This is a genomic window from Gammaproteobacteria bacterium (genome assembly GCA_030680605.1).
In the GTDB taxonomy this organism is placed as follows: Bacteria; Pseudomonadota; Gammaproteobacteria; order SURF-13; family SURF-13; genus JAQBXX01.
Window position 1 is genome coordinate 1 of sequence record JAUXUQ010000013.1, and the last position, 55923, is coordinate 55923.

The following is a 55923-nucleotide window of genomic DNA, read 5'->3' on the forward strand; positions in this document are numbered from 1 at the left end:
GTGTTCGTGCTCATGGGGGCAGCGACAGTGGCGGAGATTTGGCAATTTGGAATTTCAAATCCGCAAATCGCCGACACAGCCACTCACGGCTGCTTTTCCTGCTCACGAAACTGCGTGGGCGTGAGCTTGGTCATCTTCTTGAAGTCCTTGGAGAAGAAGAACTGGTCGTGATAGCCGACCTGACGGGCGATTTCTTTGACGGGATCATCGGATTCGATGAGGCGGCGCTTCGCCTGATTGATGCGCTCGCGGCGCAGCCAGTCGATGGGGCTGGTGCCGATGGCGGCCTTGAACTGGCGGCTGAAATGGCTCTCGCTCATGCCGCTGAGGTTGGCGAGCTCGGCCACACGCATGGGCAGATGGAAATACAGGCGCATGCGTTCGAGAGCCTTGGACACAGCGGTCGGCAGCTCGGGCTGAACCAGGCCCGGTTCCGACAGACGCACATGAAAGGCGAGGCCGATCAAGGCGGCGACGGATGCGCTGGCGAGCGCGGCATCGCTCGGACGTGTGCCGGTCATGTGCTGAAAGGCGTTTTCAAACTCCTGCATCACGGATTTTTCATTGATGCCCTCCAGCACCGGCTGCGAGCGCACCTGGAGCAGTTCGGCGATGCGATCGAGCGAACGACCCTCCACTCGCATCCAGTAAAGCTCCCAAGGATCACGGTTGTGCGCCCCGTAGAGGTGCGGGTGGTGGCAGTTCACCCACACCAGCGAGCCAGCACTGACTTCATGCCGCTTTCCACCGACTTGCACCCAGCCGCGCCCTCTGAGGCAGAAAATCAACTCGTGACCAGGATAGGTTTCCCGCTCAATGCGATGCTCAAAGCCCGCGCGCAGATGTCCGGCGCGCACCACGGAATAAAACAAGTCGCGCTGCCAGTCTGCCGGAGTGGCGTACAGATTGGTCAGAAAGACCGTTTCCTGGAACAGCGAAGACATGACCGAATAATACATTCCCGCCCCGCCACCTGTCGAGCCTGGATTTGTGACACTTGCTGCTCAATCTTGCGGATGCGCAGGAGCATCCGCCCTGGTTCACCGCCCTGTCAGTCCTGTTTGCCGCTTTTCTCATCAAGTTTTCCCTTGCCGAACCATGGCACCTGTGGAAATCTCCGCGCCCCTCGTCCCAGGCAGCGAGGAAACTTCTATCTTTTCAAGGCTATGGCATACGCAATCATCAAAACAGGCGGCAAACAGTACAAAGTGTCCGTGGGCGACAAGCTCGACGTGGAGAAACTCGAATCCGCCGAGGGCGAAACCGCCACCTTCGATCAGGTGCTCGCCGCCGGTGAAGGCAGCAGCATCCAGGTGGGCGCTCCCACCGTCGCTGGAGCCAGCGTTTCCGCCAAGGTGCTCAAGCAGCACAAGGCCGACAAGGTCACCACCTTCAAGTTCCGCAAGCGCAAGGGCTTCCACAAGACTCGCGGTCATCGCCAGCCGCTGACCCTCGTGCAGATCACCGCCATCAACGCATAATCGTCTTACCCCTCCCCTCTTATGGCCCATAAAAAAGGACAAGGTTCCGTCAAGAACGGTCGCGACAGCCAGAGCAAGCGTCTTGGCGTCAAAAAATTCGGCGGTGAATCCGTCGTCGCAGGCAACATCATCCTCCGTCAGCGTGGCACGAAGTGGATTCCCGGTCTCAACGTCGGCATCGGCAGAGACCACACCATCTTCGCCCTCGTGGACGGCAATGTCCGCTTCGACAAGGATGGTCGCCGCGTGAACATCCAGCCACCTGCCGCAGCGCTTCAGGCTTAACCCGAAGCAACAGCCAACTTTCGAAGGGCGCGGATCGTCTCCGCGCCCTTTTTCATGCCCTGATTTTCTATTTCCTACTTTACACATCGAGAATCGGGTGAATAAATCGCCCTCCCACCATGAATCCCGACCAAATCGCTGCCCTCAATGATGAAGCCCGTGGCAAATCGCCCCAGGAGATCATTCAGATCGCCCTCGCGCATGCCGACGGCCAGGCCGTCGTCACCACGAACTTCCGTCCGTATGAAGCGGTGATCCTGCATCTCGCCACGGAACAGGAGGCGGGCATTCCCATCCTCTGGGTCGATCACGGCACCAATCTCCCTGAAACCTACCGCTTCGCCGAAAAAAGCCACGCGCGTCTCAACCTCAACTTGAAGCCCTATCTGCCGCTCATGACCGCCGCGCACTGGCTGGCCCTGAATGGCGGCCAGGTGCCGATGCCAGATGAAGTCGAGCGCGTCGAATCCTTCAGCCGCATCATGAAGCTGGAGCCGTTCGAGCGCGGCATGCGTGAACTCGCCCCGAAAGTCTGGATCACCGCCCTGCGCAAAGAGCAGAACCCGCAACGTGCCGCCACGCTTCAGCCCTTCATGTGGGACGCCAAATTCAACTGCCTGAAGGTGAACCCCATCCTCGACTGGACCCCGGTCGAGATGGACGCCTACCTGCTCGAACACGACCTGCCGAACGAGCGCACCTACTACGATCCTGCCAAGGGCGATGAGAAACACGAATGCGGCCTGCACGCCAAGCTCGTCACCGACAAAGTGTAAGCGCCCATGGATCTGCCGCCCGACTTCCTGCTCTACATCGCCGCCGGCTTCGTCGCTCAATTGATCGACGGAGCGCTTGGCATGGCCTATGGCGTCAGCGCCTCGTCGCTGCTCATGGCCCTCGGTGTGCCGCCAGCGGCCACCAGTGCCACCGTGCATGCGGCAGAGTGCTTCACCACGGGCGCTTCCGCGATTTCACATCACGCGTTTGGGAATGTGGACCGCTTTCTGTTTCGCCGCCTGCTCGTTCCTGCGGTGATCGGTGCCATCATCGGCGCTTACCTGCTCTCCTCCATCGGCGATGTGCTCAAACCCTGGGTTTCCGGCTACCTCATCATCATGGGCGCCGTGATCATCGCCAAGGCCTTCGTCCGCGTGCCGCCGCGCAATGTGACCACCCATCTCGCACCCCTCGGCTTCTTCGGCGCGCTCGTCGATGCCATGGGCGGCGGCGGTTGGGGTCCGATTGTCGCCTCCAATCTCATCGTGCGCGGCAACAACGTCCGCATCACCGTCGGCAGCGTGAACGCCGTCGAGTTTTTCGTCACACTGGCCGCCAGCATCACCTTTTTCCTCACTATCGGCCTCACGCATTGGAGCATCATCCTCGGTCTTGCCATCGGCGGCATGATCGCCGCGCCGTTTGGGGCCTGGGCGGCCAAACACATCCCGCACAAGCCCTTCATGATTCTCGTCGGCGTCCTTGTCGTCGCCCTCAGCACGCGCAACCTTCTCAAATTCCTCGCCATCATCTGATTCATCATGTCAGCCATCACTCACCTCCAATTCCTCGAATCCGAGGCCATCTACATCCTGCGCGAAACCGCCGCGCAGTTTCAAAAGCCCGCGCTGCTCTTCTCCGGCGGCAAAGATTCCATCGTCATGGCCTGGCTCGCACGCAAAGCCTTCTATCCGTCGAAGCTCCCCTTCCCGCTGCTCCACGTCGATACCGGCCACAACTTCCCCGAGGCCATGGAGTACCGCGACTGGTTCGTGCAGGAGATCGGCGCCAACCTCACCGTCGGCCTTGTGCAGAAGTCCATCGACGACGGCCGCGTGCAAGAGGAAAAAGGCCACAACGCCAGTCGCAACAAGCTGCAGACCGTCACCCTGCTCGACACCATTGAGGAGCACCAATACGACGCCTGTCTCGGCGGTGGCCGACGCGATGAGGAAAAAGCCCGCGCCAAGGAACGCTTCTTCAGCCACCGCGATGAATTCGGCCAGTGGGACCCGAAGAACCAGCGCCCCGAACTTTGGAACATCTTCAATGGTCGCAAACACTTCGGTGAGCACTTCCGTGTCTTCCCGCTCAGCAACTGGACCGAGATGGACATCTGGCAATACATCGCGCGCGAGCAACTCGAAGTGCCCTGCATCTACTACGCCCACCGGCGTGACGTGGTGTGGCGCGGCGGCTGGCTGCCGGTATCACACCTGGTGCAACCCAAGGAAGGCGAGGAGATCAAAAATCTCATGGTGCGCTTCCGCACCGTCGGCGACATGAGCTGCACCTGCCCGGTCGAGTCGAACGCCACCACACCTGACGAGATCATTCTGGAAACCGCCGGCTCGCGTATCACCGAGCGCGGCGCCACCCGCATGGATGACAAGACCTCCGAGGCGTCTATGGAGCTGCGCAAGCGCGAGGGTTACTTCTGATGGATTTATTACGCTTCACTACCGCAGGCAGCGTCGACGATGGCAAGAGCACGCTCATCGGCCGCCTGCTCTACGATGCCAAGTCCATCTTTGAAGACCAGTTGCAGGCCATGGAGATCAGCACAGAGCGGCGCGGTGGCACCGGCGTTGACCTGTCGCTGCTCACCGACGGCCTGCAGGCGGAACGCGAGCAGGGCATTACCATCGATGTCGCTTACCGCTATTTCGCCACACCCAGGCGCAAATTCATTATTGCCGACACCCCCGGCCACGAGCAGTACACGCGCAATATGGTCACCGGCGCCTCGACCGCCAATCTGGCCATCGTGCTGATTGACGCGCGCAAGGGTGTTCTCACCCAGTCGCGCCGTCACGCCTACATCGCGCGCCTGCTCGGCATTCCGCACCTGATTGCCGCCGTCAACAAGATGGACCTGGTCGATTACTCGGAAGCAACGTACCAGGCCATCAAGACCGAGTTCAGCGCCTTCTGCGAGCAGCTGGGCGCCCGCGATGTGCACTTCATCCCGATCTCGGCGCTGCACGGTGACAACGTGGTGGAAAAAAGCACGCACATGCCGTGGTACGCCGGTGCGCCGCTGCTCGATGCGCTGGAATCCACCCCCATCCTGCATGACATCAACCAGCGCGACTTCCGCTTCCCGGTGCAACTGGTGTGCAGCCCGCAGATATCAGGCCTGCCGGACTTCCGCGGCTACATGGGGCGCATCGAATCCGGCCACATCCGTGTCGGCGACGAGATCGTGGTACTGCCTTCGGGGCACCGCTCGCGCATCCAGGACATCGTCACCTACAACGGCAGCCTCAACGAGGCCTGTGCGCCGCAATCCGTCACCCTCACGCTGCAAGACCATATCGATATCTCGCGCGGCGACATGCTGGTACGCCCCGAAAAACTCCCGCGCAGCACGCGCGAGCTGCATGCCACCCTGTGCTGGATGAGCGAACAGCCACTGCACCCCGGCGGCAAGTATCTCATCAAGCACACCACTCAGACGGCCAAGGCGCTGATAAAAACCATCGAACACAAAGTGGATATCAACACCCTGGCCACGGGCCCGGCGAGCGAATTGCAGATGAACGAGATTGGCCGCGTGCAGATCACGCTGCAACGCCCCGTGATCTGCGATGCTTACCGCGACAACCGCGCCAGCGGCGCCTTCATTGTCATCGACGAGCACAGCAACAACACCGTCGCGGCAGGCATGATCGATGCGGAGTGATACCAGCGTCACCTGAACATATCCAGTGCCGCGTTGTCAGGCCGCACCCTTTGCCTGTAGTATTGTTGAATTCCCTGCAAGCCGCCTGCGGATTGACCGAGTGCCTATACCCCGATCCTCTGTTGCCAGCATTGCATGGCCCGCGTTGCCCACGCCGGAGGCAGCGGCCATGCTTGCCATGCAATACCAGTTGGAACAGAGCCAGTGGTGGCCACCGGAAGTCCTGCTGGAGCAGCAATTGCGTCAGCTCTCGACGCTACTCGCGCACGCCTACGAAACCATCCCCTTCTATCGGGAGCGCCTCAGGTCGGTGGGCTTTGACCCAAAGAGCGGCCTCACCTGGGACATGTTCACAAGCCTTCCGCTGCTGCGGCGCTCCGAGGTGCAGTCGGCGGGCGAGGCCTTGCTCAGCCAGAAGCCACTTCGCGAGCATGGAAAAATCGCCGAAGGCAAAACCTCCGGCTCCACGGGGCGCCCAATCAAATTTTATGGCACCCAACTCGGCCGGACTTTCTGGCAGATACTCACACTGCGCGAACACCTGTGGCACCAGAGGGACTTTAGTGGCACCCTGGCCGCTATCCGTTCTCGCGCGCCCAGCCTGGATCGGCGCGGCTGGGGCCCTTCCACCGATGTTGCGTTCGATACCGGCCCGTGCGCATCCATCGACATCTGCACCGATGTTCAGCGCCAGCTGAAGTGGCTGCAGCAACAGAATCCGGATTACCTGTTGAGCTACCCGTCCAATGTGCGGGCCTTGGCCAGGGCCTGCCTTGAACAGGGCATAAAGCTGCCACGGTTGCGTGAGGTGCGCACCCTCAGTGAAACACTCAACCCGGATCTGCGCGCGCTCTGCCGCGAGGCATGGGATGTGCCGGTAGTGGACATGTATAGCGCGGCAGAGGTAGGCCACATCGCCCTGCAATGCCCGGAACATGAGCACTACCACATTCAGTCTGAAACCGTTCTGGTGGAGATCCTGAATGCGGAGGACAAACCGTGCCAGCCCGGTGAAATCGGCAGGGTAGTGCTGACTGCCCTGCATAACTCCGCCATGCCCCTCATCCGCTACGAGATCATGGATTATGCCGAAGCCGGCGCCCGCTGCCCTTGCGGGCGCGGCTTGCCGGTCATCACGCGCATACTGGGCCGGCAAAGAAACCTGATCACCCTCCCCGATGGCCGGCAACACTGTCCTGATACCGGATACAAGACCTGGTTCGGCCTTGCCCCCATACAGCAATTTCAGATCATCCAGCATTCCCTGCAACAGATCGAGGTCAAGCTCGTCATGCCGCGGCCCTTGACGCAGGACGAACAGGATAAAATGACGGCCATCCTGCACACATCCCTGGGCCACCCTTTTGATATCATGTTTTCCTATCACGATGATATCCCCCGCAGCACGGGAGGCAAGTTTGAGGAATTCATGTCAAAGGTCTCATTGCCGCATGGCGCTGCACACCCTCTATCCCAAGGCGACCAAACGTAGCGCTTCCGCCAAGCCAGGACATCACCCACAACGAGGTATCAGCCGTGAACAATAAAATTATTGCAGTGTCCTTCGACGCCATGTCTCCGGTACTGCTCGAAATGCAGATCAAGGCGGGCCATTTGCCCAATCTTGCGCGGCTGATGCGTGAGGGCGCCTATGGCCGTCTGCACAAGCCTGAGATACTGCCGCATGAAAACAGCTGGTCTGCCTTTCTCACCGGGACCACGCCCGAGCACACAGGCGAGTGGGGACACATGAGCTATGCCCCCGACAGCTACACCTTCCGGGAATTACCGGCCTACGACAATAAGCAGGCCCGGCCCTTTTACTGCCTGGACCCCAAGCCTCATGTGGCGATTTTCGATGTCCCCACCACCCGGGTAGAACCCTCGACCCACGGTATCCAGATTTTCGGCTGGAGCGTGGAGGCCAACCAGTTCCTGCGTCAGTCATCGCCGCCCGAGTTGTTGAGTGAGCTGACTGACCGCTACGGCACCCATCCAGCCTTCGCGACACTCGACACGCGGGCACTTAACGACCCGGAGGGTAACCCGGTTTCCTCGTTCAGAATGCCCAACCTGTATGATTTGCCCGCACTGCTGACGCTGAACACGGCGATGATCGACGCGATGGCCCAGCGCACCCATATCATCCGGGATCTGGCCGCGCGCGAAGATTGGGACCTACTGCTCAGCGCCTATGGCGAGATTCACACCGTGGGTCACATGCTCTGGCATCTGGGCATGCCCCACCCCTTGCATGACGCCTTCCAGGCGCAACTGGACGGCGCCCAGCCCCTGCAGGCCGCGCTTGACGCGCTGGACAGGGAGGCGGGGGAACTGGAGGCGTTGACGCCTGAGGACGGGTATTTGCTGATCTTTTCCGTGTCCGGGATGTCGCCGGTCAATTCGGACATGGTACAGATGCTGTTCCTGCCTGAATTCCTCTACCGCTGGCAAACCGGGCAAGCCGCCCTCGCCGCCGGTGACCCGGATCGCCCGGTGCCGCCGCCTGCTGTCCATTACCACCGGCACTGGAAGGACGAAATCTGGGCCCTGCGAACCCCGGCAGGCGAGCGGGATCTGATCTCCCCGGCTGAACTGGAACGCCAGAACGACCCCGTCGACTGGAATCCAACGCGCTGGTTTCAACCCCTATGGCCCCGCATGAAGGCCTTTGCCCTGCCCAACTACTATCACGGCATGGTACGCCTGAACGTCCGGGGACGGGATGGCCAAGGGATAGTGGCGCCGGACGATTATGGCCGGGAATGCCAGACACTGGCGGATGCCCTGCTCAAGCTTACCGATGCCCGCAGTGGCCGCCCCATAGTGAAGGAAGTCACGCTCACCCGTCGCCACGCCCTGGAAGACGCCCCGCTGGCCGGCCCTGCTGATCTCATCGTGCACTGGGAGGCAGGCCCCCCTGTGGATACGGTACAAAGCCCGGACATTGGCCGCATTGGCCCGGTGCCTTATTTCCGCTCCGGGGGTCACGCCCCCACCGGCCTCTGCCTCATCCGCGGCCCCGGCATTGAGCCCGGCAGTCGGTTGCCTGACGATGCGCAGGTCACCGACCTCACCGCCAGCCTGCTCAATCTCATGGGACGGACTGTTCCACCCCATATCGAAGGCCGATCCTGGTGGTAGTCCCCGGTACTGCTCGAAATGCAGATCAAGGCGGACCCTATGCCTAATCTTGCGCGGCTGATGCGCAAAGGCGACTATGGCCGTCTACACAAGCCTGATGTGCTACCGCATGATAACAGCTGGTCGACCTTTCTCACCGGCACCACGCCCTAACCTTCAATGATCGACAGCTATACGGACATTTTCAATCGCCGGGGCCGCGACTATCATCAGGCGATGACCCTCTTCCCTCACGCCAGGGTGGATGAGTTCACGCACCTGATCGATCTTGCCGGCATTCGCGCGGGGGACCGGATCTATGATATTCCGTCCGGCGGCGGCTATCTCAGAAACTTCATTCCCGGCGACACCCACCTGTGTGGAGTGGAAACATCGGCGGGGTTCTACGCCCTCAGCGAGGCGCAACCGCCCGATGAAAAGGTGTTGTGCGAGGACTTGGGCCATATTCCGCTGCCTTCCTCCAGCGCCCACAAGGTGCTGAGTCTGGCGGGATTGCACCATCTCGAGGACAAGACCCCGTTTTATCGTGAGGCCGCTCGCTTGCTGGCCGAGGGCGGAGCGTTGTGCGTGGCCGATGTGCTTGAGGGCTCCCCGCCCGCCAGATTCCTCAACGACTTCCTCGACAAGCACTCGTCCATGGGCCACCGGGGGCTATTTATTACGGAAGGGGAGATCAGGCAGGAGATCGAGTCCGCTGGTTTTGCCGTCGAATACATCAACCCGACCTCGTTTGTCTGGAAGTTTCCCTCCCTGGATGGCATGGTTTCGTTTATGCGTCTGCTACTCGGCATAGATAAAGCGGACGGAGCCACGATACTGAAAGCCATCGATGACATTCTGGGCTACGAGAAGGTTGGCGACAGCTACCACATGAGCTGGGGGCTTTTATATCTTCGAGCAGTAAGCGCGCAGCGAAGCCAGCCAGCCGTCCTGCAAAACGGGGCGGATCAATAAGCCTCGCCCCGTGCTACGGGCCCAATACTGCTTTAAGGAACCTCTGGACAAGCCACGCCGCCTGCCCGACGATGCGCAGGTCACCGACCTCACCGCCAGCCTGCTCAAGCTCATGGGACGGACTGTTCCACCCCATATCGAAGGCCGATCCTGGTGGTAGCCGCCGTTCAGCGGGCAAAGCGGTAGGCGCGGATTGTCTCCGGCTGGCCCGCATCCACGGTGGCGAGCGCCTGCCGCAGCCAGGGCGCGAGCCGGAAGTTGATCGCGACCTCAAAGTCACTGGCCACCGCCTGATAATAGTCCAGCGCCGCCACCAGGGTGGCGCGCGCCTCGGCGGCCCGTCCTTGCCGGGCCTGGATCTCAGCCAGCAGCAGGCGGCTGTTGAGTGACTCCACCGGGAAAAGGCCGCTATCGCCGGCCGCTGCCGCCAGATGCTTCGCCGCCTCGTCCCAGCGCCCGGCCTGGTAGTCCATGTAGCCGAGGAACCAGCGATAGCGCAGCCAGTCCGGCTCCAGCGCAATCGCGCGCTCCAGCCGCCGGCGGTACAGACGGGTCTTGTCCGGCGCTTTGGCGGGGTCGGGGAGGTGCGTCACCTCCAGCCCCTGCAGCCACAGCGCCCGCTGACCGCGTTCCCGAATGTCAATCTGGGCGTTGTCATGCACCAGGCCACGCTTGCGCAACCCCTTGCGAAACAGAAACAGCTTGTAGTCCTCGAACGGGGGGGCGCCGTCCAGATGATTGGTCCAGCGCCCGAAATAGCCTGCCACGTCCGGCGCGTGGCGCATGGCGCGGAAATGATGCAGCGCCTCCGGCGCAATACGCTCGTCGGCGTCGAGGCTGAGTATCCAGTCGGCCTCAGCCAACCCGATGGCCCGGTTACGTTGGTCGCACTTGCAGTAACAACGGGCCTCCTCCAGCACGCCGTCGAGCGGCTCGATACCATAGCGACGGCGGAGCAGATCGGGCGTGCCGTCGGATGAGCCGGTATCGATGACGACAATCTGATCGACGAGACCGTGAACCGGATCGAGACAATCGACGATGCGGTCGATCTCATCCTTGACGACCATGCACAGCGCGAGCTTCATCGGAGTCTCCGGCCAGCAAGTGGGTATAGTGCGAATTTCATGCATGACTCGGGCAGCAGGCCATCAGGGCTACAACTCGGAGCGAAAGTCCTCGAACTTTCCGCCGGCGCTGCGCGGGATGTCTTCGCAGTAGGTAAAGTTGATCGTGAACTCGAACCCGAGCTTGAACTGAAGGTGCGTCCGCAGGGCCTCCTCCTCCTGGCTGAGTGGCCAGGCGGTCACCAGCATGACCTCGATCGTGTCCAGGCTGCGCTGGATAAATTGATACTGTTTGACGCTCGTCGCCGCCGGGTGTGTGCGGTCAATGCCCATTAATGGCCAGCGTTTGGCTCCGGAAGGCAGTGTCAGCATGTTGCGCACCCGCCCCATGATCCGCTTCAGCACCGGCAAGCCGCGCCCGCACGGGCACGCCTCCCCCACTTCCGCGAAATCGCCGATTTCATAGCGTATCAACGGCATCGCCATGTTGTGCAGGGTGGTGATCACCACCCTGCCGACCTCGCCCGGCTTGCAGGGCTCGCCCTGCGCGTCGAGAATTTCCACCAGCACGCCTTCCGACTGGATGTGGTAATGCCCCGTCTCCGGGCACTGGAGGGCAATGTAGCCGACCTCCTGGGCGGAATAGACATCCACCAGCCGAACACCCCATGCTTCGCGGCACAGCCGGTGCAGCTCCGGTGTCACCACCTCGCCCACCGCACGGACTTCGCGCAGCTTTCCCGGACGTATACCTTGGGCCAGACAAAGCCGGGCCAGGGCCTCGATATTCGAGGGAAAGCTCAGCAGGTAATCCGGGTCCTGTTCCTGCAACCACGCCGCCTGCTGCCCGGTATCGGTTTCAATCTTGAGCGCAGCGCTCGGCCCGGTATCAAACACAACGTCGGTGGAGGGTCCCCAGCCCGACCGCGCACCGGCCTCCGGCACCTTGCGGATCGCCGCCAGTTTCCCCATGAAATCCCGCTGGTGCCACAAGTGCTCGCGCAGCGTGAATACGCGCCAGAAAAATTGCGTCATCGTGGTATTGAAAAAGCGGATCGGCCGGCCGGTGGAGCCGGAGGTCTGCCCCTCGCTCACGGCCCCGTGTTCCGGCGGCGGCCTGGTGCTCAGCAACGCCCCTGCGGCAGCCTGCACATCCGCGCGGCTCAAGAGCGGCAGTTTCGGGAAATCATCCGGCCAATGGGCAGACTGCGGGTCAAGGCCGCAGGCCAGAAACCGCTCCCGATAAAAGGGGATGGTTTCGCAGGCGTGCTCCAGCGTTTTGGCGAGCTGGCGCAATTGCTGCTCGCGCAGCATTTCCGGCGGCCACCACTGGCTCTGCTCCAGCTGGTATTGCAGTGCGAGCATGGCCGCGGCCTGCGGCGCGGGCAACGCGGGCCAGGTAATACCGGCCACAGACGAGCGGGGTATCAGCACGCGGTCAATCAGGTGAACCGGCAACGGCCACGACAATAGTGGCGCTTCCGCACGTGAGTGCATGCTGCACTCGCAGCACGCTCATGCTTCAGTGGCGGCGCTGCGCTTACATGTGTGGGTAGCAAGTACATAATTTGAAAGGCAGACCGGATCGACCAACCTGCGCGAGCATCTCCCTGTAACAACCACCGATCCCGGTAGTATCGTGCGTTAGCCGGAAACAGTCTCAAGCCTTATGCGCCCCCCCGGCACAGCAGTCACCCGTTCGCATAAAAAAAACGTGACACCGAAGCACTCAGTTTAAACAACTGTTGTTATTATTAGAAGCTCAACTTCAAACCCGTTATCAAGCCCAGCAACCATTCGGCGCATGGCAGCATACTCATCGCAGGTGCCCAAACCTGCTAATCAATATCCGTTCGCAGGGCTGAGCCGTCATTTCCCGTCCATGCATATATCGCGTGTTATCGACGATGAGTACATCATTGGCCATCCAACGATGATGATAACTCACCCTGTCGTGCGCATCGATGAGCGCATTGACCACCTCGTCGGCCAGTAACTCGCCATCACCAAAATACACACGATTTGTCGGTTTCACATAAACCGGCAAACCTTTATAACGGGGATGTGCAATCTGCGGTAAATGGGCCAGAACGCCGTTGATGAAAGCCGCGCTCCCGCTGCGGGTGCAGGTAATCGCCGGGGCTGAGTAATACAGGTGCAACATCCCGTCCGCCAGGCTGAAGCGAACATTTTTGAATCTGCCCAGCAGCGCCCGCAACTCTTTTTCCGTATGGACGCCGAATTCGTTTTTCCAGCGCTCGGCCTCCCACCGGGATTCATAGGTAACACCCGTATCTTCCAACCGGAATCGCAGATCATCAGGCATTACTTCCAGCATTTCCACGCCATCGACCAATGTGGTTTCGCCGCCAGCCTCAACTGGCGGTGTCACGCACATGAAAAAGCACACCTCTGGCGGCGGCGGATACGGGCGATAGGCCCCCTCAGAATGTCCAAGCAAAATGAAATTGTTGCGAAATACTTCGGTGGTAAAACCATCCCCGGCCGTTTGGCGCAGCACCTGACGGGTGCCCACCCCGTGAAAATCCTTGCAGAATTGCCGGGTCATCGACTCGAAACCGTCGAGGTGAAATTCAAATCCCCGCAAGAGCACGACCCCATATTGTTCAAAAGCAGACCGGATGGCTGCTGTTTGCGTGCCATCCGAGGCGTAGCGCATCTCGAAAACTGTCATGGCGTTGGCCTAACCCAGGGTGGCGGGCAAGGCCTCCAACCCGCGAAAGAAGGAATTTCTACGCCATTGAGGGCGCTCATTCAGGAGATGCAGGGCTGGACATAGCGCCAGCATTCTGTCCAACGCAATCCGGGCCTCAAGCCGCGCCAATGTCTTGCCCAGGCAATTATGCAGCCCCACCCCAAAAGCCAGATGGCGGTTGGGGGTGCGCCGGATATCGAAGCGATCGGGGTCCGGAAACTCGGTTTCATCGCGGTTCGCGGCACCGATAATGATGCCCAATTGTTGACCGGGTTCCAGGCGCATTCCGGCCAGCTCCATCGGTTCGACCGCGATACGGAATGTGGTTCTTTGCTCCGGGCTTTCAAAGCGCAGAATTTCTTCTACCGCACCCGGCATGAGTTCCGGCTGCTCCCGCAACAGCGCCCATTGCTCCGGGTGACTCAAAAGCAACCAAAGCCCGTTGCCAATCAGGTTGATAATAGTCTCATGCCCGGCGAACACCAGAAAACTCACCATGCCGATCAACTCATCGCGCTGGATTTTTCCCTCTGCCTCCGCGTTGACCAGAAAGCCGAGAAGGTCGTCAGCCGGTGCACGGTGCTTTACCGCGATCAGTTGCTCGACATAAGACAGAAAAGCAAGTAATGCGCTATGCTGCTTTAGCAGAATCTCGTCCGATGCCAGCACAGAATCAAAACCATCCGCCAGCACCAATGACCACGCGCGAATCTGGGGCAGGTCGCTCACGGGTACGCCCACCAAATGGGCAATGACCCGCAGGGGGAGTTGCCCGGCAAAGTCCGCGATCAGGTCAATCCTGGTTCTTCCCTGCAACTCCAGAATCAGCGCATCCGCGACCAAGGCAATATGCGGCTCCAACTGGTCGAGGTACTGCGCCGACAAATAGTCCGCGACGAGCCGGCGCAAACGCAGGTGATCCGGGGCATCCCTTATTAACATTATCAGGTCAAATGGCGTTGATGTACCCGGTGTCCGCACGCTGCGGATGTTCTTGGAGACCGCCGTGACCTCCCTGAAAATCGTCAGCGCATCCGCATAACGGCTGAACAGCCACAGACCGTTGCTGGTTGTGTTTTGGGTATGAGGTAGCCAGAAGGGCTTGCCGGCAGCACGGATGCGTGCGTAGTACGGATAGGGATTCTGAAAAAAATCAGGTTGATTCAGGTTCAATTCCATCAACTTCTCCAGCCTGCATCGTCGAGACATTGAACCGTGACGCAAATCAATCCTTTTATCACGACAGGAATCCCTTGAGCTTGATCTCGAACAAACCACCCTGATCATCCGTCACCCGGTTGGCGGCCACGCCATACCAGTTTTCACCACGCTTTCGCATCGAAACCACTTCCATCTCAACCTTGATATTTGAGGGGTCACGGATGGCGCGGACGCAACGTGTCGAGCTCTCCAGCATCCAGACCTCGCGTGTCTTTTTGGAGAGCCCGGCCCTGACGTGCATATAGATGACCATCAACTGCGACACAAACTCCACTGCGGTAAAAATCGCCAGGTGGAATCCCTTCGCATCGGTATCAGATACATAGGTCGTGCGCATGGAAACCTTGGCGGTGAGGCCCTTGTCATTTATTTCAACCGCTTCGATCTGCCAGGATTCCTGCTTGCGTCCCTCATTCAGGTAATGGGAAGACAGGTTCTGGATGTCCGCTGCAGACAAGCGGACAGGTACGGGTGCATTCATGGTTCGATCTCCGACAATTTTTGGAGCACTATACCGGCCAATGCGTCGGCCGGATAGGTTTTGATCTCGTGGCCCGACAGGCGACACGAAGCAGCGACCCAATCGGCGCAATCCTGATTGATGATGATGGGCCCAGAGCACATTTCTTGCAGGATTTGGGCAAACCCCTGCCAACGCTCCCAGACTTCGGGCCCGTTGCCCATGTCCGGCGGCCCTGCCAGCACGAGCACATCGAAGCGATCCACCGGCAACCCCGTTATCAGCATATGGTCGTCCACAACGCTGATAATGGCCACCTCTACCTGGGGATCGCTGATGAGCACCATGCCACCCCGGAGATTACCGCAAGGTTCCTGGATCACTGTCTGCCGGCCAATGTTTACCCCAGCCTGCGTAGCCACCCCTACACACCGGTCGGCTGATAAAGCTGTCACCAGCTGTTCGAGCCAGGCCTCACCCGCCACATCACCCAGCACCATCACGACAGGAATCCGCCCCTGACCTTTGACCAATCGCTGCAACAGATAGGCCGGCAGGTGCGGCGCAAGCTGCGGCTGGGCATTCACCTCGCAGATGACCGCGCCCGTTTCCAGCCAGGAACGCCGGATATCCGGTATCAGCAGATCGACACCGGCCAGATCCAGGCGCAGCACCCGCACGGCACGTACGGCCAGGGCAAGGTTGTCGGGATGGGCCCCTTCCTGTGCCGGCACGGGTATGCCGCCGGAGGCCGCGTTGGCTGCGCCGCGCAGACGAACGAACCGCCCCTGGGCTGGCACTGCATCCGGAGTCAGTCCTTGCTCCAGCAGCAATTCCACAGCCTCTTCGTCCAAGGCGATACGCTTGAGGAGGGAATTGCTATCCGGGTCGCCCCGCCGGGGGTCGGCATTCGTTGCGGCCAGCAGATCAATGACCGTGCTGCTGCCATCGCCCGTGACGCCACCCGGCACGCGGTGGCTTACCCAAAATACCTCGCCCTGAAGCACCTGCAGGCGGTAGTCGTTGCCTTCAAAGTGTTTCTCCACCAGCACTGCACGCGACAACGCGCCGGCTTTGACAAAGGCCTTGCGCACCGCCTCGGCGGATTTCAGGCCGACGGATACACCGCGGCCACCATCCTTATCGGCAGGCTTGACTACAACGGGGTAGCCTAGCTGCTCCGCCAGCTTCACGGCTTCCTCAGCGTCAGCTGCACGAGCATGGGCCGGCACCGGGATTCCCGCCATTCTCAGTATGTGAGCCGCAGCCTGTTTATTACGCACAAGTCTTGCGGAAATGCACGGCGTCACATCCGTGAACGAGCTATCCAGCCAACGGGCGCGCGCTCCCCAGCCGAACTGGACCATGTTATTTTCCACGCATGACCAGGGGATGCCAGCATCCCGCGCTGCTTGCAGGAAGACTGGCGAATTCATCCCCTGGAGCGCCCTCCTCCTGATAGTCCTTGTCACTTCGGCCAATTCCGCCAACAATGCCGTAACGGAATAACCTTCAACGACTTGGTTCATCACACGAACTACCCAGTCCAGGGCCAACCCTGTAGCGGAGTGTCCCTGCCCGATGGCAGGCAAGGCCACCCGTATGGCGCCTTCGGCAGCGCCAGGCCCGACAATGAGCCCCTCGCTGAAAACCGGGATACCTCCACTGCGCAACACCGCGACGGTTCCACACATGACGGGAACCAGCGGATGCGCATCAACCTGACCTGGGGGCTGGGGCGATTCATATTCCGTGAGCGCTTCCCTGAATATCCTGTCCAGTACCATCAGCGCCTCGCGCCTCACTCTGAACTGAAGGATAACCAGCTCCACCAAAAGAAATGGCTGGCTCATACCGGGCAAATATCCAGTACCTGCCCGAGTCTTCAGCACCCCTATCGCCGGCTGCGTCATGCCTTGTGGCTCACCGTTCTCCATCCAAACCTCTCATCGACGTGGGCCACCAAGATCAAGCCCCTGTGCATGGGTTCCAAAGCACATCACCACCCTGTTCTGTCTCCGATTCTCCGCCGCCCGCCATGGCTCTGCATGACCCAAAGCCCCCAAGGCGCTCGAAGGCCGGTTTGCATTACCAGGCGAAGATGCAATGTCAGATCAAGCGGGGATAGTTGATGGGGGGGTGATATCAGCACGTGGGTCATGGTGCGTGCAGCGCTTCGTGGCACAGAGACTGTCATGCAGCCCCGCAGCCTGACCTGCATCCGGGCTCATCAACCCACAGTTGCAATAAATCCAATGCTGCTGCTTTAGCGCCATCAATGCCCTTGCCGTGCGTTGTCAAATCAAGCACAGGTATATGGGCGCAGCAATATCCTTCCGGCAGCGAAGGGTCGTTAACCCTCTCGTATAAAATGGAGTAGAGCATCACCATCTCTGCCATTAGCAATGGGCATAGTGTACATCATACAAAATTGCAGGCGCGCATAAAAAACGGGCGCCCGAAACGAGGCAGGCCGGATCAAGCGTAGCGGAGCCGACGCCTGGTTTGTCGGTTCCGCCTTCGGCTTGAACCGACCTGCAACCACGCCTCAGCTCGAGCACGATCACCCGGTGAACAATCCGCAGTGATGTGCAATAATGCGGCTGACCACACACAACCATGACCCAGTTCCTCAGCCATCTCCCGCACATCCTCTGGCCGGCCGCGCCCAGTCCGGCGGGGGCGCAATTGCTGGCGCTGCTGTTTCAACTGCAGGACAGCCAATGGTGGCCGGCAAACAAACTGGAAGCCGGGCAGTTCCGGCAATTGCACGGGCTGCTGGCCCATGCCTGGGAAACCATCCCCTTCTATAGAGACCGGCTAACGGCGGCCGGCTTTCATCCTGATCACCCCTTGAAGCGCAAGCAGTGGCAACGCCTTCCCATCCTCACCCGGAGCGAGGTTCAGGCCGCCGGGGAGGCGCTGTTCTGCCCCCGACCCCCCGACACCCACCTGCCCCTGCACCGCATCAGCACCTCCGGCTCCACGGGCAAGCCCATTACCGTACAAGGCACGGCGGTCACCCAGCAATTCCGTTCCGCCTTCGGCCTGCGTGACCATCTCTGGCAGCAGCGCGATTTCGGGGCCAAGCTCGCCGCCATCCGCGGCATCCACGACCCGGCCAAGCAGGGCGGCCACCAGCGGCACCCATCCTGGGCCCTGCCCGTCGCCTTTGTCTTCGCCTCCGGCCCCGCCAGCCTGCTCGAGATTACCGCTCCCATCGCCACCCAGGCCGACTGGCTGCTGCGCGAGGCGCCCGCCTATTTATTAACCTACCCCACCAACGCCCTGGCCCTGGCCGAACACTTTCTCGGCCACGGTTTGTCCCTGCCCTCATTGCGCCAGGTTCAAACCATTGGCGAAAGCCTCCCTGACAATCTGCGCTAGGCCTGCCGCGCGGCCTGGGGAGTGGATGTGGTGGACGTCTACAGCACCCAGGAGACGGGTATGCTGGCGCTACAGTGTCCGGAACACCCGCATTACCACGTGCAATCGGAGGGGATGCTGCTGGAAGTGCTGACCGATGACGGGCACCCCTGCCAGCCCGGCGAGGTTGGCCGGGTGGTGGTCACCCCGCTGCACAATTTCGCCACACCCCTCATCCGTTACGAGCTGGGGGACTACGCCGAGGTCGGCGCGCCGTGCGCCTGCGGCCGCGGCCTGCCGGTGCTCACGCGCATTCTGGGGCGCAGCCGCAACATGGTGCGGCTGCCCGATGGCAGCCGGCACTGGCCGAAGACCGGTTACGGAGCCTGGATGGGCATTGCCCCCATCAAGCAGTTTCAGTTGGTGCAGAAAACGCTGCATCACGTCGAGGCCAGACTGGTGATGCCGCGCCGCTTGCTGCCGGACGAAGAGGGCAAACTGACCACCATCCTCCAGCAAACGCTCGGCTACCCCTTCTCCATTACCTATTCCTACCCGGCGGAGATAGCAAGGAGCGCCGGCGGAAAGTTCGAGGACTTCATCTCCGAAGTGGCTGCGGGCGCGGCCACGCCCTGACCTTCAATGATCGACAGCTATCGTATTATGAGGCGGGGGCTTTTGTGCCTTCGGGCGGCATGCGTGCAGCCGGCGTAGCGTGCCCTGACTTAATCAGAGGTTCCTGAATCCCATGCGAGCCCCCGGCCCATGCTCATATGCCGCGGCCCAGCCAGTTTTCCACTGCTTCGTGTAGCGCCCGGAGCTTGCCGAACACTTCGCGCGTTTCACCGCCCCGCGTCGAGCCGTCCACCACGCCTATGCCGCCCCGCGCCAGGATAGTCCCGGGTTGCACTTCCACCGAGCGCAGGTTCAGGAAACCGCGAACGCTTCCGTCGGCATCCAGTCTGCCCACCATGCCGCCATAGAAACGCGGCGGACTCAGCACGAGTTCGAACTGCGCGGCGAGATCTTCCGGATAAGATACAAACGGGGGAAATGCGCGTTCGAGCAACGCCACGCCATCCAGGCAGGTCGAGAGCGCGCCCTCGACGCGGCTCCACAGGTGGCGCACATACCGCAAGCGCCTGATCCTGCGCTCAAACGTAACTCGCACGCTGCCCGGGAGACAGACCGAATACGCGAATGCAAGCGCGCGCTCGAGCGCCGCGGCATGTTCGCGCCGCTCTTTGGCCGACGCAAGAAGCTCCGTCTCCAGCGCCGCATCAAATTCGGCATCCGGATGCACAGGTCGCGTCCCCGCCACTGCATCGAGGCGCAATAGCCCTCGTTCTGATTCGACTACATTCTCCGGGCTGGCGCCGAGCGATACGACCTCGCCCGGCAACTCCAGCCAATGAAACGCGGGCGCGTCAGGCTCGGACGCGGCCAGCAGCCAGGCAAGCTCCAGAGCATCCAGCGAAGCATCCACGGCGCGGCGGAACCCGCGCGTCACCAGGAGCTTGCCCGGACGTCCCTGCACAAGCGCGATTGCATGTTCCAGCTTCGCCGCAAAGGCATCGTCCGGCTCAGTCTCCCAGCCGGTCATGAGCTGTTGCGAAACGGGCTGGCATGCGGGGGGAGCGGTACCCGGCGCGGCCAGCGCCGCGTCTACTATCGCCTTGAGGCCGGATGTCGGCGCGCCATGGAAGACAGCGCGGGCGCCGGAGGCGTCGAAGCGCAGCTCGACGAGCGGACGCACGCATAGCGCGCGGGCCGGTTCTCGACCGCCCGGGGCAGCCTCCGAGCCGAATAGGAAGAACGCGGGCTTGCGTCCGGCGCGCAGCGCGCTGAAAAACCCCGCGCCGTCGTGCGATACCCGCCCGGCGGCGTCTTCCCTGGCTGCGGCGCCGACCCATATCGTATTGAGTTCGCGCGAGTGGAGCAGATACGTCGGTCCGCCCAACATGCGCAGTGCCCGGCAAGCGGCGAAGGCATGGGCTGGGTCTATGCTCATGCCTGCCGCAGCGATGTCACTTTTACCATCGCTACCTTCATAACCCCCATCATCGCTCTTGTTTCCATCCGGCGCATTACGGCTCGCGCCTAATGCGCCCTACGCTGCTGACCCCTTTGTTCTGTGTTCTGTGTTTAGCTAGACCTGACCCTCACGGTCCATCACGGCTCACGGCCAGGTGCTTCACGGCAAGACGGTATCTGACCCTGTGTTCTCGTGGCAACTTCAGGCAGCAAGGCCGGGTGGAATGTGAATCGGCAATAAATGGGCCGCCTTGGCGTCGAGCACCGTGATCTCGCCAATTCCCGTTTCAGTCATGCCGACATTTACGTTCCAGCCGTGGGAGATGTCTTTGATGATCTTTTCGCTGCTGAATTTAATAAACAGGATGTCGCCTTTTTCATCGTAGCTGATATCCATGATTCACTCCACTAATAAGGGATTAGGCGGCACGAACTTCGACATATTCAATAGCGGATGAAGGCTCGGGGATAGGCAGGCCTTCCTCTTGCAAACCCTCTATATGGAACTCTATGGCTTCCTGGATTAACTTCACTACCTCAGCCCTTGTTTCGCCTGCGGCCACACAGCCCGGCAAGTCGGGAACATAAGCGCCATAGCTGGTAGGGCCCTTTTCTAAAATAACCATGTAACGCATAGATTCGACCTCCGCTTATTTTAAGCCAGCTTGCTTGAGTATGCTATTCAGGGTGCCGGGTGGCACATCCACGCCAGGCTTGCCGGAAACAGTAACTTTACCGGATTTGCCAGGATGTTTGAACTGACGGTGACTGCCACGTGTTTTTACGAGTCGCCAGCCATCCGTTTCCAGCATTTTCAGAACATCCTTAACTTTCATAGTGAAATTATACACTCTGAGAGTTGTGGACATAGTTCGATCAGTAGGGCTACCACCGAGGGCCGCGATTCATGCGGATGAAACAGGGTACGGAGCGGCGGCCTGATGGCGTTGATCGTGCGCATGGCGCACGCTACGTTTACTCTCGATTGAATCGTAGACTGAACACAGGGCGCCGTGTCCTTTATGGGCAGTGAGTGTAGTTTACATCATACCAAATTGTAAAACGCGCAGTCGCTCTTACGCATCCATGCGTCCGCGACATTCGCACATCCCTGTGCAGCATAAAAAAACGGGCGCCGAAGCGCCCGTTCAAACAACTTTTTCTTATTATTAGAAGCTGTGCTTGATGCCCACTTCGAACCCGTTATTAAACTGAGTTTCAGTGTACGTCCACGTACCCACCAAGTCATCATCCAGGCTATAGCTAGAGCTTTCCTTTGACATGTTCTTGCCATCGGCGTACAGGGCGAACAGCGTGGTGCGCTTGGACAGCGAATGATCCAGACCCAGCGCCCACAGGCTTTGATCATCACCAAGATCGTTGCGGGCATACTGGGCTTTCAGGGTGTTGGCGCCGAATTTCTGCGCCAGGCCCAGCGACCAGGCGGTGACGTCATCGCCACCATTGTCGGTCCTTTCAATGATGCCGTTGACCGTGGTGTCGCCGAAGCTGTAGCCGACACCCACTTTATTGCCGTCGGTACCAGCATCGTTATCGGCATGCGCATAGGTCACGTACAGCGGGCCGTTGCTGTAATTAAACTGCGCGCCCCACGGGTTCGCGCCGCCATCCACGCCGTTTTCCGTGCCGTACTGCAAATGGCCGCTGAAGCCGTTCATGTTGGGCAGGAACCAGATCACGGCATCGCCGATGCCGGAGTGGAACGCACCCAGGCCGTTGGTGACGGAACCACGGGCATCGCCGATGGTGTCGCCGAACAGCTCCAGACCGTCGGTGGCCGTCTTGTAAGGCTGGCCATGGGCGCCGAGGGCCACGGTGCCGAAGTTGCCTTGCAGACCGAGGTAGGCGTCCTTGTTAGGACCAAACAGCAGGTCGCTGCCGCCGCCGCCGCCCGCGTTACCGGTGACATTGACCCAGGTCTTCAACAGGAACACGGCCTTGAGGCCGTTGCCGAGGTTCTCCCAGCCGGAAATGGTCAGATCCGAACCGCCGGGGCTGACATCGCTGGCCCTGTCGCTACGGCTGTCTTCGCCGTAACCGTATTCATCATTGACGTAGTCATAGCTTGTCCAGTAGCTGTTGACTTTCGTTTTTACCGAGCTGACGGAGGCAGACAAATTGCCGCTGATGGTGACGTTGCCTTCGTCGGCCATGGCGTACGGGGCCGCCAGTGCGCCTGCAATGGCGACTGCAAGAAGTTTCTTATTCATTCGTTTCTCCTTAAATCGAAGTTTCAATATTTGAAGTTTTAATATTTGGTGTCTATTGACGTCAATGGACAAGCGAAACTTACCACCCCTTTAGCGCTTGTGCAACAGTTTTTCTTAAAAAAACTACAGTCCCTGCCGATATGTTGCTTTCATGCAACATGCTTGGCGGCGAGGTAGGTCGGATCAAGCGTAGCGGATCCGACGTTTGGTGTGTCGGTTCCGCCTTCGGCTTGAACCGACCTGCGATTACTTATCGTAGTGGAACCGGCACTGAGCGATGTAGATTACGCCCGCCTCGACGCGGTAGACCAGGCGATGTTCCTTGGTGATACGACGCGACCAGAAACCGGCCAGCGCATGTTTGAGCGGCTCGGGTTTGCCGAGACCGGTAAACGGATTACACTTGATGTCGGCGATAAGGGCTTCGATACGTGTCGCGAGAGAAGGATCGCGCCTACGCCAGTAAGCGATATCCTCACGCGCGTGCCTTGACCACCAAACCTCAACGGCGACGGGCAATCTCGGCCCCGATTTCCTTTGCCGCCGAACGCAGGCGCGCGGCGTTCTTCTTGCTGCCGAGAAGGTGCAGGGTTTCCTTCCAGGACTCGATCTCCTTCGCCAGAATAATCACCACGTCACGGCCGTCCTCGCGCGTGACCGTGACCGCCTCTTCGGCGTCAATGACGTCTTCGATCACCTTGTCTGGGTTTTTCCGGAAGCGTTTGTACGAGATAGCGCCCATAGTGGTCTCCTGTCGCCAGCAAGTGTATACCCGATTGGGATGACGAGCCAACCCCTTGACCTCGCCATTTGTGAAGGTTGGACAGGGTAGCGAGGTAGAGGCAGGTCAAGATCAAGCGTAGCGGATCCGACGTTTGGTGTGTCGGTGCCGCCTGCGGCTTGAACCGACCTGTGATTCCAACCCAAGAACTGGCGGCCGAATAAATTCGGCCCTGCCACAATTTTGCAGGTGCGAATTCATTCGCACCTTTAACCTGGACAACCCTCCGCTGCAATGCGCTGCGCTTCGCGCCCTGCGGGCTGGCTTTACTTGCCGGCCAAAGGCACACCGCAGTGGCGCGCGGCCAGGCGCAGCTTTTGGTCACGGGTGGCGAGCGGCAGGCCTTCACGCAGGGCGAGATCGAGGTAGGAGGCATCGTAAGCGGAGAGCTTGTGTTCGCGCGCGAGGGGCAGAATTTTATGCAGGGTGTAATCCAGCCGGGCTGCGTCTACCTTTATCTCCAACCCTTTCAGCAGTTCAGCAAAGTAGGCCGCATCGGCTTCGCTGAGACGGTTTTTACGTTCAGCGACTATCAGGCCATTTGCCACCTCCAAAGGCCAGATGCCGGGCACCAGTGCTTCACCTGTTTTCAGGGATTGCAGGATCGCAATGGCATGGCTGTCCCGTTCATCCTCAAAGGCCCAGGACAGTGTCACTGAGCAGTCGAGCACAAAACGCACTATTCGCGACCCTCGTCGATCATTTCCCGTAGTGACAGGCCGCCCAGACGCTTCCCTTTGCTGAAGGCCAATAGCTGCTTGATGACTTCCCCCACATCAGGCCGCTCCCCGCTGGGCACGGGAACAAGCTGGGCAACGGGCGCTCCGTGCCGGGTTATGGTAATCTTTTCCCCCTGTTCGACTTTATCCAGCAGGCGGGACAAATGGGTTTTGGCTTCAAAGGCACCGACGGTTTTCATGCCACATCCTTCCGGTTGGTCTAGTTGGTCAACCAGTTTATAATGATCCTGCCTGTTGTCAAGCCAGCGAGGTTCGCTTGAGCACTCCCGGACGTAACGACCCCTGCCCCTGCGGCAGCGGCCTGAAGTACAAGAAGTGCCACGGCGCGGCGGCGGCACCCGCTGCACCCGTCGCCACGACCACCGCCACGCGCCCCTGCGGCGATTGTTCGCTGTGTTGCGACGGCTGGCTGAAGACCCATGTGCTGGGACAGGACATCTCGCCCGGCCACCCCTGCCCCTACAGCGACGGCCATCACTGCACCATTCATGAGACGCGCCCGCAAGACCCCTGCCGCGTGTTCTTCTGCGGCTGGGCCCAGGCCGGCAGCCATTTACCGGAGTGGATGCAGCCCAACCAGTGCGGCGTGATCGTGCTCACCGGCCGCTCGGCCTGGCGCGGCCAGCCGGTCGACGTGCTGGTGTCCGCCGGGCGCGACCCGGAGCCGCGCGTGCTGGCGTGGTATCAGGCCTACTCCATCAGGCACGTGCGGCCGTTTATCTATCAGTCGGGGGAACAGTGGTTCGGCTTCGGGCCGCCAGCCTTTCAGCAGGAGATCGCGGCGCGGGCATCAAGGGGTGAGGCGTTGTGGACTTGAAATACAGTAGCGAGTAGCAAGTGACAAGTAGCAAGATAAAAACAAATACGTGCGCCTTAATTCTTGCTACTTGTCACTTGCCACTGCAGTTAAATGGCTGGGGGACGAGGATTCGAACCTCGGTTAACGGAGTCAGAGTCCGTGGTCCTACCGCTAGACGATCCCCCAATAAGACAGTGGCAAGTAGCAAGTTTAAAGTGGCAAGTGATCAACTATTTAGCCGGGTCGTAGCGACGAATCAGGCCTTGAATCATACGCGAGATTTCGGTGGCTTCCTGTATGAGTGTGAGTGCCAGCGGTTTATCCAGGAAGCCGGCTTCGATGCCGATATACAAGCTGGGTGCGTAACTCGCCGCAGGAGCCCTTGGCTATTCTCAGGAAACGGGAGAACTCCTTTGCTGAGTCACGTTCGTAGCCCTCAGCGATATTTGAGGGAACGGATAGAGCCGAGCGGGTGACCTGATCTTTGAAGCCCAATTCCTTGCAAAGGCGAAGAGCTTTGTACACCTCTACGCTCAAACGACAACTGCGCTTCCATACCTCAAGGTTTTCAAGGGCCTCCATGCCCTTATCTTGCCACTTGATACTTGCAACTTGCTACTATCGTTTCGAATATTGCGGTGCCTTGCGGGCCTTGTGCAGGCCGACCTTTTTGCGCTCCACTTCGCGCGCGTCACGGGTGACGAAGCCGGCCTTGCGCAATACCGGGCGCAGGCTTTCGTCGTAGGCCATGAGGGCGCGGGTGATGCCGTGACGGATGGCGCCGGCCTGACCGGTGGCGCCGCCACCACGCACGGTGACGTTGATCTCAAACCGGTCCATCAGTTCTACGCTCTCCAGCGGCTGGCGCACCATCATGCGCGAGGTCTCGCGCCCGAAGTAGTTTTCCAGGCTGCGGCTGTTGACGGTGATGGCGCCCTTGCCAACCTTGAGGAATACGCGCGCGGTCGCCCCTTTGCGGCGGCCGGTGCTGTAATGTGTGGTGTCTGTCATATGGAATTCCGTGTGGTGTCTAGAAGTCGAGCGACTGCGGCTGCTGCGCGGTGTGCGGGTGCGCGGCGTCCTTGTAGATTTTCAGTTTGCGGAACATGGCGCGCCCGAGCGGGTTTTTCGGCAGCATGCCTTTTACCGCCTGCTCCAGCACCCGCTCCGGGAACCTGGCCAGCAGCTTGCCGAGGGTGGTGGTCTTCAGGTTACCGATGGTGCCGGTGTGATGCTGATACAGCTTGTCGTTGAGCTTGTTGCCGCTCACCCGCACATGGCCTGCGTTGACGACCACGATGTAGTCGCCGGTATCGACGTGGGGGGTGAACTCGGCCTTGTGCTTGCCGCGCAGACGGCGCGCGATTTCAACGGCGAGTTTGCCCAGGGTCTTGCCGGTGGCATCGACCACATACCAGTCGCGCTGCACGCTCTCCGGCTTGGCACTGAAGGTTTTCATGTAAAACTGCTCCTGACGGCACGAAAGACCGGAAATAATACCGCAATCCTGCCGCCCCGGCAAGGGTGCTGCGGGTCTGACGCCGAGGCCACGCCACCCCCAAGCCGGTTAAATCTTCAGCCGCTCCACCACCCGACCGTGGACGAGGTGCTCGTCAATGATCTCGTCAATATCGTCCTGATCCACATAGGTGTACCAGACGGCCTCCGGATACACCACCACCACTGGCCCTTCCGCACAGCGGTCGAGACAACCGGCGCTGTTGATGCGCGCCTTGCCCGGCCCTGCCAGACCCAGCGCCTGGGTGCGCTCCTTGGCATAGTCGCGCATGGCCTGTGCGCCGCAATTATTGCAGCTGGTCTTGCCCGGCTCGCGCTGGTTGGTGCAGAAAAACACATGATGACGATAATAGGTCTCGGACACGGCGCATGCTCCGGCAGTTTTGGGTACAGCGCGCATTGTAACGCAGCGGCTGGATCACCGCTGTCCCGCCGGCCCCAGGCGCTCCGGCATGGCCTCAGGCATATACCCCTCCCCCTTGACGGGGAAGGAGGCTGCCGTCAGGCAGCTTGCGCAGCCTGACCTACACTCCTTGTGAGCTTATGCGTAAACTGCATTCATGGATACCCGCAACCCATCACCGCTGGACCAACTGATTTGTCGCTTCGATCAGGCGCTGCGCACGGTGTGCGCCCCGGCCCGTGCCGGACGCGCCTCACCCGCGCAGGGCGTGAGCGACACCGGGCTGGATACCCGGCAAAAATCCGTTGCGGCACGGCTGATGCGCGTCAATCACGCCGGCGAGGTCGCCGCCCAGGCCTTGTACCGTGGCCATGCCTTCAGCGCGGCCACGCCTGCCGTGCGCGCCCAGATGGAGCGCGCGGCGCGCGAGGAAAGCGATCACCTGGCCTGGTGCGAACAGCGTGTGCGCGCGCTGGGCAGTCACACCAGTTTCTTGAACCCGCTCTGGTACACAGGCTCGTTTGCACTCGGCGTGGTGACGGGGCTGGCAGGGGACACATGGAGTCTCGGCTTTGTGGCGGAGACCGAGCGCCAGGTGGTGCGGCACCTCGATGGCCATCTGGCGCGGCTGCCCGAGGCCGATGCGCCGAGCCGGGCGATTCTGGCGCAGATGCGCGCCGATGAGGCCGCGCACGCGGCCCAGGCCATCGAGGCGGGCGCAGGCGAACTGCCGCCGCCGGTCAAAACGCTGATGCAGTTGACCGCGCAGGTGATGACACGCACGGCCTACTGGCTGTAGCCAGCTACAACGGCACTTTCTTCTTTTTCTTCTTTTTCTGTACCTTGACCAGCTTCTTCAGGCGCCCCATCTTGGGGATGTTCTGGCCGTAGAATATCTCCGCCATCTCGTGCTTCAGGCTCTGTTTGATATTCTTGCGCTCTTCCGGATCGACCCCTTCCTTGCTGGTGCCGAACAGGTAGTTGTTCAGATCGAACTCCTTGAGCAGCATCTTGGTATGGAAGATATTTTCCTGATAGACGTTGACGTCGATCATCTGGTAGCGGTCGCGCGTCTCTTTGGCGATGAAGTTCTGGATCGAGTTGATTTTGTGGTCGATAAAATATTTCTTGCCGCTGACATCACGGGTAAATCCGCGCACGCGATAATCCATGATCACGATGTCGGAGTCGAAGCTGTGCACCAGATAGTTCAGGGCGCGCAGCGGTGAGATACGCCCGCAGGTGGACACGTCGATGTCGGCGCGAAAGGTGCTGATGCCGTTGCCGGGGTGGCTCTCCGGGTAGGTGTGCACGGTGATGTGGCTCTTGTCGAGGTGGGCGACCACCGCGTCAGGCAACGGGCCGGGCGTCTCGGCGTTGCTCATGTCCCGCGCCAGGGTGGGCTCTTCGGAGATCAGCATGGTGACACTGGCGCCCTGCGGGTCGTAGTCCTGATGCGCGATATTGAGGATGTTGGCGCCAATCAGGTTACACACCCCGGTCAGGATATCGGTGAGCCGCTCGGCATTGTAGACCTCGTCGATGTATTCGATGTAGTCGCGGCGCTGCTTGATCGATCTGGTATAGCAGATGTCGTAAATATTGAAGCTCAAGGTCTTGGTCAGGTTGTTGAACCCTTGCAGCTTGAGCTTCTTGAGCTGTTTCACCATGCCGTATCAATCTCCAGGTCTAGGCCGACGCGTCGCTGGTCGCCGGGGCGGACAGATAAATGAATTGTACCGTGTTGCCGTCCGGATCCATGCAGTAAAAACTGCGCGAGCCGTCGCGGTGCGTGCGCGGCGCGGCCTTGATGGCCACGCCCGCAGCCTGCAGGTAGTCGTGCCAGGCATCCACCTGGGCGGGGCTGTCGAGCACAAAACCCAGGTGGTCCAGGCGCTGATGCAGCGGCGGGTCAAATGCAGCGGGGTTATGGTGCAGGGCCAGATTGTCGCTGCCCGAGGTAAGATAGAGATTGCTGGCGTCCGGCCGCCAGTCCACCTGCATGCCCAGCAGGTCGACATAAAAGCGCTCGCAGGCAGCGAGGTCATGCACCTTGAGGGCAAGATGGCGCAGGCCAACGAGGCCTGTTGGGCGTGCTCCGCTCAACGCCGCTCAACCGGTCTGGATGATTTCATAGTCGTGGGTAATGACAGCGCTCTTGTTCAGCATCATGGACACCGAGCAGTATTTTTCTGCCGACAGTTCCACCGCACGCCTTATCGACTCTTCCTTCACATCGCTGCCGCTCACAATATAGTGCAGATGTATGCGGGTGAATACCTTGGGCACGGTGTCTGCACGCTCGGCGCTGATCTCGACGCTGCAACCGGCGATGGTCTCGCGCCTTTTCTTCAATATCTCCACCACATCAAACGCGGTGCAGCCGCCCAGACCCATCAACACCATCTCCATCGGCCGCACGCCGAGGTTCTTGCCGCCCGCCTCCGGCGGGCCGTCAAGCACCACCGAGTGCCCGCTGCCGCTTTGCGCAACAAACGAGCTGTCCTCGATCCACTTCACGCGCGCCTTCATCATGGGCGGGTATTATGCGACGTTTGCGGCGTGGAAAACAGGGCAGTCAGGGCCGCGCCGGGGTCGGGCGCCACCATAAAGGCCTCGCCCACCAGAAAGGCATGTACGCCGTGCTCACGCATCAGAGCCACATCCTGCGGTGTATGGATCCCGCTCTCGGTAACCACCAGGCGCCCGGTCGGAATCCGGTCGAGCAGGTCGAGCGTGGTGGCGAGCCGGGTCTCGAAGCTGCGCAGGTCGCGGTTGTTGATACCGATCAGGCGTACATCGAGTTGCAGCGCACGCTCCAGCTCGTCGCTGTCGTGCACTTCCACCAGCACGTCCAGCCCGAGGTGATCGGCGAGTCCGGTGAGCTCATGCAGTTGCGCGTCACCGAGGGCAGCGACGATCAGCAGAATACAATCGGCGCCCAGCGTCCGCGCCTCATAGATCTGGTAGGCATCAATGACGAAGTCCTTGCGCAGCGCGGGCAGCGTGGTCACCGCCCGCGCCTGCTGCAGATAACTGTCGTCGCCCTGAAAGAAATCGCGGTCGGTCAGCACCGACAGGCAGGCGGCGCCCGCCTGCTCATAGCTCTGCGCGATGGCGGCGGGCTGAAAATCGGCGCGTATCACCCCCTTGCTGGGCGAGGCCTTTTTGATCTCGGCGATGACGGCGGCGTCACCACCGGCAATTTTCGCCTCCAGCGCCGCCACAAAACCGCGCGGCGCAGACATGGCTGCGGCACGCCGGCTCATCTCGCGCAACGGCAGGGCCGCACTACGCTCGGCGACCTCCTCGGCCTTGCGCTTGAGTATTTTTTGCAGAATGTCTGCGGCCATCAGCGCTGACTGAAAGCGATGAGCGCATTGAGCTTGTCGCGCGCTGCGCCGCTGGCAATAACCTGCTGCGCCGTGCGCACACCCTGCTCCAGGTCAGGCGCAAGCCCCGCCACATAAATGGCCGCACCGGCATTGAGCGCCACGATATCGGTCGCCGGGCCGGGGGCGCCATCAAGCAGCGCACGGATCAGTGCCAGGCTCTCTGCCGGGCTCGCCACGACCAGCCCTGCCACCGCGGCGCGTGTCATGCCAAACTGCTCAGGCGTAATGCTGTAAGTACGTACACTGCCATCCTTGAGTTCGGCGACACGGGTCGGCGAGGCAATACTGATCTCATCCATACCGTCTTCGGCATGAACCACCAGCACGTGACGGCTGCCCAGCCGCGCCAACACCTCGGCCAGCGGCACCAGCCAGTCGCCACTCCACACACCGATCACCTGATTGCGCGCGCCGGCCGGGTTGGACAGCGGCCCCAGCAGATTGAACAGCGTCCGCACGCCCATTTCACGCCGTGGCCCGACCGCATGCTTCATCGCACCGTGATGTCTGGGGGCAAACAAAAAACCCACACCGACCTGCTTGATGCACTCCGCCACCTGCTCCGGCGCAAGATCGAGATTGGCCCCGGCCGCCTCCAGCACGTCGGCACTGCCGGACTTGCTCGACACCGAACGGTTGCCGTGCTTGGCAACCACCGCGCCCGCTGCCGCCGCAACCAGCGCAGCCGCCGTCGAGATATTGAAGGTGTGCGCACCGTCGCCACCGGTACCGCAGGTATCGACCAGATGCTCGGCCTGCACCTCCACCCTGGTGCAGAGTTCCCGCATCACATGCGCGGCAGCGGCAATTTCCTCGACGGTCTCGCCTTTCATGCGCAACCCGATCAGGAATCCGGCAATCTGTGCCGGCGTGGCCTCTCCGCCCATGATGATGCCCATGACCGCAGTCATCTCATCGGCTGTCAGGTTGCGCCGCTCAGTCACGGCGCGGATGGCGGTCTGCATGTCCATGGTTACCTCAGTACCGAGTAGCGAGTGGCGAGTAGCCAGGTAAAAACGCTTTCCCTCGCCACTCGCTACTTGCTTGCAAGAAATTCTTTAGTAAATCGTGCCCATACTGGGTCAGGATGGATTCGGGATGAAACTGCACGCCTTCGATCGCGAGCGTCTTGTGGCGCACGCCCATGATCTCATCCAGCTTGCCTTGCGCATCCTGGGTCCAGGCAGTGACCTCCAGGCACTCCGGCAGCGATTCCTTTTCGATCACCAGCGAGTGATAGCGCGTCGCCTCAAACGGGCTCGGCAGACCCTTGAATACCCCCTGGCCGGTGTGATGAATCATCGAGGTCTTGCCGTGCATCAGCTCACGGGCGTGGACGATCCTGGCGCCGAATGCCTGGCCGATGCTCTGGTGGCCGAGACATACACCGAGCAGCGGGATTTTGCCCGCGAACTGTTTGATCACCTCCACGGATATGCCCGCCTCATTCGGCGTGCACGGCCCCGGCGAAATCACAATCTGTGCCGGTGCGAGTTTTTTGATGTCGGCCAGTGTTATCTGGTCGTTGCGAAACACGCGCACGTCCGCGCCCAGCTCGCCCAGATACTGCACCAGGTTGTAGGTGAACGAATCGTAGTTGTCGATCATCAGGAGCATGGCGTTGCCTCCGCCGTGACATCAGAACCTCTCGACGCCGTCACTGCTGCGCTGATCAAGGCCCGCGCCTTGCTCATGGTCTCCTCCCACTCCGTGCGCGGCACCGAGTCGGCCACTATGCCGGCACCCGCCTGCACGTGCAGCAGGCCATCCTTGAGCACGGCGGTACGGATCGCAATCGCGGTATCCATGTTGCCATTCCAGCCGAGATAACCTACCGCGCCGGAATAGATGCCGCGCTTGACCGGCTCCAGTTCATCAATAATCTCCATGGCGCGGATCTTGGCCGCGCCGCTCACCGTGCCCGCCGGAAAGGTGGCGCGCAATGCATCCAGCGCGGTCATACCGGGCTGCAACTGCCCCGTGACGTTGGAAACGATATGCATCACATGCGAGTAGCGCTCCACCAGCATTTTTTCGGTGAGTCTGACGCTGCCGGTCCTGGCCACGCGTCCGACGTCGTTGCGCCCCAGGTCTATCAGCATCAGATGTTCGGCGCGCTCCTTCGGATCGGCCAGCAGCTCCTGCTCCAGCGCACGGTCTTCCTCGTCGCTGCCGCCGCGCTTGCGGGTGCCCGCGATGGGGCGCACGGTAATGACGCCATCTTCAAGCCGGGTAAGAATTTCCGGCGACGAGCCGACCACCTGGAAATCACCCAGCGTCAGATAATACATGTACGGCGAGGGGTTCAGCGCCCGTAACGCACGGTACAGACCGAGCGCGCTGCCCTGATAGGGCGCACTCAAACGCTGCGACAACACCACCTGCATGATGTCGCCCGCCACAATGTACTGCTTGGCGCGCACAACAGCGTGTTCGAAGCCCTGCTGCGTAAAGCCGGAGACAAAATCTTCCTCCCGCAGGGGATGCGCGGTGTCCGGCGTGCGCGGCGTGGCGCGCTGCAGGCACCCGGCCAGCTCATCGAGCCGGGCGTGCGCCCTGTCCCAGGCGTTGTCGAGCGCCGGATTGACGTGGATCACCAGATACAGTTTGCCGCCCAGATTGTCGAATACCACCACTTCGTCCGACACCATCAGCAGAATGTCCGGCGTGCCCAGCGCATCCGCTTTGCGTGCCTTGCTGCCCAGCCGTGGCTCGATATAGCGCACCGTGTCGTAGCCGAAATAACCCACCAGACCGCCGGTAAAACGCGGCAGCCCGGTAGCGGGTGCAATCTTGTAGCGGGCCTGAAATTGCTCAATCCAGCCCAGCGGGTCATCGCTCTGCGTGTGCTCGGTGATGGCGCCGTCCTTTTCCACTGTAATGTCGTGGCCGGAAACGCGCACGAGGGTGCGGCAAGGCAAGCCGATGATGGAGTAACGCCCCCATTTCTCGCCACCCTGCACCGATTCGAACAAATAGGAATAAGGTGCGGTCGCTCCCGGCGTCCTGTCTCCCGCGACACTAGTACGTCCGTGTGCGTCGTCTGCCAGCTTGAGGTAGACACTGAGCGGGGTCTCGAGGTCGGCACTGACCTCGCGCACCAGCGGGATACGGTTATAGCCCTGGCCGGCCAGGGTTTGGAATAGTTGCGGTGTCATATTAAGGCAGGAGCGAGCAGCCAGTGGCGAGGGGAAAACGTTTTTCCTAGCCACTCGCTACCAGCCACTCGCCACTCGTATCAAACAGCTTCGGTAATTCTAACAGAGAATCTATTACCGCGTCAGGCTGGGCGCTGCGGATATCAACACCGTGATTGTAGCCATAGCTGACGCATACTATCTGGAAACCCGCAGCGCGCGCGGCCTCGACATCGTGTACCGAGTCCCCCACCATCAGGGAATCACCCGGCGCGACGCCAAAAAAATGCGCCGCATGCAACAATGGCGCAGGGTGCGGTTTTTTCTGCGGCAGCGTGTCGCCGCTCACCACGATGCCGAACTGCTGACGCACGCCCAGATTCTGCAACAGTGCTTCGGTGAAGCGCGCGATCTTGTTGGTGACGCAGCCGAGCGGGATGCCCTGCGCCCTGAGTGCGGCCATGCCCTCGCGTATGCCGGGGAACAAGTGGCTGCGCTGCGCGATGTTTTGATCATACAGCGCGAGAAAAACCGGCAGCGCGCGCGCCAGCACGGCGGGGTCCGGCGTGCCGTCGATATCTCCGGTAAGTGCGCGACAGATGAGCTTCTCCACGCCGTTGCCTACCCAGTCACGCACGCGCTCCAGACCCTGGGGGGGCAGACCCAGCTGCTTGAGTGTTTCGTCCACGCAAAAGGCCAGATCGGGCGCGCTGTCGACCAGCGTGCCGTCGAGATCTATCAATACCATTTTGGGGGTTTTTAAGCGCATGGATTACCTTGAAAAAGCCTCAACGCAAAGACGCGAAGGCGCAAAGGAACAATGCGATGTGGCGAGCAGCAAGTGGTAGGCCGCCCATGCGTTTAATGGTGTGGAGGCAAACATTAGATTCCATATCTTTGCGTCTTCGCGTCTTTGCGTTGAAGTTTCAGGCCTTGCCCGCTTTGGCCAATTCCGCGCGCATCTTGTTGATGGTGGCCTTGTAATCCGGGGTGCTGAAGATGGCCGAGCCGGCGACAAAGGTGTCTGCGCCCGCCTCGGCAATCTCGCGGATATTCTCGGTCTTCACGCCACCATCAATTTCCAGGCGGATGTCATAGCCACTGGCATCTATCAGTTTGCGTGCCTCGCGCAGCTTGTCCAGCACGCCGGGGATAAAGCCCTGGCCGCCAAAGCCGGGGTTGACCGACATGAGCAGAATCATGTCTATTTTATCCATCACATACTTCAGGTGATCCAGCGGCGTCGCCGGATTGAATACCAGACCGGATTTGCAGCCGAGGCTGCGCACCAGTTGCAGCGAGCGGTCGATGTGCTCGGTGGCTTCGGGGTGAAACGTAATGTAGGTCGCACCGGCCCTGGCGAAGTCCGGGATAATACGGTCCACCGGCTTGACCATGAGGTGTACGTCGATCGGCGCGGTCACGCCGTGTTTGCGCAATGCCTCGCACACCAGCGGACCGATGGTAAGGTTGGGCACATAGTGGTTGTCCATCACGTCGAAGTGCACAACATCGGCGCCCGACTTGAGCACGTTGTCGACCTCTTCGCCCAGCCGCGCGAAATCCGCCGACAGTATCGACGGCGCGATCAGATATTCTGGCATGTTCGTTCCTTAAGTTGAGACTGGTGAAATCCGGAGGGTTTTACTTTACCTGATTACACTGGAATTTTCACCCTCCCGGGCAGCAGCGGGCGGCGACTGCAACAGCCCCCACAGCGGCTGTGGTTTGGCGATCGCGTACCCCTGGGCGAAGTCGATCCCCATCTGTTGCGCGAGCGCCAGCACGGCATCATCCTCCACCCATTCGGCTATGGTCTGTATATGCATGACATGGCCGATATTATTGATGGCCTCGACCATGGCGCGGTCAATGACATTGTCTGCCATGTCCCTGACGAAAGTGCCGTCGATCTTGAGATAATCCACCGGCAGGTTCTTGAGGTAGCCAAACGACGACAAGCCGCTGCCGAAATCATCCAGCGCAAAACGGCACCCCATGCCCTTCAGCGTGGAGATGAAACGCATCGCGCGCGAGAGATGCGTCACTGCGGCGGTTTCAGTAATCTCAAAGCAGATCTGCGTGGGCTGGATATCCGCCCGCTGCAGTTGTTCGATCGCGAAATCAAGGAAGGCGTCTTCGCACAGCGATTGACCCGAGAGATTAATGGCGCAGGTAACCAGCGGGTAATCGTTGCCGTTGCCGCTTCCGGACTGGCGGCTCAGAAAGTCAAACGTGGCGCGGATGACCCAGCGATCCAGCGTGGTCATGAGGTTGTAACGCTCCGCTGCGCCGATGAATGCCATCGGCAATACCAGTTGCCCGTCGTGCGCCTTCATGCGCAGCAGCACTTCGATGTGATTACCCGCTGTGGCCGTGTTGTTGAGCGGCTGCATGACCTGGTAATACAGGCAAAAGCGGTCTTCTTCCAGTGCCTGACGTATCTGGCTTACCCATTGCATCTCGCTGCGGTGGCGGGCCAGCGCACGGTCGTCAGCCTGATAGACGTGCACACGGTTGCGCCCCTCGCTCTTGGCCACATAGCAGGCGGAGTCCGCCGCAGAAAGCACTTCGGCCAGGCTTGCGCTCTCGCCATGGATCGGCACCAGACCGATGCTGGCGCCCACATCGAACGTCTTGCCCTCCCAGGCAAAACGGAATTTCCTGGCCATGGCGCACAGGTCGTCGGCAATCTCCCACGCCTTGTCGAGCGGACATCCGTGCAGCAATACGCCGAATTCGTCACCGCCCAGACGCGCCAGAATGTCGTTCCCGCGCACCCGCTCCTGCAGGCGTCCGGCAAGTTGCTTCAGCAGCTCATCGCCCGCCATATGACCGCAGGTGTCGTTCACCACCTTGAACTGGTCAAGATCGATGTAGCACACCGCATGCTGTTTGCCGTCTTCGCGTGCACTCTCCAGCGCCTGCTTGAGACAGAGCTCGAATTCGCGCCGGTTGAGCAGCCCGGTGAGGGGGTCGTGGCGCGCCTGATAGACAATCTGGTTGGCCATCACCCGCGCCTGGCTTACATCATGAAACACCAGCACCACACCGGTGATCGCGCCCTGCCGGTCACGAATCGGGGCAGCAGAATCTTCAATGGAAAACTCCACGCCATCACGCCGGATCAGCGCTGCGTCGCAGTCAAGCGCAGCGCTGCGCTGCTCGCGCAGCACCAGCGCCGCCAGGCACTCGACGGGCTCTCGCGTAAGCTCGTGAATGGCGTTAAATACACGCGCCAGCGGCTGACCTCGCGCCTCAGCCACCGACCAGCCGGTGAGTTGCTCGGCGACAGGGTTCATGTAGTCTACTCGCGCCTCGGCATCGGTGGTTATCACCGCATCGCCGATGGATTGCAGCGTGACCTGGGCGCGCTCCTTTTCCTGGAACAGGGCTTCCTCGGCCTGCTTGCGCTCGGTGACATCCTGCACTGTGCCAAGGGAACTCAGTGGTCGGCCCTGCCCGTCGTAGAACGTCTCGCAGCGCTCGTGCACGTATTTCACGCGCCCGTCCTTCATGCGCAGCCTGTGCACGATGTCGTAGGGGATGCGAGTCTGTACCGATTCGGTATACGTGCGGTTGACGAAATCACGGTCGTCGGGATGGATCGTGTCGAGGAAGGTCTCATACGAGGGGTCAAATTGCGCGGGGTCAAGCTCGAAGATACGGTAGACCTCGTCTGACCACTTGAGATCGTTCTGCACGAGATCGAGCTCCCAGCTGCCGAGCCGCGCGATGCGCTGCGCCTCGTTCAACAGCGCCTCGCTGGCGCACAGAGCCTGCTCCGCCTGCTTGCGCTTACGGCGCTGCCCGGCCTCGCGCAGCTCGCGTTCGACCACCACGTTCAGGCGCACGAGCCGATCCTTCATGACGCAGTCGCTGGCACCCGAGTGCATCGCCTCCACCACAGCCTCCTCGCCGATATTGCCGGAGACGATGATGAACGGTATGTCATGTCCACACCGTTTCAGCAGCTCCAATGCTGTTGGCGCGCTGAAATGCGGCATGGTGTAATCGGAAAGGATGATGTCCCACGGCTCCGCCAGGGCGGCGGCCATGGCCTGCCCCGTATCCACCCGCTCATGAGTGGGGGCATAGCCGCCGTGCGCCAGCTCGCGCAGCAGCAGCAAGGCATCGTCTTCCCTGTCCTCGACGATCAATACTCGGAGTGGTATTGTCATTCCCACCTCTGGCACGGGGCACGAACTGCCGCCAACCTTGCCGCACCGTGACCGGAACCACGTGTGAATACCGCAACTGCGGCACACCCCGCTGTCAGCAGGTGACCCTTGCAACTCCAGCCTGAGCAACTGCCAAGGCGCTCGAAATCCCGCTACACCGCAAGCACCTGCCCGCGAATAATGCACTAAAAAACTGGGGTATGCCACTGGCCGGCACGCGCACAACAACCCTGCATGCAACCTGACGTGCGGCGCACCCCATCAAGCCGGCGCCTCCCTGCCCGCCTGGGGTTCCAGCGTGAAGTAAAACGTCGCCCCGCGCTCCACCGCGCCCTCGGCCCAGATGCGTCCGCCATGGCGCCGGACGATGCGCTGCACCGTCACCAGGCCGATGCCTGTGCCCTCAAACTCGGTCGCCCCGTGCAGGCGCTGGAAGGGGGTGAACAGTTTGCTCGCGTAGGCCATATCAAAACCCGCGCCATCGTCACGCACAAAATACACCTGTTCATCCTGCAGACGCGCCACGCCCAACTCGATCACTGCCCGCGCATGGCCTGCGGTAAACTTCCATGCATTCCCCAGCAGATTATGCAGCAGGATGCGCAGCAGGCGCGCATCGCCGTGTACTACGATATCCGGGGCAACCACTGTGGTTACCTCGCGCGCGCCATTCTGCCGGGCAAGATCGGCCAGAATGTCTGCGGCAAGAGCGCTCAACGAAACCTCACCGTAGCGGACAGGCGCACGTATAACCTGTGACAGGCCAAGCAAGGCCTCAATGATCTCCGACATGCGGCGGCTGGCATTATCGATGCGCTGCAGATAATCCACCCCGGCGGCATCCAAACGCGCCGCATACTCCTCAATCAGGGCCTGCGAGAAACCATGGATGGCACGCAATGGCGCACGCAGATCATGCGAAACTGAATAGCTGAAGGCCTCGAGTTCCTGATTGAGCGCAGTGAGCGCCTCGGTGCGCTCGGCAACGCGCCGCTCCAGCTCGAGATTGAGCCGCTGCAGCTCCTGTTCCGTGCGCTTGCGCAGCGTCACGTCCTGTACCGCGCCGATCATACGCTGCGCCACACCCACATCGTCATAGGTCACGTGCGCCCGCTCATGCACGATGCGCTCGCTGCCATCCGGCAACAGTATCCGGTGGTCCATGCGCAAGACTGCACCGAATTCGAGCGATACCTCAATTGCCTTTTGCAGCAGCTCACGATCATCGGGGTGGACAGTAGCCAGAAATGCATTCAGGGTCTCACGGGGTTGCTGCGCGCAGCGCCCGAATATGCGGCAGGCCTCTTCCGACGCGGTCACCTCGTCACGCGCCATGTCCCACTCCCAGTGACCCATACGCCCTATGCGTTGCGCCTGTGCCAGCCTGGCACGACTCTGCCTGAGGTCGGCAGCGATGTGCTCGGCGCGGGCGCGGGCGCGCACCTGCAGCAGGGCAATGCCGAACAACAGGGTGCTCACCAGCATGCCGCTGCCCAGCACCCACAGGGGCAGATAGGCCTGCGGTCCTGCGCCAAACCCGGGCAAAGAGACGAAGTACAGCGTCCAGGGGTGGCCACCGATGCTCACTACGCGCCTTGCTTCAAAGTGAGGATGAACCGGTGTGTTCAAAAAATGCGGGGTATTGTCGTCGTCGTACAACAGGGTGTCTATGGACATGTGCGCGCCATCGAACACCTCGAAATCGATGAGCGGGTGCTGCTGAGTGTCGTAGATGTTCGCCAGCAGGTCAGCGGCATGGAATACGCCGATGACATAGCCTTGCAGTGCCGCCCGACGCTGCTCCACGCTGTCCGCAGGCATGGCTTTGTAATAGATTGGCACAAAGGCGAGAAAACCGGGCTGGTTGGCAGGGCCCCCCGCCAGCTTGGCAATGCGCCCGCCCAGCGCCGGCCCGCCGCCGTCACGGGCGCGCGCCATGGCGCGTCTGTTCATCACTGCGCTGCCGACATCCAGCCCCAACGCCAGCGGTTCAAGGGGCTCCCCATATTCAATCGGGAAATATTCCGCTTTCTCGCGTAACACGCCGTGCTGGCCGTCACCGATGTCCCATACACGATAGTCTTCCAGCCCCTCGGCCTTGAGCCGTGCCTGAAACGCATCCAGCGTGGCAGGCGTAACGCGCGGAGCGTACTGAATGGCCGCGAGGCCTGGGTAGCGCTCCTTGAGCTTGAGGCTGGCGACAAAGGTACTGAATTCTTCTCGCGTGACGTGCTCACTCGAGACAAACAGGCCGCGCGTAGCAACCAGCGCATCAAAAAAGCGGCCCATGCGCCGCTCCACCCACACCTGCATCGTCTGCGCCGCGTTATCGAACTGCACCTGGTTGTCTGCCTGCAGGTTGCCCTGCTCGAGTCGCCAGGCAAGCACGCTCATGCCCAGGCCTATGGCCAACACGAGATAGGGTGTGGCGCGATGCCACAACACGGTCTGCAAACGGTTGAGTATGGCGACTCTATCGAGCATGATTCACTCCGCTGTCATGACTGCGGGGGCGCTTATCCCGGCGTGTTGTGCTCCACCCAGCGCGCGGCCTCGCCCACCTGTTCACGCTTCCAGAGCGGGGCGCGGGTCTTGAGTTCTTCGACCAGATAACGGCAGGCCGCAAACGCCTCGGCACGGTGCACGGCCCAGACGGCGGCAAGCACCAGGCTATCGCCGGGAGCCACGGCGCCGGTGCGGTGCACGATGAGCGCATCGATGATCGGCCAGCGCTGCATGGCCTCGGCGCAGATGGCATCGAGGTATTTCTCGGTCATGCCGGGGTAGTGCTCCAGCGTCATGCCCGTAACCGTCTCGCCCTGATTGAAGTCGCGCAGGGTACCCACAAAAACGGCGGTGGCGCCGTAGCCGCCCGTTGCTGCCCGTTGGTTTTGATAAGCGGCTAACTCGGCCCAGGGGTCGAGCGGGGTTTCACGGACGAAAATGGTCATGTCTTTAATCCAGGGCCTGGGAACTGAGACGTTTTTCACTGGCCACTGGCCCCCTGCCTCTAGCCTCCGGTGACTGGCGGGAAAAAAGCCACCTCGTCCCCATCAAATACTTGCTGCTGCGCGTCGGCATATGTGTGATTTACCGCTGCCAGCATATTGGCAGGCCACGGCGCGCCGCGCGCGACCCCGGCCCAGACCTCGGCCACACTCCGTGCATGCGCGGCCTCGACGTGCTCTTCCGTGCGCCCCATGTACTCGCGCAGGCCAGCAAAATACTTTACGCTAATCACCTTACTTCAAAGTGTAGCACCACGCACGCGTGTCAAAAACCATACATAAACTAGGCCATTTCAACCGGCGCGGCGAGGTGCACATGGTGGACGTAGGCGGCAAAGACGCCACCCGCCGCCGGGCATGCGCCGAGGGGCGCATCCTCATGCAACCCGCCACCCTCGGGCTGATCCTGCAAGGCGCCCACGCCAAGGGTGACGTGCTCGGCATCGCGCGCGTGGCAGGCATCATGGCGGCAAAAAAAACCGCCGACCTGATCCCGCTGTGCCACCCGCTGGTATTGACGCATCTCGACATCCGCCTTGAACCTGTAGCCGATGCAGCCGCGGTACTTTGCACCGCCAGCGTCGAAACGTACGGACCCACCGGCGTAGAGATGGAGGCGCTGATCGCGGTGGAAGTCGCACTCGCGACCATTTACGACATGTGCAAGGCAGTGGATCGCGGCATGACGCTGACTGACATCCGTCTCATGGAAAAAGCGGGCGGAGAATCCGGCCACTGGCAAAGAAGCAGCGCCTGATCAGTTACTCGTCTGCCGCAGGCTGCGTTGCACCCGCCGTGAGGTGAGCGGAGTCTGCCCGAGCCAGGCGGTGAAATCGGCTACTGCCTGTGGCCGGCCCAGGAAGTAGCCTTGCGCCACATCACAGCCCCAATCTGCCAGCATGTCCCACACCGCCTGACTCTCCACACCTTCCGCCACGACCCTGAGGCCCAGATGATGTGCGAGATCTATGGTGGAGTGAACAATCGCAGCAGCGCTGCCATCCTGCACCATGTTCATCACAAACGACTTGTCGATCTTGAGCGTATTCACCGGCAGCTTGGTGAGATAGGCCAGCGATGAATAACCCGTGCCAAAGTCGTCGATGGAAAGGCCTACGCCCATGGCATGCAACTGCGTCAACATGTCCAGTGCGCGCGCCGGGTCAGTCATGATCACACTCTCAGTGATTTCGATCTCCAGGCTGGCAGGCGGCACATCGTGCTCGGCCAGAGACAAGGCCACGAACTCCGCAAGCTGCTCCTCCTGCAGGTCGCGCGCCGAGAGGTTGACTGCGAGCGGTATCCCGACCCCGGCACTGCGCCACGCTGCACACTGGCGTATCGCCTCATGCAGCACAAACCGCGTCAGATCGCATATCAGGCCGGTACGCTCGGCGAGCGGGATAAAATCATCCGGCAGTATCAGGCCACGCTGCGGATGCTGCCAACGCACCAGGGCCTCGGCGCCGGCCACTTGCCCGGTTGCAAAGGCAATCTTGGGCTGGTAGTGCAACAGCAGCTGCTGTCCTGCAATGGCGTGATTGAGCTCACTGCTCAGCATCAACTGGCGCAGGCTGTCCTGATCCTGCTCCTGGTCATACAGCGCATAACCGCTATGGCTGCGCTTGGCCACGTACATGGCTACGTCCGCACGGCGCAGCAGCGTAACATTATCTGCGCCGTGCGCCGGAAACAGGGCGATGCCGATGCTGGCGCTCACCTCCAGCAGCCGTCCCTGGACATGAAACTCCACAGCCAGCGCATTGATCAGCATGTCTGCGGTGCGCATGGCCTGCTCACCCTCCGCACCGACCAGCAGCACGGCAAACTCATCGCCCCCCAGCCGGGCAACGGTGTCTGATTTACGCAGCGTGGTCTGCAGTCGCAGCGCCACCTGTTGCAGCAACTGGTCACCATACTGATGGCCGAGGCTGTCGTTCACCTCCTTGCAGCGGTCAAGATCCATCACCAGCAGCGCAAACGGCTTGCTGTCACGTGCCGCCGCACGGATGACCTGCTGCAGGCGATCCTCCAGCAAGGCACGATTGGGAAGGTTGGTAAGCGAGTCGTGCAGCGCCTGGTGCTCCAGCAACAGCGTGCTTTCGATGAGACGGGCGTTATCGGCCTCGATCGTGCGCGCCATCTGGTCGAAGGCCTGGCCAATACGCCCGAGCTCGTCATTGCCGCGCAAACCGGTCTGCGCGGTGTGATCCCCGGCGGCGAGACGTTCAGCGGTATGGACGATACGCGCCACCCGTCGCGTCACCACAAAGTGGGCAAATACCCACAGCAACAGAGCCAGGCCCGCCATGAACACGGTCGAATCCCATACATGATTCTGCACACTGTACCGCCCGGCCTGCTTGCGGTTGCGCAGGTCGTAGCGCATGTGCAGGATGCCAGTCCGCGACGGGCGCAATTCATTGCTGTGCGCACCCAGCACCACGGGATAGTAGCCGGCCACCGAGTTGCGGTCTTCCGCCAATACCACCTCACCGGCCAGCGTGTCACGGGCTCGCGCCACCATGCCCTCGTCAAAGTCCGGCAACGCCTGCTTTACCGGCATACCGATCCAGGCCCTGCGCGTGGCATGACGTATGATGTCGCCCTCATCTATCAGCACCGCATGTATCAGACCGGAGTTCGACCCTGCCGAGGCGATTTCGATTGCAGCCGCCTCCATGCCGCCCAGGCCCACCAGATACTCAAGCAGACGCTGCATGTCCGTCATGTCCTGAATCAGCTGATCACGGGCCAGGGTTTCGATGCGGTGGTCTTCGGTGCGGGTGCCCTGATACAGGGTATAGGCGCTCCATACCGCTGTCAGCAGCAGCAACAGCACAGGGATCATGATCCGCAGGGGGAACAGGAGCAACTGTTTCATGGCATCACTTTTTCAATGACACTGGCATCCAGCAATGCCGTGGCCTCCATGTCCTGGCGCAGCAATTTCTGCGCCCGCATGCTGTGTTGCATATACCTGACAGGAGCCAGCAATTCGGCCCCGGATCCACGGATCATGCGCAGGTTCCGCGCGATATCTGGAATCCGCAATAACTGCCATGCGGCCTGAATCTCGTCCGCATCCAAGGCCAGGCGCGGCCTCATGCGTGCGGCAGCGTCCTCCGGGTGCAGCTCGACATAGGCCAGGGCACGAAACCAGTTCTGCACCAGACCTGCTACCGCAGCAGCCTCACGCTCCAGATAATCGGATCGCACCACCAGTACATCAACGATCTCGCCCGGAATCTGGCTGCTGTCAAACAGTTTGGCCGCACCTTGCTGCAACAGCCGGGTGCGCACCGGCTCAAAGGTCACGACCGCATCTACCTCATGCTGCAGAAATGCCCGCTCGTGCGCAACAGCAGGCAGCGGCACTACCTGTATCTCATCCAGCGTCATGCCTGCCAGTGTAAGCGCGCGGGCAAGCACATAGGCACCCAGCGCACCGTGCTCCACCCCGATGCGTCGGCCTTTGAGATCACCCAGCCCGCGCATGCCTGCCCTGCCCAAAATCACATCGGCGCCATTGGAAACATCCATGACCAGCACCACGCGTGGCTGCTGACCAGAATCGAGCAGCAGCAGCGCCTCGTCCAGCGTGAGTGCCGCGGCCTCAACGGCGTGGTTGCGAAAGGCACGGAGAACCTCGGTCGCCGAGGCATACTCCACCAGATGTACCGGCCCACCCTCGAAGTAACCGAGATCGCGCGCCAGATACAGCGGCTCATACCCCAGCCAGACATTGGTGCCGACACGCAACGGCGGTGGTGGCTGCGGCGTACAGCCGGCCATTATCAGCGCCAGCATGCCGCTAACCAGAAGAGCCACATACCCGACGAACCTGCCCAACGTCATCCTGTGCTCCGCGCGTATTCCCCTGCCCATTTCCATTATGTATCGGCAGGATACCCTGCCACCATATCCCATAAGACGGCCAATGACGTCTATACTGGTATCCAGCTGAACCCTGCTGTCATGCGCCATGTCATTATCGCACCCTCACGCCCCTACCCACGCACGCTCCGGTCGCCCGGCCGTGTACATCAGCGCCATACTGCTCACGCTGGGCTTTGCCCTGGTCGAAGCCGTGGCGGGCTGGTGGTCGGGCTCGCTGGCCCTCTTGGGCGATGCGGCACACATGGTCACGGACAGCGCTGCACTGGGACTGGCCGCCTTCGCGGCCTGGGTCATGCGCCGCCCGCCCTCCGCCCGCCACTCCTACGGACTGGGGCGGGCCGAAGTGGTGGTGGCGCTGATCAACGGCCTGTTCATGCTCGCAATCATCGGTGCCATCGGCTGGGCGGCAGTAGAACGCCTGCAGGCGCCGCAACCTGTGACGGGCTCGGTAGTGATGGCCGTGGCCGCGGTCGGGCTGCTGGTCAACGCGCTGGTGGCGGGCCGGTTGATGCGCAGCGAGCAGTCGCTCAACCTGCGCGGCGCGCTGCTGCATGTGCTGGCTGACCTGCTCGGCTCCGCCGCAGCACTGGTCTCCGGCCTCGTGATCCACTTCACCGGCTGGACGCCGGCCGACCCGCTGCTCGCCCTCGCGATCTGCGCCCTCATCCTGTACTCCAGCCTGCACCTGCTGCGCGATGCGCTGCACATCATCATGGAGGGCGTGCCGCCCGAGCTAGACCTTGCCGAAATCGGCAACGCGCTGGCAGCCGTGCGAGGCGTGGGCTCAATCCATGACCTGCACATCTGGACGCTTTCGTCAGGGGTAGTGGCACTCTCCGCCCATGTGGTGGTGGACGACCTGCGCGGCTGGCATGAGGTGCTTGCCAGCCTGCGCGCGCTGTTGCATGAATGTTACGCCATAGACCACGTAACACTGCAACCGGAACCGCGCACTCACCCGCTCAAGCCCCTGCCCTACCCGCCGCGCACCACCCCTGAGGGATCAGAGACACCTTAATCAAACTGTCATTTTTCCCTGTCATTCTGGCGCCAGTTTCAGATCCGGCCAATAATTCAGGAGGTAGTTTCAATGCAAGTTAAACAGCTATTACGCGGCGCAGCGGCACTGATGTTGATGCTCCCCGCGTTCGCCGTGCATGCCGCAGAGATTATCAAGGTCGATGGCTCCAGCACTGTATTCCCCATCACCGAGGCGGTAGCCGAGGAGTTCCAGAAGGCCAAGCAAGGCAAACTCAAGGTGACGGTGGGCGTGTCCGGCACCGGCGGCGGCTTCAAGAAGTTCTGCCGTGGCGAAACCGACATCTCCAATGCCTCGCGCCCCATCGCAAAGAAAGAAATGGACGCCTGCAAAAATGCCGGCTTTGACGGCACATCAACCATCAGCGGCCCACGCATCGGCCCCAAGGGCGTGGAATACATCGAGCTACCGGTAGCGTTCGACGCCCTGACCGTAGTCGTGAACCCGAAGAACGACTGGATAAAGGAACTCAAGGTCGAGGAACTGAAAAAGATGTGGGAGCCAGCCGCCCAGGGCGCGATCATGAAGTGGAGCGACGTCAACCCGGCGTGGCCGAATGAGAAGCTGGTGCTGTTCGGGCCGGGCGCCGATTCGGGCACCTTCGACTACTTCACCGACGCCATCAACGGCAAGGAAAAGGCCTCGCGCGGCGACTTCACTGCGAGCGAGGACGACAACACGCTGGTGCAGGGTGTGGCGGGCAACAAGTACGCCCTGGGTTATTTCGGCCTCGCCTATTACGAGGAAAACCAAGGCAAGCTGAAAGCGGTGCCGATCATCAATAAAGGCGCCACCACGGGGGTTGAGCCTGCGCTCGGGACCGTCATGGCCGGCACTTACCAGCCGCTGGCGCGTCCGATCTTCATCTACGTGAACGCCAAGTCCATGGACAAACCGGAAGTGAAGGAGTTCATGAACTTCTACCTGAATAATGCCCCGAAGCTGGTCAAGGAAGTGGGCTATGTGCCGCTCGGCAAAGAGCACTACGAACTGGCGCTCAAGAACCTCAACAGCAAGAAGCTCGGTACGGGCTTCGGCGGTCACAACGAAGTCGGCGTCCGCGTTGAGGAACTGCTGCAGCGCGAGGGCAAGCTGTAATCCGGAGTCCTGTGGATTTTGGGTGGCGAAAGGGCGTCCTCGGGCGCCCTTTCTTTTTCCGGCCTTGCCAAGTAATAGGCCATACACAGCTCACACGGCCTGGCATCGTGGCCTGTCATCTAACTGTAACAATCGTATTTTATCATCGATTTTCTTGTCATTATTTCCTCAGCAAATCGCCCTGACCCAATGAGCCAACCAGCACCCTCACGATTTGCTTATCATATCCGGCGGCACCTGCTGGAGCGCATCATTCATGGCATCCTGTTCCTGGCGGCGTTCTCCGCCGTCGCCGTGACCATCGCCATTGTGGTTATTCTGGTGTACGAATCCCTGGGGTTTTTTGAGCATGTCTCGATTGTCGAGTTTCTGACCGACACCCAGTGGACCCCGCTGTTTTCCATCAAGCACTTCGGTGTCCTGCCGCTGGTGGCAGGCACCCTGGTAACGGCTGCGGTAGCGCTCGCCATTGCGGTACCTATCGGCACCATCACCGCGATCTACCTGAGCGAGTTCGCGCCGCACCGGGTACGCGAGACCGTCAAGCCTTTCCTTGAACTGCTGGAGGGCGTGCCAACCGTGGTGTACGGCTATTTCGCGCTGTTGTTCGTCACACCGCTGCTGCAGATCTTCATTCCCGACCTGCCCGGCTTCAACATGCTCGGCGCCGGTATCGTGATCGGCATCATGATCATCCCCTACGTAAGTTCGGTAAGCGAGGACGCGATGCGCGCTGTGCCCATGCACATCCGCGAGGGCTCCTACGCCATGGGCGCGACGCGCTTCCAGACCGCCATCCGGGTAGTAACCCCGGCCGCCACCTCCGGCATCGTGGCCGCCTACATCCTCGGCATCTCGCGCGCCGTCGGCGAAACCATGGTGGTGGCGGTCGCCGCCGGTACCCAGCCGAACCTGACCTGGAACCCGCTCGAAGGCGCGGCCACCATCACCGCCTATATCGTGCAGGTAAGCCTCGGCGATCTGCCGCACGGCAGCCTTGAGTACCAGAGCATTTTCGCAGTCGGCCTGGTGCTACTGATGATGACGCTGCTGTTTAATGTGATCGGCCACCGGTTGCGTAAACGCTTCCGCGAGGTGTACTGATGTCCAATCCTGCCGACACCAAGATCGAAGACATCCGCGCCCTCATCGGCCGCCACAAGCGCTGGGACCAGATCTTCGCCATTATCGGCCTGCTGGCGATGATGGTCGGCGTGATCACACTGATTGCGCTGTTCATGGATCTGCTCATTGACGGTTCATCGCGGCTCACCTGGCAGTTCCTCACCTCCTTCCCCTCGCGTCATCCGCTGGAGGCCGGCATCCTCTCGTCCTGGGTCGGCACCATTCTGGTGATGCTGGTCACGGCCCTGTCCGGGGTGCCGCTCGGCATCGCCGCCGGCATCTATCTTGAGGAATACGCGCCGCGCAACTGGATGACGGATCTGATCGAGATCAACGTCACCAACCTGGCGGGTGTGCCATCCATCATCTATGGCTTGCTGGCGCTGGGTTTGTTCGTGTACCAGTTCGACCTTGGCGAGAGCGTGCTCGCCGCAGGACTGACGCTCGGCCTGCTGATCCTGCCGGTGGTGATAGTAGCGACGCGCGAAGCGATACGCGCCATTCCCGCCAGTATCCGCGAGGCGGCCTATGCCCTGGGCGCCACCAAGTGGCAAACCGTCTCACAGCATGTGCTGCCCTACTCCACGGCCGGCATTCTGACCGGCGTGATCATCGGCATGGCCCGCTCGATCGGCGAGACCGCGCCGATCATCACCATCGGCGCGCTCACTTTTATTGCCTTCCTGCCGCCGTCACCGTTCACAAGTGAGCCGCCCTTTGTCTCGTTCGACTGGCTGTTCGCGCCGTTCACAGTGCTGCCGATCCAGATGTTCAGTTGGGTATCGCGGCCGCAAGCGGCATTCCTGGACAACGCGGCAGCGGCCGGTGTGGTGATCATCATCATGACGCTGGCGATGAACGCAGTGGCCATCGTCATCCGCTACCGCTTCCGCAAGCGCATAAAATGGTAACAGGGAACCCATGAACAAATCCGAGATACAGCCCGTCACACCCCCTCCCTTCCACGCATCCAGCTTAAGCCGGGTAACCAAACCGCCTGTGCCGGGTACCGGAAAGATGGAGGCAAAAGCAGCCCTGCCGCCGAGCAAGGCGCAGGTGCGCGGCCTCAATTTTTATTACGGCGGCACCGTGCAGGCGCTCAAGGACATCAACCTTGATCTGGCCGAGAAGCGCATCACCGCCCTCATTGGTGCATCGGGCTGCGGCAAATCCACGCTCCTGCGCTGCTTCAACCGCATGCACGACCTCTACCCCAACAACCGCTACGAAGGCGAGGTTCTGATCCACCCGGACAACATCAATATCCTGGGCAAGAACGTGGATCCGATTGAGGTGCGCATGCGTATCTCGATGGTGTTCCAGAAACCGAACCCTTTCCCCAAGTCAATATACGAGAACGTGGCCTACGGGCTGCGTGTACGCGACATCAAGCGTCGCAGTCTTCTGGATGACAAGGTCGAGGAGGCACTACGCGGTGCGGCGCTGTGGGACGAGGTCAAGGATCGCCTGCACGACCTCGCCTTCAATCTGTCCGGCGGCCAGCAGCAGCGTTTGTGTATCGCCCGCGCACTGGCCACCGACCCCGAGATACTGCTGTTCGACGAACCGACCTCGGCGCTCGACCCGATCGCCACGGCGTCCATTGAGGAGCTCATCACCGTACTGAAACAGAAAGTGACCATCTTCATCGTCACGCACAACATGCAGCAGGCGGCGCGTGTTTCGGACTATACTGCATTCATGCATCTGGGCGAATTGGTGGAGTTCGGCGACACCGACATCATGTTCACCAACCCGACCCACAAACAGACGGAAGATTACATTACCGGCAGATACGGCTAAGGAACGCTCATAATGAAGCCCGAAATCTCGACTCACATATCACGCCAGTATAACGAGGAACTGGAAGACATACGTACGCGCGTGCTCGCCATGGGGGGCCTGGTCGAACAGCACATCGACCAGGCGTTACAGGCCCTGGTCAAGGGTGATGTGGAGCTCGCCAACACCGTCGCCACGAATGACTATGAAGTCAACCGCATGGAAGTCGCCATTGACGAGGAGTGCAACCAGATCATCGCCCGCCGCCAGCCTGCCGCGAGCGACCTGCGCATGGTAATGGCGGTCATCAAGACCATCTCCGACCTGGAGCGCATGGGCGACGAGGCGGAAAAGATCGCCCGCATGGCGGTGCGACTGGCGGACGAAGAGCGGCCCAAGAACAATTACATGGAAATCCAGTACCTCGGCAACCACGTGCGCGGCATGGTGCATGATGCGCTCGACGCCTTTGCCCGCCTCGACACCGAGGCCGCGCTGCGCGTGGCGCGCGAAGACCTGCAGGTGGACAAGGAATACGACGGCCTGATCCGGCAGATGATCACCTTCATGATGGAAGACCCGCGCACCATCTCGCGCGCGCTCAACGTGATCTGGGCCGCACGCGCACTGGAGCGCATCGGCGACCACGCCAGCAACATCTGCGAATACGTGATTTATCTGGTGAAGGGCAAGGACGTGCGCCACACCAGCCTGGAGCAGATTGAAAGGGAATTACACCCACAAAAATAGACTGGATGCGTTTGCGTTTAACACCTGAACGCCACCATGTGATCCACGTCATAGCGTATCCCTACCTGCTCGCCTATCGCATGGTTGTGGTGGCTGGGGAATAGAGACAACACCTTCGAGCCGGTCGGCAGGCGCAGGGTGTACATGATCTCCGCGCCCTTGAATGCCTTGTGCAACACCTCGGCTCGCAACGGCGAGGCATCATCATGCACAATATCATCCGGCCGCAGCAGCACCTCCACCGAGGTACCCTGCGGCCATGGGTAAGCGCGATTGCCCTGTATCGCGCCCACTTCGGTCTGCACCGTATCGGGTGTCATCAGGGTACCGCGCATCAGCACCCCCTGACCGATAAAATCGGCCACGAAGCGATTACTGGGTTCGTGGTACAGGTTGTAGGGCGTATCCCACTGCAACACCCGGCCTTCGTCCATCACCCCGATCTGGTCGCCCCAGGCAAAGGCCTCGTGCTGGTCATGCGTAACAAGTATCGCGGTGCTGCCCTGGCCTTTCAGAATGGCGCGCACCTCCTGGCTCAGGCGCTCGCGCAACTCGACATCCAGATTGGAGAACGGCTCATCGAGCAGAATCAGCGCGGGCTGCGGCGCCAGCGCCCGGGCCAGCGCCACGCGCTGCTGCTGGCCGCCGGACAGCTCATGCGGATAACGCCCCCCCAACCCCTCCAGCCCGACCACCTCCAGCAGCCGCCGCGCCATGTTGTCGCGCGCCTTGCGGGTGAGGCCGCGCAGGCCGAAACAGATGTTGTCTGTAACACTGAGGTGCGGAAACAGCGCGTACTCCTGAAACACCATGCCCATCTGGCGCAGTTCCGGCGGCAACAGATAACCGGGGCGTGAAATACTGTGGCCGCTCAGCGTAATCTCGCCCTGCACCACCGGCTCGAAACCGGCCACGGCGCGCAACGCCGTAGTCTTGCCGCAGCCGGACGGCCCCAGCAGGCACACCAGCTCGCCCACATTGACGTGCATGGAGAAATCACGCACCGCCACCTGCTCCTGATAGCGGCATTCGATCTTGTCCAGTTTCAGCAGGGCACTCATGCGGCCTATCATAGCAAATTTGCGCGCATCAGCCTGTAGGCGGGCTGCTGCGTCAAGACAAGAGTCTATATTCAAGGGCCACTGGGAACCATTGCCGCTTCGAGCTATCATAGGGCCATGGCGAACTACTGCAGCAAGCTGTCTACCATCCTTTTATTTGCCTTGCTGCAATGTTTTTCGCCGCTGTTGCACGCCCATGTTGACGCGGAATCTCACGCTCTATCCGGCATCCATCAGCACGTGACTGTGGAGTTGTACTGCCTCGACGGTGACCAGTCCCACTGCCACGATGCCCAGGTGCTGGATACCCAGGCTGTCGCGGCAACGCAGACCTTCCCCAAGAAGCCTTCCAACGCCATCCATGCCGGTGCGCTGACATTCCCTCTCTCCTCGGCACAGGCACAGACCCGTCTTGCGGCTACCCCCCCGGCCAGCACCGCCGTCCCACGCTGGCACTTTGCCTCACCCCCCGCGCACGCCCCGCCTTACCTCTTTTAATCTCCCGCAGTTCATAGTTTTTTAGTCGCCAGCTGCATTCGGGCGAATTTGGAAAACGGTTCCACTAATTCAGCAGGCCTGGCTGTTTGATGTCAGGCTACAGGAGTACAGGGTATGCGCAAGTTGCGTGTGAGCTGTCTGCTATTGAGCAGTATTTTTAATGTCACGGTGCTGCATGCCGGTGATGATATTGCGCTGTCGGCGCAACAGGCACAGGCGCTGGACATCATGAGCGCACCCCTGCAGAAACAGGACGCCGCATTGGGTGCGGGACTTCCCGCGCACGTCGTCATTCCCAACAACCAGATGCACGTGGTCAGCGCGCCCACGGACGGCTTTGTGCAGGCCATGCTGGTAGCGGTGAATGAGGAAGTGAAACAGGGACAGGCGCTGGCACGCCTGCAAAGCCCTGCGCTGGTCGAAGCGCAGCGCGCATTTTTGCAGGCGCTGGCGCACGCGCAGTTACAGCGCGACAATCTCAGCCGCGATCAGGCATTGTTCGATGAAGGCATCATCGCGCAGAGCCGCTATCTGGCGACCAAAAATGCATACGCCGAGGCCGCCGCCGAGCTGGCCGGGCGCGAGCAGTTACTGGCGCTCTACGGCATGAGCGCATCGGCCATCAAGCGTGCGCGCGACCAGCGCACGCTGAACAGCACGGTCGAGATCGTCTCGCCCATCGCTGGCGTGGTACTGGAGCAACTGGCGGTCGCCGGCCAGCGCGCCGAGGCAACGGCGCCGCTGTATAAAGTGGCGAGTCTTGCGCCACTGTGGCTTGAGATCGCCGTGCCGCTGTCCGGCGTTGCGCAGACAGCAGCAGGCAACAACATCAGCGTGCCCGCCTATCAGGCCAGCGGCAAGGTGTTGTCGGTGGGGCGGGGCGTGGACAGCGCCAACCAGACCGTGATGGTGCGCGCCGAGGTGACCGAAGGCGCGGAGCGCCTGCGCCCCGGCCAGCAGGTAGAGGCCCAGATCGCCGCAGCAGATTCTGCCACGCTGCAATGGGCCGTACCGAATCAGGCCCTGGTACGGCAGCAAGGTCGGGTGTATGTGTTTATACAAACCCCAGGCGGATACCGGGCGCAAGCGGTGACCGTGGTGAACGCGGCGGCGCAGACCAGCACCATTCAAGCTCCGTTGCGCGGTGATGAGCGCATCGCGGTGCGCGGCGTAGTCGCTCTGAAGGGCGCGTGGCAAGGGCTCGGAGGCGGCGAATGATACTCGCACGCCTGGTAGAATTCGCCCTGACCCAGCGCCTGCTGATGCTGCTGCTGATGCTGCTGCTCATCGCGGGCGGCAGCTACGCCTTCAAGGGCCTGCCCATCGACGCCTTCCCCGACGTCTCCTCCACCCAGGTCAAGGTCATCATCAAGGCCCCCGGCATGACGCCGGAAGAAATTGAGGCGCGCATCACCGCGCCCATCGAAGTGGAGATGCTCGGCATCCCCAACCAGAAAATCCTGCGCTCGGTGACCAAGTACGGGCTCACCGACATCACGCTCGACTTTGCGGACGGCACCGACATCTACTGGGCGCGGCAGCAGGTCGCGGAGCGCTACAACAACATCACGGACGATCTCCCGCCCGGCATTGCCGGCGGCCTCGCGCCGATCACCACGCCGCTGGGTGAGATGTTCATGTTCACCATTGAGGGCGGCGATCTCTCGCTCATGGAGCGCCGCAGCCTGCTCGACTGGGTGATCCGCCCGGCGCTGCGCACCTTGCCGGGCGTGGCCGATGTCAACGCGCTGGGCGGGCTGGTGCGCAGCTTCGAGGTGGTGCCGGACAACATGGCCTTGCGCGCACGCGGCATCGGTTTGGGTGAATTGCAAACGGCGCTGGAAACCAATAATCGCAACGACGGCGCCGGACGTCTCACCGACGGCGAAGAAGTATTGCTGGTGCGCGCGGAAGGCACGATCAAGACGCTGGACGACTTGCGCGCCATTGTCGTAACCAGCCGCGGCGGCACACCGGTACGCGTCGGCGATGTGGCCGAAGTGCGCATCGGCAGCCTCACCCGCTACGGCGTGGTAACCAAGGACGGTCAGGGCGAGGCCGTACAAGGGCTGGTACTGGGCCTGCGCGGCGCGAACGCACAACAAGTGGTGAAGGGCGTGCGTAACAAACTGGCAGAGCTTGCTCCCACACTCCCTGCAGGAGTGAAGACCGAGGTATTTTACGATCGCGGCAGTCTGGTAGAGCGTGCAGTCGGCACGGTGTCTACCGCCTTGCTGGAAGCCATCGTGCTGGTGGTGATTCTGCTGCTGCTGTTTCTCGGCAACCTGCGCGCCGCGCTGGTGGTGGCGCTGACCTTGCCACTGGCGGCCTTGGCCACCTTTATCCTGATGCGGCAGTTCGGCATGTCCGCCAACCTGATGAGCCTGGGCGGGCTGGCGATTGCCATCGGCAGGCTGGTGGATGCCGCCGTGGTGGTGGTGGAAAATACCGTCTCGCATCTGGCGCACGACAAGAGCGCCGCAAAGCTGCCGCGCCTGCATGTGATTTATCGCGCGGTACGCGAAGTGGCGGCACCGGTCACGGCCGGCATTCTGATTATCATCATCGTGTTTCTGCCGCTGCTGACACTCCAGGGTCTGGAAGGCAAGTTCTTTGTGCCGGTCGCGCTCACCATCGTGTTCGCCCTGTCTGCCTCGCTGCTGCTGTCGCTCACCATCATCCCGGTGCTGGCTTCATTTCTGCTGAAGCAGGTGGCGCACCGCGAACCGTGGCTGGTGCGCAAGGCCAACGCGCTGTATGAGCCGACATTGCGCTGGGCCTTGGTACATGTGAAAACCGTGGTGACTGTGGCCGGCGTGGCCTTACTGCTCACTGTGTTGGTGTACCTGCAAACCGGCAAGACCTTTATGCCGGAAATGGATGAAGGCGACCTCATCGTCGGCATCGAGAAGCTGCCGTCCATCAGCATCGAACAAACGGCCGCGCTGGATCTGAAAATCCATCAGGCGATCATGAGCCAGGTGCCGGAAGTGACCGGCATCGTGGCGCGGGCCGGGGCCGATGAGTTGGGGCTCGATCCGATGGGATTGAATCAGACTGACACCTATCTCCAGACCAAGCCGCGCAGCGAGTGGCGCGAGCCCGACGTGGAGTGGCTGAAAGATGAACTGCGTAAGGTGCTCGATCAGTTGCCCGGCATTTCCTACAGCTTCACCCAGCCGATAGACATGCGCGTGCAGGAGATGATTATCGGCGTGCGCGGCGACGTGGCGGTGAAGGTGTTCGGACCGGAGCTTGCCGTCCTCAACCGCCTGGCGGCGGAAATCGAGACCGTACTGAAGACTGTCCCCGGCAGTCAGGACGTATACACCGTGCAGAACGAGGGCGTGCAATATCTCACACTGGAGATAGACCGTCTCGCCGCCGGGCGCATGGGCCTGAGCGTGGACGAGATCGGCGCGGCGCTACGTTCGCAACTGGAAGGCAAGACCCTGGGCGTGGTGCTGGAAGGCGCGCGACGCACGCCAGTATTGCTGCGCGGCGCCGATGCAGTGCGCGCCTCGCCCACCTTGTTTGCCGGTCTTACGCTGACGCTGGAGAACGGTGCCAGCGTACCGCTGTCGCAGGTGGCGCGCTTGCAGCGCGTGGACGGCCCGGTCAAGATCGATCGCGAAAACAGCGCCCGCATGGCGGTGACGCTCTCCAATGTGCACAACCGCGACCTGGTCGGCTTTGTGGAAGAAGCCAGACAGGCGGTGAGCGAGCGCGTGCCCTTGCCCGACGGCTACCGGTTGAGCTGGGGCGGGCAGTTTGAAAACCAGCAGCGCGCCGCTGCACGTCTCGCCATTGTGGTGCCGGTGGCGCTGGGGCTGATCTTTCTACTGCTGTTCGCCACCTTCGGTTCGGTACGTCAGGCCGTGCTGGTACTTTCCAACATTCCGTTCGCCATGGTCGGCGGCGTGTTCGCCCTCTGGCTCTCCGGTGAATACCTGTCCGTCCCCGCCTCGGTCGGCTTTATCGCCTTGCTCGGTATCGCGGTGTTGAACGGCGTGGTGATGGTGAGCTACTTCAACCAGCTGCGCGCGCAGGGCATGGCGCTCGCCGAT

The 55923-nt window shown here is 61.1% G+C and carries 59 protein-coding genes, 1 tRNA gene and 1 pseudogene (1 of these 61 only partly in view); 24 read left to right on the plus strand and 37 right to left on the minus strand.

The window, feature by feature from the left end; translation table 11 throughout:
- Nucleotides 1-83 precede the first annotated feature (83 nt).
- A complete protein-coding gene (locus Q8L89_06695) occupies nt 84-944 on the minus strand; it encodes an AraC family transcriptional regulator (protein ID MDP1708735.1) in 861 nt (286 codons plus the stop codon).
- A gap of 222 nt (nt 945-1166) precedes the next feature.
- On the opposite strand from Q8L89_06695, the gene rplU reads away from it, so the two are divergent.
- The 10 genes from rplU to Q8L89_06745 all read left to right on the plus strand — a co-directional run bounded on the left by rplU (nt 1167) and on the right by Q8L89_06745 (nt 9706).
- The gene (rplU, locus tag Q8L89_06700) at nt 1167-1481 is read left to right on the plus strand and encodes a 50S ribosomal protein L21 (protein MDP1708736.1); all 315 of its coding nucleotides are present in this window, start codon (nt 1167-1169) and stop codon (nt 1479-1481) included.
- Between the two features lie 21 nt (nt 1482-1502).
- On the plus strand, nt 1503-1766 hold the full coding sequence (gene rpmA / locus Q8L89_06705) for a 50S ribosomal protein L27 (protein ID MDP1708737.1): 264 nt from the start codon (nt 1503-1505) through the stop codon (nt 1764-1766).
- Between the two features lie 119 nt (nt 1767-1885).
- Entirely contained in the window at nt 1886-2542 is a 657-nt protein-coding gene (locus Q8L89_06710; protein ID MDP1708738.1) for a phosphoadenosine phosphosulfate reductase family protein, read from the plus strand.
- Between the two features lie 6 nt (nt 2543-2548).
- Entirely contained in the window at nt 2549-3298 is a 750-nt protein-coding gene (locus Q8L89_06715; GenBank protein ID MDP1708739.1) for a sulfite exporter TauE/SafE family protein, read from the plus strand.
- A 6-nt stretch (nt 3299-3304) separates the two neighbouring features.
- Entirely contained in the window at nt 3305-4204 is a 900-nt protein-coding gene (gene cysD, locus Q8L89_06720) for a sulfate adenylyltransferase subunit CysD (GenBank protein MDP1708740.1), read from the plus strand.
- Nucleotides 4204-5448, plus strand: coding sequence for a sulfate adenylyltransferase subunit CysN (cysN, locus tag Q8L89_06725; protein ID MDP1708741.1), 1245 nt, complete (start codon nt 4204-4206; stop codon nt 5446-5448). The genes cysD and cysN overlap by 1 nt, the downstream gene beginning before the upstream one ends.
- Nucleotides 5449-5548: 100 nt before the next feature.
- Nucleotides 5549-6940: a phenylacetate--CoA ligase family protein gene (locus tag Q8L89_06730; GenBank protein MDP1708742.1), complete on the plus strand. Its 1392-nt coding sequence runs from the start codon at nt 5549-5551 to the stop codon at nt 6938-6940.
- Between the two features lie 44 nt (nt 6941-6984).
- Complete coding sequence (locus tag Q8L89_06735; protein ID MDP1708743.1) at nt 6985-8592, plus strand: alkaline phosphatase family protein; 1608 nt, start codon at nt 6985-6987, stop codon at nt 8590-8592.
- Between the two features lie 216 nt (nt 8593-8808).
- The gene (locus Q8L89_06740; protein MDP1708744.1) at nt 8809-9546 is read left to right on the plus strand and encodes a methyltransferase domain-containing protein; all 738 of its coding nucleotides are present in this window, start codon (nt 8809-8811) and stop codon (nt 9544-9546) included.
- Nucleotides 9547-9556: 10 nt separating this feature from the next.
- Nucleotides 9557-9706, plus strand: a complete 150-nt coding sequence (locus Q8L89_06745) for a hypothetical protein (protein ID MDP1708745.1) — start codon at nt 9557-9559, stop codon at nt 9704-9706.
- 7 nt (nt 9707-9713) lie between these two features.
- On the opposite strand, the gene Q8L89_06750 is transcribed toward Q8L89_06745, so the two are convergent.
- The 6 genes from Q8L89_06750 to Q8L89_06775 form a co-directional block, all read right to left on the minus strand.
- Complete coding sequence (locus Q8L89_06750; GenBank protein MDP1708746.1) at nt 9714-10634, minus strand: glycosyltransferase; 921 nt, start codon at nt 10632-10634, stop codon at nt 9714-9716.
- A 69-nt stretch (nt 10635-10703) separates the two neighbouring features.
- Nucleotides 10704-12110 (minus strand): phenylacetate--CoA ligase family protein, encoded by a 1407-nt coding sequence (locus Q8L89_06755; protein MDP1708747.1) that lies wholly within the window; start codon nt 12108-12110, stop codon nt 10704-10706.
- Nucleotides 12111-12429: 319 nt separating this feature from the next.
- Nucleotides 12430-13308 carry a TauD/TfdA family dioxygenase gene (locus tag Q8L89_06760; protein ID MDP1708748.1) on the minus strand — a complete coding sequence of 293 codons (879 nt, stop codon included), beginning with the start codon at nt 13306-13308 and terminating at the stop codon, nt 12430-12432.
- Nucleotides 13309-13317: 9 nt separating this feature from the next.
- Nucleotides 13318-14508: a cytochrome P450 gene (locus Q8L89_06765; protein ID MDP1708749.1), complete on the minus strand. Its 1191-nt coding sequence runs from the start codon at nt 14506-14508 to the stop codon at nt 13318-13320.
- A gap of 58 nt (nt 14509-14566) precedes the next feature.
- Entirely contained in the window at nt 14567-15031 is a 465-nt protein-coding gene (locus Q8L89_06770) for a hypothetical protein (GenBank protein ID MDP1708750.1), read from the minus strand.
- A complete protein-coding gene (locus Q8L89_06775; protein MDP1708751.1) occupies nt 15028-16863 on the minus strand; it encodes an acetate--CoA ligase family protein in 1836 nt (611 codons plus the stop codon). Before Q8L89_06775 ends, Q8L89_06770 begins: the two co-directional genes overlap by 4 nt.
- A gap of 766 nt (nt 16864-17629) precedes the next feature.
- On the opposite strand from Q8L89_06775, the gene Q8L89_06780 reads away from it, so the two are divergent.
- Nucleotides 17630-18397, plus strand: a complete 768-nt coding sequence (locus Q8L89_06780; GenBank protein ID MDP1708752.1) for a hypothetical protein — start codon at nt 17630-17632, stop codon at nt 18395-18397.
- Between the two features lie 27 nt (nt 18398-18424).
- Complete coding sequence (locus Q8L89_06785) at nt 18425-19012, plus strand: hypothetical protein (protein ID MDP1708753.1); 588 nt, start codon at nt 18425-18427, stop codon at nt 19010-19012.
- Nucleotides 19013-19145: 133 nt separating this feature from the next.
- Here the strand turns inward: Q8L89_06785 and Q8L89_06790 are convergent, their stop codons facing one another.
- The 9 genes from Q8L89_06790 to Q8L89_06830 form a co-directional block, all read right to left on the minus strand.
- Nucleotides 19146-19979 (minus strand): chorismate-binding protein, encoded by an 834-nt coding sequence (locus Q8L89_06790; GenBank protein MDP1708754.1) that lies wholly within the window; start codon nt 19977-19979, stop codon nt 19146-19148.
- 633 nt (nt 19980-20612) lie between these two features.
- Nucleotides 20613-20807, minus strand: coding sequence for a DUF2283 domain-containing protein (locus Q8L89_06795; GenBank protein ID MDP1708755.1), 195 nt, complete (start codon nt 20805-20807; stop codon nt 20613-20615).
- 22 nt (nt 20808-20829) lie between these two features.
- A complete protein-coding gene (locus Q8L89_06800; GenBank protein ID MDP1708756.1) occupies nt 20830-21045 on the minus strand; it encodes a type II toxin-antitoxin system HicB family antitoxin in 216 nt (71 codons plus the stop codon).
- Between the two features lie 15 nt (nt 21046-21060).
- The gene (locus tag Q8L89_06805) at nt 21061-21246 is read right to left on the minus strand and encodes a type II toxin-antitoxin system HicA family toxin (GenBank protein ID MDP1708757.1); all 186 of its coding nucleotides are present in this window, start codon (nt 21244-21246) and stop codon (nt 21061-21063) included.
- 333 nt (nt 21247-21579) lie between these two features.
- Nucleotides 21580-22641: a porin gene (locus tag Q8L89_06810; GenBank protein ID MDP1708758.1), complete on the minus strand. Its 1062-nt coding sequence runs from the start codon at nt 22639-22641 to the stop codon at nt 21580-21582.
- 246 nt (nt 22642-22887) lie between these two features.
- On the minus strand, nt 22888-23160 hold the full coding sequence (locus tag Q8L89_06815; GenBank protein MDP1708759.1) for a Txe/YoeB family addiction module toxin: 273 nt from the start codon (nt 23158-23160) through the stop codon (nt 22888-22890).
- Complete coding sequence (locus Q8L89_06820) at nt 23144-23383, minus strand: type II toxin-antitoxin system Phd/YefM family antitoxin (protein ID MDP1708760.1); 240 nt, start codon at nt 23381-23383, stop codon at nt 23144-23146. Before Q8L89_06820 ends, Q8L89_06815 begins: the two co-directional genes overlap by 17 nt.
- A 305-nt stretch (nt 23384-23688) precedes the next feature.
- Nucleotides 23689-24102, minus strand: coding sequence for a type II toxin-antitoxin system VapC family toxin (locus tag Q8L89_06825; protein ID MDP1708761.1), 414 nt, complete (start codon nt 24100-24102; stop codon nt 23689-23691).
- Complete coding sequence (locus Q8L89_06830) at nt 24102-24341, minus strand: type II toxin-antitoxin system prevent-host-death family antitoxin (GenBank protein MDP1708762.1); 240 nt, start codon at nt 24339-24341, stop codon at nt 24102-24104. Before Q8L89_06830 ends, Q8L89_06825 begins: the two co-directional genes overlap by 1 nt.
- Nucleotides 24342-24418: 77 nt before the next feature.
- Between Q8L89_06830 and Q8L89_06835 the strand changes: the two genes are divergently transcribed.
- Nucleotides 24419-24979, plus strand: coding sequence for an SEC-C metal-binding domain-containing protein (locus Q8L89_06835; GenBank protein MDP1708763.1), 561 nt, complete (start codon nt 24419-24421; stop codon nt 24977-24979).
- Nucleotides 24980-25073: 94 nt separating this feature from the next.
- Here Q8L89_06835 and Q8L89_06840 read toward each other — a convergent pair.
- From Q8L89_06840 to Q8L89_06860, 5 genes and pseudogenes are all read right to left on the minus strand, one after another.
- Nucleotides 25074-25147 (minus strand) — tRNA-Gln (locus Q8L89_06840).
- A gap of 44 nt (nt 25148-25191) precedes the next feature.
- Nucleotides 25192-25543, minus strand: a pseudogene (locus tag Q8L89_06845) (four helix bundle protein).
- A gap of 36 nt (nt 25544-25579) precedes the next feature.
- Nucleotides 25580-25972: a 30S ribosomal protein S9 gene (gene rpsI, locus Q8L89_06850; GenBank protein MDP1708764.1), complete on the minus strand. Its 393-nt coding sequence runs from the start codon at nt 25970-25972 to the stop codon at nt 25580-25582.
- Between the two features lie 19 nt (nt 25973-25991).
- On the minus strand, nt 25992-26420 hold the full coding sequence (gene rplM, locus Q8L89_06855; protein ID MDP1708765.1) for a 50S ribosomal protein L13: 429 nt from the start codon (nt 26418-26420) through the stop codon (nt 25992-25994).
- A gap of 108 nt (nt 26421-26528) precedes the next feature.
- Nucleotides 26529-26879 (minus strand): (2Fe-2S) ferredoxin domain-containing protein, encoded by a 351-nt coding sequence (locus tag Q8L89_06860; GenBank protein MDP1708766.1) that lies wholly within the window; start codon nt 26877-26879, stop codon nt 26529-26531.
- Nucleotides 26880-27039: 160 nt separating this feature from the next.
- Between Q8L89_06860 and coq7 the strand changes: the two genes are divergently transcribed.
- Entirely contained in the window at nt 27040-27681 is a 642-nt protein-coding gene (gene coq7, locus Q8L89_06865) for a 2-polyprenyl-3-methyl-6-methoxy-1,4-benzoquinone monooxygenase (GenBank protein MDP1708767.1), read from the plus strand.
- A 4-nt stretch (nt 27682-27685) separates the two neighbouring features.
- On the opposite strand, the gene speD is transcribed toward coq7, so the two are convergent.
- The 13 genes from speD to Q8L89_06930 form a co-directional block, all read right to left on the minus strand.
- Nucleotides 27686-28552 (minus strand): adenosylmethionine decarboxylase, encoded by an 867-nt coding sequence (speD, locus tag Q8L89_06870; GenBank protein ID MDP1708768.1) that lies wholly within the window; start codon nt 28550-28552, stop codon nt 27686-27688.
- Between the two features lie 19 nt (nt 28553-28571).
- Nucleotides 28572-28988, minus strand: coding sequence for a VOC family protein (locus Q8L89_06875; GenBank protein MDP1708769.1), 417 nt, complete (start codon nt 28986-28988; stop codon nt 28572-28574).
- 6 nt (nt 28989-28994) lie between these two features.
- Complete coding sequence (locus Q8L89_06880) at nt 28995-29414, minus strand: OsmC family protein (protein ID MDP1708770.1); 420 nt, start codon at nt 29412-29414, stop codon at nt 28995-28997.
- A complete protein-coding gene (trpC, locus tag Q8L89_06885) occupies nt 29414-30235 on the minus strand; it encodes an indole-3-glycerol phosphate synthase TrpC (protein MDP1708771.1) in 822 nt (273 codons plus the stop codon). The genes Q8L89_06880 and trpC overlap by 1 nt, the downstream gene beginning before the upstream one ends.
- Complete coding sequence (gene trpD, locus Q8L89_06890; protein MDP1708772.1) at nt 30235-31248, minus strand: anthranilate phosphoribosyltransferase; 1014 nt, start codon at nt 31246-31248, stop codon at nt 30235-30237. Before trpD ends, trpC begins: the two co-directional genes overlap by 1 nt.
- Nucleotides 31249-31255: 7 nt before the next feature.
- Nucleotides 31256-31894 (minus strand): aminodeoxychorismate/anthranilate synthase component II, encoded by a 639-nt coding sequence (locus Q8L89_06895; protein MDP1708773.1) that lies wholly within the window; start codon nt 31892-31894, stop codon nt 31256-31258.
- Nucleotides 31885-33435, minus strand: a complete 1551-nt coding sequence (trpE, locus tag Q8L89_06900; protein MDP1708774.1) for an anthranilate synthase component I — start codon at nt 33433-33435, stop codon at nt 31885-31887. The genes Q8L89_06895 and trpE overlap by 10 nt, the downstream gene beginning before the upstream one ends.
- A 46-nt stretch (nt 33436-33481) precedes the next feature.
- Nucleotides 33482-34183, minus strand: a complete 702-nt coding sequence (locus Q8L89_06905) for a phosphoglycolate phosphatase (GenBank protein MDP1708775.1) — start codon at nt 34181-34183, stop codon at nt 33482-33484.
- Nucleotides 34184-34340: 157 nt separating this feature from the next.
- Nucleotides 34341-35018: a ribulose-phosphate 3-epimerase gene (rpe, locus tag Q8L89_06910; GenBank protein ID MDP1708776.1), complete on the minus strand. Its 678-nt coding sequence runs from the start codon at nt 35016-35018 to the stop codon at nt 34341-34343.
- 45 nt (nt 35019-35063) lie between these two features.
- A complete protein-coding gene (locus tag Q8L89_06915) occupies nt 35064-37595 on the minus strand; it encodes an EAL domain-containing protein (protein MDP1708777.1) in 2532 nt (843 codons plus the stop codon).
- 261 nt (nt 37596-37856) lie between these two features.
- Nucleotides 37857-40079 carry a CHASE domain-containing protein gene (locus tag Q8L89_06920; protein MDP1708778.1) on the minus strand — a complete coding sequence of 741 codons (2223 nt, stop codon included), beginning with the start codon at nt 40077-40079 and terminating at the stop codon, nt 37857-37859.
- A gap of 32 nt (nt 40080-40111) precedes the next feature.
- The gene (locus Q8L89_06925) at nt 40112-40546 is read right to left on the minus strand and encodes a molybdenum cofactor biosynthesis protein MoaE (protein ID MDP1708779.1); all 435 of its coding nucleotides are present in this window, start codon (nt 40544-40546) and stop codon (nt 40112-40114) included.
- A gap of 59 nt (nt 40547-40605) precedes the next feature.
- Complete coding sequence (locus tag Q8L89_06930) at nt 40606-40836, minus strand: MoaD/ThiS family protein (GenBank protein ID MDP1708780.1); 231 nt, start codon at nt 40834-40836, stop codon at nt 40606-40608.
- Between the two features lie 41 nt (nt 40837-40877).
- Between Q8L89_06930 and moaC the strand changes: the two genes are divergently transcribed.
- On the plus strand, nt 40878-41360 hold the full coding sequence (moaC, locus tag Q8L89_06935) for a cyclic pyranopterin monophosphate synthase MoaC (protein MDP1708781.1): 483 nt from the start codon (nt 40878-40880) through the stop codon (nt 41358-41360).
- Here moaC and Q8L89_06940 read toward each other — a convergent pair whose 3' ends face one another.
- Both Q8L89_06940 and Q8L89_06945 read right to left on the minus strand, forming a co-directional pair.
- Entirely contained in the window at nt 41361-43487 is a 2127-nt protein-coding gene (locus Q8L89_06940; protein MDP1708782.1) for an EAL domain-containing protein, read from the minus strand.
- Entirely contained in the window at nt 43484-44434 is a 951-nt protein-coding gene (locus Q8L89_06945) for an ABC transporter substrate-binding protein (protein MDP1708783.1), read from the minus strand. Before Q8L89_06945 ends, Q8L89_06940 begins: the two co-directional genes overlap by 4 nt.
- Before the next feature lie 154 nt (nt 44435-44588).
- On the opposite strand from Q8L89_06945, the gene Q8L89_06950 reads away from it, so the two are divergent.
- The 6 genes from Q8L89_06950 to phoU all read left to right on the plus strand — a co-directional run bounded on the left by Q8L89_06950 (nt 44589) and on the right by phoU (nt 50297).
- On the plus strand, nt 44589-45521 hold the full coding sequence (locus Q8L89_06950) for a cation diffusion facilitator family transporter (protein ID MDP1708784.1): 933 nt from the start codon (nt 44589-44591) through the stop codon (nt 45519-45521).
- Between the two features lie 72 nt (nt 45522-45593).
- Nucleotides 45594-46640, plus strand: coding sequence for a PstS family phosphate ABC transporter substrate-binding protein (locus Q8L89_06955; GenBank protein MDP1708785.1), 1047 nt, complete (start codon nt 45594-45596; stop codon nt 46638-46640).
- 189 nt (nt 46641-46829) lie between these two features.
- Nucleotides 46830-47744, plus strand: a complete 915-nt coding sequence (pstC, locus tag Q8L89_06960; GenBank protein ID MDP1708786.1) for a phosphate ABC transporter permease subunit PstC — start codon at nt 46830-46832, stop codon at nt 47742-47744.
- A complete protein-coding gene (gene pstA / locus Q8L89_06965) occupies nt 47744-48676 on the plus strand; it encodes a phosphate ABC transporter permease PstA (protein MDP1708787.1) in 933 nt (310 codons plus the stop codon). The genes pstC and pstA overlap by 1 nt, the downstream gene beginning before the upstream one ends.
- Nucleotides 48677-48782: 106 nt before the next feature.
- Entirely contained in the window at nt 48783-49568 is a 786-nt protein-coding gene (gene pstB / locus Q8L89_06970) for a phosphate ABC transporter ATP-binding protein PstB (protein MDP1708788.1), read from the plus strand.
- A 12-nt stretch (nt 49569-49580) separates the two neighbouring features.
- Nucleotides 49581-50297: a phosphate signaling complex protein PhoU gene (gene phoU, locus Q8L89_06975; protein ID MDP1708789.1), complete on the plus strand. Its 717-nt coding sequence runs from the start codon at nt 49581-49583 to the stop codon at nt 50295-50297.
- Nucleotides 50298-50314: 17 nt separating this feature from the next.
- Here the strand turns inward: phoU and Q8L89_06980 are convergent, their stop codons facing one another.
- The gene (locus Q8L89_06980) at nt 50315-51358 is read right to left on the minus strand and encodes an ABC transporter ATP-binding protein (GenBank protein ID MDP1708790.1); all 1044 of its coding nucleotides are present in this window, start codon (nt 51356-51358) and stop codon (nt 50315-50317) included.
- A gap of 117 nt (nt 51359-51475) precedes the next feature.
- Between Q8L89_06980 and Q8L89_06985 the strand changes: the two genes are divergently transcribed.
- From Q8L89_06985 to Q8L89_06995, 3 genes are all read left to right on the plus strand, one after another.
- Nucleotides 51476-51856: a hypothetical protein gene (locus tag Q8L89_06985; protein ID MDP1708791.1), complete on the plus strand. Its 381-nt coding sequence runs from the start codon at nt 51476-51478 to the stop codon at nt 51854-51856.
- Nucleotides 51857-51970: 114 nt separating this feature from the next.
- Nucleotides 51971-53074: an efflux RND transporter periplasmic adaptor subunit gene (locus Q8L89_06990; GenBank protein ID MDP1708792.1), complete on the plus strand. Its 1104-nt coding sequence runs from the start codon at nt 51971-51973 to the stop codon at nt 53072-53074.
- Nucleotides 53074-55923, plus strand: partial view of a CusA/CzcA family heavy metal efflux RND transporter gene (locus tag Q8L89_06995; protein MDP1708793.1) — the 5' portion only. It continues 231 nt past the right edge of the window; the window shows 2850 of its 3081 coding nt (coding positions 1-2850); it begins with the start codon at nt 53074-53076; the stop codon falls past the right edge of the window. The genes Q8L89_06990 and Q8L89_06995 overlap by 1 nt, the downstream gene beginning before the upstream one ends.

What these genes read in the sequence shown, in the direction of transcription:
- trpC (MDP1708771.1), bottom strand. Translation starts at nt 30,235, where the DNA reads ATGGCCGCAGACATTCTGCAAAAAATACTCAAGCGCAAGGCCGAGGAG.
- Q8L89_06800 (MDP1708756.1), bottom strand. Translation starts at nt 21,045, where the DNA reads ATGCGTTACATGGTTATTTTAGAAAAGGGCCCTACCAGCTATGGCGCT.
- Q8L89_06775 (MDP1708751.1), bottom strand. Translation starts at nt 16,863, where the DNA reads ATGAGCCAGCCATTTCTTTTGGTGGAGCTGGTTATCCTTCAGTTCAGA.
- pstB (MDP1708788.1), top strand. Translation starts at nt 48,783, where the DNA reads ATGGAGGCAAAAGCAGCCCTGCCGCCGAGCAAGGCGCAGGTGCGCGGC.
- Q8L89_06750 (MDP1708746.1), bottom strand. Translation starts at nt 10,634, where the DNA reads ATGAAGCTCGCGCTGTGCATGGTCGTCAAGGATGAGATCGACCGCATC.
- rpmA (MDP1708737.1), top strand. Translation starts at nt 1,503, where the DNA reads ATGGCCCATAAAAAAGGACAAGGTTCCGTCAAGAACGGTCGCGACAGC.
- Q8L89_06915 (MDP1708777.1), bottom strand. Translation starts at nt 37,595, where the DNA reads ATGACAATACCACTCCGAGTATTGATCGTCGAGGACAGGGAAGACGAT.
- Q8L89_06710 (MDP1708738.1), top strand. Translation starts at nt 1,886, where the DNA reads ATGAATCCCGACCAAATCGCTGCCCTCAATGATGAAGCCCGTGGCAAA.
- Q8L89_06895 (MDP1708773.1), bottom strand. Translation starts at nt 31,894, where the DNA reads ATGCTCCTGATGATCGACAACTACGATTCGTTCACCTACAACCTGGTG.
- phoU (MDP1708789.1), top strand. Translation starts at nt 49,581, where the DNA reads ATGAAGCCCGAAATCTCGACTCACATATCACGCCAGTATAACGAGGAA.
- pstC (MDP1708786.1), top strand. Translation starts at nt 46,830, where the DNA reads ATGAGCCAACCAGCACCCTCACGATTTGCTTATCATATCCGGCGGCAC.
- Q8L89_06795 (MDP1708755.1), bottom strand. Translation starts at nt 20,807, where the DNA reads ATGGATATCAGCTACGATGAAAAAGGCGACATCCTGTTTATTAAATTC.
- trpD (MDP1708772.1), bottom strand. Translation starts at nt 31,248, where the DNA reads ATGGACATGCAGACCGCCATCCGCGCCGTGACTGAGCGGCGCAACCTG.
- rplU (MDP1708736.1), top strand. Translation starts at nt 1,167, where the DNA reads ATGGCATACGCAATCATCAAAACAGGCGGCAAACAGTACAAAGTGTCC.
- Q8L89_06770 (MDP1708750.1), bottom strand. Translation starts at nt 15,031, where the DNA reads ATGAATGCACCCGTACCTGTCCGCTTGTCTGCAGCGGACATCCAGAAC.
- cysN (MDP1708741.1), top strand. Translation starts at nt 4,204, where the DNA reads ATGGATTTATTACGCTTCACTACCGCAGGCAGCGTCGACGATGGCAAG.
- Q8L89_06955 (MDP1708785.1), top strand. Translation starts at nt 45,594, where the DNA reads ATGCAAGTTAAACAGCTATTACGCGGCGCAGCGGCACTGATGTTGATG.
- pstA (MDP1708787.1), top strand. Translation starts at nt 47,744, where the DNA reads ATGTCCAATCCTGCCGACACCAAGATCGAAGACATCCGCGCCCTCATC.
- Q8L89_06765 (MDP1708749.1), bottom strand. Translation starts at nt 14,508, where the DNA reads ATGGAATTGAACCTGAATCAACCTGATTTTTTTCAGAATCCCTATCCG.
- Q8L89_06980 (MDP1708790.1), bottom strand. Translation starts at nt 51,358, where the DNA reads ATGAGTGCCCTGCTGAAACTGGACAAGATCGAATGCCGCTATCAGGAG.
- Q8L89_06780 (MDP1708752.1), top strand. Translation starts at nt 17,630, where the DNA reads ATGACCCAGTTCCTCAGCCATCTCCCGCACATCCTCTGGCCGGCCGCG.
- Q8L89_06755 (MDP1708747.1), bottom strand. Translation starts at nt 12,110, where the DNA reads ATGCACTCACGTGCGGAAGCGCCACTATTGTCGTGGCCGTTGCCGGTT.
- Q8L89_06905 (MDP1708775.1), bottom strand. Translation starts at nt 34,183, where the DNA reads ATGCGCTTAAAAACCCCCAAAATGGTATTGATAGATCTCGACGGCACG.
- rpe (MDP1708776.1), bottom strand. Translation starts at nt 35,018, where the DNA reads ATGCCAGAATATCTGATCGCGCCGTCGATACTGTCGGCGGATTTCGCG.
- Q8L89_06860 (MDP1708766.1), bottom strand. Translation starts at nt 26,879, where the DNA reads ATGCGCGCTGTACCCAAAACTGCCGGAGCATGCGCCGTGTCCGAGACC.
- rplM (MDP1708765.1), bottom strand. Translation starts at nt 26,420, where the DNA reads ATGAAAACCTTCAGTGCCAAGCCGGAGAGCGTGCAGCGCGACTGGTAT.
- Q8L89_06880 (MDP1708770.1), bottom strand. Translation starts at nt 29,414, where the DNA reads ATGAAGGCGCGCGTGAAGTGGATCGAGGACAGCTCGTTTGTTGCGCAA.
- Q8L89_06740 (MDP1708744.1), top strand. Translation starts at nt 8,809, where the DNA reads ATGACCCTCTTCCCTCACGCCAGGGTGGATGAGTTCACGCACCTGATC.
- cysD (MDP1708740.1), top strand. Translation starts at nt 3,305, where the DNA reads ATGTCAGCCATCACTCACCTCCAATTCCTCGAATCCGAGGCCATCTAC.
- Q8L89_06985 (MDP1708791.1), top strand. Translation starts at nt 51,476, where the DNA reads ATGGCGAACTACTGCAGCAAGCTGTCTACCATCCTTTTATTTGCCTTG.
- coq7 (MDP1708767.1), top strand. Translation starts at nt 27,040, where the DNA reads ATGGATACCCGCAACCCATCACCGCTGGACCAACTGATTTGTCGCTTC.
- Q8L89_06830 (MDP1708762.1), bottom strand. Translation starts at nt 24,341, where the DNA reads ATGAAAACCGTCGGTGCCTTTGAAGCCAAAACCCATTTGTCCCGCCTG.
- Q8L89_06940 (MDP1708782.1), bottom strand. Translation starts at nt 43,487, where the DNA reads ATGAAACAGTTGCTCCTGTTCCCCCTGCGGATCATGATCCCTGTGCTG.
- Q8L89_06820 (MDP1708760.1), bottom strand. Translation starts at nt 23,383, where the DNA reads ATGGGCGCTATCTCGTACAAACGCTTCCGGAAAAACCCAGACAAGGTG.
- Q8L89_06950 (MDP1708784.1), top strand. Translation starts at nt 44,589, where the DNA reads ATGTCATTATCGCACCCTCACGCCCCTACCCACGCACGCTCCGGTCGC.
- Q8L89_06790 (MDP1708754.1), bottom strand. Translation starts at nt 19,979, where the DNA reads ATGACCGGCTGGGAGACTGAGCCGGACGATGCCTTTGCGGCGAAGCTG.
- Q8L89_06990 (MDP1708792.1), top strand. Translation starts at nt 51,971, where the DNA reads ATGCGCAAGTTGCGTGTGAGCTGTCTGCTATTGAGCAGTATTTTTAAT.
- Q8L89_06760 (MDP1708748.1), bottom strand. Translation starts at nt 13,308, where the DNA reads ATGACAGTTTTCGAGATGCGCTACGCCTCGGATGGCACGCAAACAGCA.
- trpE (MDP1708774.1), bottom strand. Translation starts at nt 33,435, where the DNA reads ATGACACCGCAACTATTCCAAACCCTGGCCGGCCAGGGCTATAACCGT.
- Q8L89_06810 (MDP1708758.1), bottom strand. Translation starts at nt 22,641, where the DNA reads ATGAATAAGAAACTTCTTGCAGTCGCCATTGCAGGCGCACTGGCGGCC.
- Q8L89_06695 (MDP1708735.1), bottom strand. Translation starts at nt 944, where the DNA reads ATGTCTTCGCTGTTCCAGGAAACGGTCTTTCTGACCAATCTGTACGCC.
- Q8L89_06715 (MDP1708739.1), top strand. Translation starts at nt 2,549, where the DNA reads ATGGATCTGCCGCCCGACTTCCTGCTCTACATCGCCGCCGGCTTCGTC.
- Q8L89_06920 (MDP1708778.1), bottom strand. Translation starts at nt 40,079, where the DNA reads ATGCTCGATAGAGTCGCCATACTCAACCGTTTGCAGACCGTGTTGTGG.
- Q8L89_06805 (MDP1708757.1), bottom strand. Translation starts at nt 21,246, where the DNA reads ATGAAAGTTAAGGATGTTCTGAAAATGCTGGAAACGGATGGCTGGCGA.
- rpsI (MDP1708764.1), bottom strand. Translation starts at nt 25,972, where the DNA reads ATGACAGACACCACACATTACAGCACCGGCCGCCGCAAAGGGGCGACC.
- Q8L89_06925 (MDP1708779.1), bottom strand. Translation starts at nt 40,546, where the DNA reads ATGACCATTTTCGTCCGTGAAACCCCGCTCGACCCCTGGGCCGAGTTA.
- speD (MDP1708768.1), bottom strand. Translation starts at nt 28,552, where the DNA reads ATGGTGAAACAGCTCAAGAAGCTCAAGCTGCAAGGGTTCAACAACCTG.